A 57,671-nucleotide genomic window follows, 5' to 3' on the forward strand; every position below is an offset into this window, starting at 1 on the left:
CTCGGTCAACGGGGTGGCGGATTTGCAGGTCTACGGCGACCGTGAGCCGTTTTTCCGCGTCGATATCGACCAGTTGGAACTGGCCAGCCGGGGCCTGACCTTGGGCGATATCCAGCGCGCCTTGGCCGATGTGGCCTATGATGCGCCCGCGGGCGATCTGGCGGGCGACCGTCAGTCGATTAACGTGCGCACCACGGCCAGCGTCGTCACCACACAGGCGTTCGAGGCGATGGAGATCAAGCAGAACGTCCGGCTCGGCGATGTCGCCAGCGTCACGCTTGGCCCCGCCGAAGGGGAGACGATCCTGCGTGCCAATGGGCAATTGGGCCTCGGCATTGGCATCATCCGGCAGGCCACGTCGAACACGCTTGAGATCTCGCGCGATGTGCGCGCCGTGGTGGGGGAGTTGAACGAAACCCTGCCCGAGGACGTGCGGATTTTCGTCACCTCGGACGATGCGACCTTTATCTCAGGCTCGATCCGCGAGGTGCTCTCAACGCTGGCCTTTGCCGTGGGCATCGTGGTGGCGGTGATCTTTGTCTTCCTGCGTGATTTCCGCGCCACGCTGATCCCGGCGCTGACCCTACCGGTGGCGCTGATCGGCACTTTGGCGGCGATCTATCTGGTGGGCTTTTCGATCAATATCCTGACCCTGCTGGCGCTGGTTCTGGCCACCGGGATGGTCGTGGATGACGCGATTGTGGTGCTGGAGAATATCGTGCGCCAACGGGCGGCGGGCATGGGGCCGCGCGCGGCGGCGGTGCTGGGCACATCGCAGGTCTTCTTTGCCGTGGTGACCACCACGGCCACGCTGGCGGCGGTCTTTATCCCGCTGTCGTTCCTGCCCGGACAGGCGGGCGGGCTGTTTCGGGAGTTTGGCTTTACCCTCGCCATCGCGGTGATGCTGTCCTCGGTCGTGGCGCTCAGCCTTTGTCCAGTTTTGGCGAGCCGCCTTTTGACCAAACCCGCGGCAGAGAACCCGCGCGGCCCTGTCGTGTGGCTTGGCAACCTGCTTTACCGCGCCTATGCGGCGACCCTCAGATGGGCGCTGGCGATGCCCTATGTCGTGGTGCTGATCGCGGCCTTCGTCGCGCTGACGGCGGTGCTGGTCTCGGGCGAGATTCGGCAAGAGCTGACCCCGCGCGAAGATCGCGCCGTAGCGCTGCTCAGCGTCTCGGCCCCGCAGGGCGTCTCGCTTGATTATACGCAAAGCAAGATGCGCGAGATCGAAGACCTGATCACCCCGCTGCAAGAGGCCGGAGAGGTGACGAATATCTTCTCCATCACCGGGTTTGGCGCGGACAATCGGGGTTTTATGGTGTTCACGCTCGCCGGTTGGGAAGACCGTGCGCGCAGCCAAGATGAGATTGTGGGCGAGATCAACGGCAAGCTGCGCGGCATCGTGGGCGTGCGGGCCTTTGCAATTCAGCCGAACTCCCTCGGGATTCGCGGCGCGGGGCGCGGCCTGTCTTTCGCCATCACAGGCAACAACTACGAGCAATTGTCGCAAGTCGCACAGGCGATGGTGGACCGGTTGAGCGCGAACCCCGCGATGGGGCAGGTGCGGCTGGAATATGAACGCACGCAGCCGCAGCTTTTCGTGCAGATCGACCGGACGCTGGCCGCTGACCTCGGCGTCGACATCACCGGGCTGGGGCAGGCTTTGCAGGCGATGCTCGACGGGCGCGAGGTGGCATCGGTCTTTATCGACGACACCAGCTATGGCGTGCAGATGCTGTCGACCTCGGACCCGGTGAACGACCCGCGCGACCTTGAGAACGTCTTTGTCCAATCGGGCAACGGGCAGATGATTTCGCTAGCCAGTTTCGTGATCCTCGAAGAACGCGCCGTCGCGCCCGAGTTGGACCGGGAGGGCCAGAACCGCTCAGTCGAGATTTCCGCCGGGCTGACGCCGGGCCTGTCATTGGGCGATGCGTTGGAACAGGTGCGCGCGGTGGGGCAGGAGGTGTTGGACGATGAAAACCTGATCGTGCCGCTGGCCGAGGCCGCCGCGTTGGATCAAACCAGTTCGGGGCTTTTCGTGACCTTCGGCTTTGCGATCCTCGTGGTTTTCCTTGTCCTCGCCGCGCAGTTCGAAAGCTTCATCTCTGCCATCGTGGTGATGGCCACGGTGCCCTTGGGGCTGGCCTGCGCGATCTTCGCGCTGCTGATGACGGGGCAGAGCCTGAACGTTTACAGCCAAATCGGGCTGGTCATGTTGATCGGGATCATGGCCAAGAACGGTATTCTGATTGTCGAATTTGCCAACCAATTGCGCGATCAGGGGGCGGATATCCACGCGGCGATCTTTGGCGCCTCCACCATCCGGCTGCGTCCGGTGATGATGACGATGACCTCGACCGTCTTGGGCGGCGTGCCGTTGATCCTTTCGGCGGGCGCGGGGGCCGAGGCGCGCGAGGCGCTTGGCTGGGTGATCGTCGGGGGGCTGGGCATGGCCACGCTCTCGACCCTCTATCTCACCCCGGTCGCCTATTTCCTGCTGGCGCGGTTCACCACGCCCAAAGCCGCCGAAGAAGCCCGGCTGCAGGCCGAGCTGTCTGAGGCGCAACCGGTCTGAGCCCGCCCGATATTTACGCATGGATGCAACTTCGCGCTACAATGCGCGTTTAGTCCTGTAGCATCGAGTGGAAAGGGGCAAAAACGTGCAGGGCGATTTGGAACTGGCTAAGACGAACCACGCGGCGTCGACCCAAGGGGCGAACAGCCAAAGCCTGTTCAATGACAAGACCACATGGCGCGTCGCCCGGGCCGATCGGTTCGGCCTTATCGTCGATGCGGCGGATTATTTCCGGGTCCTGCGCGAGATTTTCCTCGGGGCGCGGCAGCAGCTGATGCTGATCGGCTGGGATTTCGATTTCGAGCTTGAGATGCTGCCGGGCGAAAGTGACGAAGACGGCAACGCACCCGACGGCTATCCCAACCAGCTTGGCGCCTTTGTCGAGGCGGTGGTGGAGCGGACGCCGGATCTTCATGTCTACCTGCTGAAATGGAACGGCGCTGTGCTGGCCGCGCCGGGACGGTTGGTGCCCTCGTTAGCGCTCAGCCTTTTCGGTGGCGACCGGATTCATTTTGCGTTGGACGGCCATCACCCCTTCGGCGCCTGCCACCACCAAAAGATTGTCGTGGCCGACGACGCTCTGGCCTTCTGCGGCGGGATCGACGCGACCGAGGACCGCTGGGACACACCCGATCACTTGCCGAACGACCCGCGCCGCCTGCGCAAGGATGGCACGCCCTCTGACCCTTGGCATGACGCAACCTCGGCCATGTCAGGCCCCGCCGCCGCGGCCTTGGGTGAGCTTTCGCGTCGGCGTTGGTTCCGCGCCACGGGGGATGAGATCGCGCGGCCTGAGGATGCGCCCATGTCCGAATGGCCCGAAGACCTGCCGATTGATGCCGAAGGCGTCGAGGTGGGCATCGCCCGGACCGAGCCGCCTTTCGACGAAGAGCCGCTGATCAATGAGATCGAACGCCTCTATATCGCGGGGATCCAATCGGCGCGTGACTATATCTATATTGAATCGCAGTACCTCGCCGCCGCTTCGGTCTGCGATGCGCTTAAAGCCAGGTTGGCCGAAGAGGATGGGCCGGAGATCGTCATCATCAACCCGCGCGATGCGGAATCCCAGTTGGAAGATGACGCCATGCATGTCCTGCGGGAGCGGCTCGTCGAAGAGCTAAAACGCGCGGATCACCAGAACCGCTTTCGCATCTATTTCCCCGTCACCAAGGAGGGGGAGCCGATCTATGTTCATGCGAAGATCATGATTATCGACGATCATCTTTTGCGTCTTGGTTCCAGCAACCTCAACAACCGTTCCATGGGGTTTGATACCGAGTGTGACGTCGCGATCGAACACCCGGCGAAGGTGATCGAAGGGTTCAGAACCCGCTTGATTGCCGAGCACCTCGGGCTGCCGCCCGAACGTGTGGCCGAGGTGATGGAAGAGAAGAAGTCGATGATCGGGACCATCGAAACCCTCAACCGCAAGAAGGGCCGTGGCCTGCGGGCGGTGTTCCGGGGCAGCGAGACTGTCGTCGGTGGATTCCTCGCCAATACCCGCTTGCTCGACCCGCGCTACCATCCGGGCGAAAACACCGCCACCGGGCGCGGCATTCGCCCGCGGCACATGGCGCTGATCGCGGGCGGGCTGGGGCTTGCATGGCTTGCGTGGCGCAAATGGGGGCGGAGCGACGACCAGCGTTCGTAAAGGCTAGGGGGTGGCTTCGGCGGTTGGTGCTTTAAGCGAGACGGGTGCGGGTTCAGCCGGTGCGGCAAGCACCTGCCGCGAGGTCTCTGCAATCCAAGCGATGCCATAGAGCGCCGCCGTTCCGACAAGAGGCAGAACCCACGGCATCCACTGCGCCTCTGGCCGCGCCATCATCGCCACCTGACAGATCAGCGCCAGAACGGTGCCGCTGGCAAAGACCAGCAGACCATGCCGCCCGATCAACCGAACCGGGCTGGCCAGGGCATGGGCCGACAGGCGGGTGACGGTCTGCAACTGTGACAGGAAATATCCCAAGGCCAGAATGTGAACGAACCGCGGGGCGGAGAGATAGGTCTTGTCGTGCGAAGTGATGTTGAAGGGCACCCCGGCCTCTCTCAAATGATGCATTTGCAGGTTCAGGAAACGGCCCAAACCCGGCACATAGCGCCATGCGAAGACGCCCAGCAGGACGGCGGCGGACAGCCAGAACAGCGCTTGCGAGTTCGGGAAAAAGCGGCAGCCCTGCCGCTGGCTCAGACCCACCAGCAGCCCGCAGACAAAGATCGCTTGCCATGCGAAGGGGTTGAAGAACCAGCCGCCCGGGTTGGGGTAGTTCGGCAGGTTAAGCCGGAAGACACCGGTCAGCAGCCAAAGCACCAGCGACAGCGCGAGAAGCAGGCGCGGCCAGCGCAGCCCTAGCATGATCGCCGCCGGGGCGCAGATCAGCAGGACCGAATAGGCGGGCAGGATGTTCACATAGCCGAACTGATGCGTCAAAAGCGGTATCCCGATCACGCTTTGGGTCGGGTTTTGAAAGAGCTGCCGCATGTTGATCTTGGTCAGGAAGGCGGCCTCTGTCGTGATCTGGAAGGCGGCGGCGAAGATGGCTAAGGCCACTGCTGAGAGCAGGAGCTGCACCACATAAAGCGACCACGCCCGTTTCCACAGGGGCGCGATGGCACGCCAGAGGCCGTGACGCACCCTGCCTCGCGCGATGAAACGGGGCGTATAGGCCAAGCCTGCGGCGATGCCGGACATGAGGAAGAACGCCTCTGCCGCGTCGGCGAAACCGAGGTTGCGGATGGTCAGGGCCTCATAGGGGTTGCCCGGGACGTGGTTGATGAAAATCATCACCAGCGCCAGCCCGCGAAACAGGTCGATGCGCGGATCGCGGGCGGATTTGGGAGCCGCGCCGGCAGCCAGCGCGGCGGGCGACAGCCCGGTGTTAGGCGGTGGCATGGGGCAGATCCGCCGCTTTGGGTTCTGGCATCAGATGTTCGTCATTCCACGTCAGCCGCCAAACGTCGCAGATACTGTCGTATTCCGCGACGACATCGCGCGGCGCGGCATCCTCGGGCACGGCGAAAAGCCTGCGGGGCAGGGGGCGGGAGGTCCAGGCGATGAGCAGCGGGGCCAGCAGCATCGGGACCGCGACGGGCAGCAGCCAGACGGTCAGATCGGGCGCGACCCATTGCACCGCCGCGAGGATCACCGCGCCAATGAACACGATCCACCGGCCCGCAGCCCAGCCATCGGCCAAACTCAACTGGCCCTCGTTCCGTTGGTTGGCGGGCCAACCGCCGTCTTGGCCCGAGAGGACCTGCATCACTGCCCGGCTGTGGTAGAGCAGCATCAAAGGGGCCAGAAGCGTGGTTAGCACGATCTCGGTCAGCACCGAGAGCGCCATCCGCAAAGCACGGCCAAAGTCGCGCGCCCGGTCGGTGAGAAGCGCATGGATCAGGATCAGCAGCTTTGGCACCACCAACAGCCCAGCACGCCCAAGGCCAGCAGCGTGATCTCGCGCGCGCTGGTATCGGGGAAGACGGGGAAAAGCTGATAGGGGCCGGGAAAATACTCCGGCGGCGGCGCGTAGAGCGTGCTGATCGCCGAGGTGATCAGAAAGGCCGCCCAGAGAAGCGAGACGACATAGGCGGTCACATTCTGCAAAAAGACAAAGCGGCTCCACCCCGCCAAGCCGGGCGCGAAGATCAGCCGCGCATGTTGCAGGTTGCCTTGGCACCAGCGCCGCTCGCGCCGCGCGAAGGAAAGGACGTTTTCGGGGCCCTCCTCAAAGGAGCCGCCCAAGGTCTCATCCACCTCGACCTTCCAACCGGCGCGGGCGAGCAAGGCCGCCTCGACATAATCATGGCTCAGGATATGCCCGCCCAAGGGTGGCGGGCCAGAGAGTTCGGGCAGGCCACAGCTTTCGGCAAAGGCGCGGACGCGGATGATCGCGTTATGGCCCCAAAACGGCCCCGTGGCCCCCTGCATGCGGGCAAGGCCACGGGTGAAGATCGGCCCATGGAACCACGAGGCGAACTGCAAGGCGCGGCCAAAGAAAGACCGCGCGCCGATGATCTTGGGCAGGGTCTGCAAGAGCCCCAGCTGCGGATCGGCCTGCATCCGCGCGATCATGGCGCGGATCGTCTCGCCCTCCATCAGACTGTCGGCGTCAAGGATCACGGCAAAGTCATAGGCCCCGCCGTAGCTGCGAATGAACTCTTCGATATTGCCCGCCTTGCGGCCCGCATTGTCCTGCCGCCTGCGGTAGAAGATGCGGCCTTGGCCCTCGGTCTCGCGCAGCAGGCGGGCGAAGGCGAATTGCTCTTTCCCGGCCAGCGCGTCATCGCGTGTGTCCGACAGAACCACGAAATCCGCCGTAACCCCGGCCCGGGCGACGGAGCGGTCAATCGCGGCGATGCGGGCGAAGGTGGTAAGCGGGTCTTCGTTGCAGATGGGCACCGCGATCACCGTGCGCGGCTGCGGTGCCTCAAGCGCGGGGCGGGGCGGCGTCGATCTGCCGCCGAAAAGCCCGATCAGCGCCAGCAACGCCCCCCAAGCCAACCAAGCGGTGGTGGCGAAAACGAGCAAGGCCCGGAGGCCGTCCCAGCCGCTGAACCCATCTCGCGCCGCAGCCTCGGCCAAAAGGGTCGCGGCAAGGGCTGCGGCGCCGAGCGACAACAGCAGGGCGACCGCCCGTGCAAAACGGGTCGGGCCATCCGCCGCGATCTGCCTGTGCTGGGGTGTCATGGTGCTCAGGCCTTACGCCGCAGCAGAAATGCCCGCGCAAGGTCGGCCAGCCCGGCCAGATGGCCGCGCCGTTCCAAGCTCTGCCGTGGCATCGCAAGCGGGGCAGCGGGCGGCATCCAGTTCTCGGCCTCGCCAGCCATTGCAGAAGTGGGGGTCGTCGCGTCTTGAAGGGTCATGCGTTGATCCATTGGTACACCCATGTCTCTGTCAGATTGCGGTCATATCCCGATAGAACTGCCTTGATTTCGACGATGGCGTCAGGCTCGGCGCGCAGTTCCAGCACCAGCCGCCATTCGTCCCTGCCATCCACCCGGCTTAGGATCGCCTCCACGATCTCGCCGTTTTGTGCGCTGGTGACGGGTTCAAGCTCGGCGTCGCTCGGCATATCGCTGAGCTGTCCGCCGGCGAAGTCGATGACGAATTTGCGGGTCTCGGTGTCTGCCTCAACACCCGCCACCCCGCCATGGCCCGAGCGCAGCCGCACCACGCGGCCAAGGGTCTGCGGCGTCGCGCCCGGCGGGGTCATCCCCCAGTGCATGCGGTAGCCGTAGGCCAGTTCATCGCCCGCGCGGGTCTCCCCTTCGGGGATCCAATAGGCCACGATGTTGTCATTGCCTTCCAGATCCGAAGGTATCTCGACCAGCCGCAGCGTGCCTTTGCCCCAGTCGCCCATGGGTTCGATCATCAGCGAGGGGCGGCGTTCGTAATGGGCCTGCGCGTCGAGGTAATGCTCAAAGTCCCGATTGCGCTGCGCCAGCCCGAAAGACCGCGGGCTCTGCGCCCCGAAATAGGAACTCGCCAAACGCGGCGGATTGTTCAGCGGGCGGCAGAGGGTGGTATCCTTGCCTGTGTTCAGCACCAAGACTTCGCTGTCATGCACCGCGGGGCGGAAGTCGTCGAAATTGCCCTTATCCGCGCCATTGTGCAAAAACATCGAGGTCAGCGGCGCGATGCCAAGCTGTTTGATGTCTTCGCGCAGGAAGAGCCGCATGGTGACTTCGACGGTGGTGTCTTCGCCCGGTGTGATCACGAATTGATAGGCCCCGGTCACCGAAGGGCTGTCGAGCGCGGCATAGATCGTGACGCTATCGTCACCCGGTTCGGGGCGGCGCAGCCAAACCTCGCTGAAGCGGGGGAATTCCTCACCTTCGGGCAGGCCGGTGTTGACGGCCAATCCCCGCGCGCTGAGACCATAGAGCGTGTCCTTGCCCAAGGCGCGGAAATAGCTCGCCCCTTGGAAGACGATCAATTCATCGAAAATATCGGCCCGGTTGAGCGGGGTGTGCAGGCGGAAACCGGCGACGCCCGGCATCTCGGCATTGGGCGGGATCGACTTGGCGAGTTCTTCGTCGTCATACTCAAAATCGGCGGTGGTAAAGCCCATCGGTTCCACCGCGTCGCCCCGGACCTCGTTCATCTTCACCGCTTCCTTAAACAGCCAGCCGGGGTGGAAGGCGTGCAGCCTGAAGGCCACGCCCTTTTCCTGCCAGCGGGCCTGCTCGGGCCGGAACCGGATGCGCTGGTAGGCGTCATAATCCAGATCGGCAAGGAAGCCTTCGACCGGCTTCGGGGCCACATAGGAGGTCTGGGCCAATCGCCGCATATCTTCGACCAGTGCGTCGAAGGTGAAGGAGGCGGCGGGCACCTCCTGCGCCGCGCTGTGCCGCGGCATGAGCGCGGCGGCAAAGGACGCGGCGGAGAGGGTGAGGAACTGGCGGCGTTCTAGGGTTTCGGACCGCTGTTCAATCGGTCGTGCAGTCGGGAAATTCGGCAAAACAATACCTCAGAAGACACGTTAAGAGTGTGCAATTTTTCCCCTATCTAATCTTTTTGCGGAGGCTGGAAACTTGATATTGCAACTATCAGCGGATTGCCGCAGGGCAGCGCGGAAAACCGCCGATCCGGCTGCTGCGCGGCGGGGGCTGCACAAATTTTCGCCTTGATTTCCGTAGGATCGGCTCTTTTTTGTGACAATCGCCCTGCGATGGTGGCAAGATTTTGCGGCGCTTTGAGGCGTGTTTGGGCGGGATCGCGCCCCACCCCCGCGGGAGGGCGGCGCGCGGTGGGGGTCAGACGGCGTCGAGCCCTTCGGCCAGCAAACGCTCAAGACTGCGCATCTCGGCCTCCGTCAGGGGAATCCCCTTGGCCCGCGTCTCGGCACGCGCCTTGAACCGGCGCTGCGAGGGCAGCCGCGCCCCTTGCCCGGTGATCGCATCAAAGAGGGTTTCCGCCCGCGCGAAGGGGTCGCCGGGGCGGCCTGCGGCAAACGTTTTGGGGTCGAAGGCGATGATCAATTCGCCATGGGCGGGCGCAAGGGTGAGCGAGCCCAAGGCATCGCGCGCTTCAGGGCTGGTCAGGTCACCGATCATCACCCCGGCAAGCAATTCGATCATGGTCGAGATGGCCGATCCCTTGTGACTGCCGAAGGGCAGCATAGCCCCGGCGAGGGCGGCTTCGGGGTCGGTCGTCGGGCTGCCATCGGGTGCGATGGCCCAGCCTTCGGGCAGGGGCGTGCCCGCGCGGCGGTGCAATTCGATCTCCCCCGCGCGGCGACGCTGGTGGCGAAATCGAAAACGTAAGGGTCGCCCCCTTCCCGGGGCCAGCCAAAGGCGAAAGGGTTGGTCCCCATCAAGGGGTCGGTTCCGCCCGAGGGGGCGACGCTGGCATAGCTGGGGCACATGGCCATGGCTGCAAGGCCCATCTCGGTCAGCGCCTCGATCTCGGGCCAGAGGGCGGCGAAATGGGTGCAATCGTTGATCACCATGGCGGCGATTCCGGTGGTGCGGCAACGCTCGGCCAGCACCGGCGCGCCTGCTTCGAAGGCCGCGTTGGAGAAGCCGCCGCCTGCGTTCACGCGCACCACGGCGCTGTCGTCATGATGCACCTGTGGCACGGCGTCGGGCACCACCTTTCCCGCCTTGATCGTGCGCAGGCAGCCTTCGATCCGGTAGATGCCGTGGGATTTGCAGGCATCGCCTTCGCCCGCGACAATCACCCGCGCGAGGGCGGCGGCATTCAGGGGCGACAGGCCCCCGCCTTGGAAAATCCGAATGACCATCGCGGTCAGGTCATCGTGAGAGAGGGTTGTGTCGGCCATCTGAAACCTCGCAGGGCTTGGGTTGCAATCATGCATACATCATGTATGCAGATGCGGAGAGACGCAAGCTGACACCGGGCCGCGGCCCGCAAGAAAGGATAGAAGATGGCCTTTACTCCCCACGGCAAACACCTGATCGCTGGCGAATGGATCGCCACGGATGATCGCTTTAGCTCTAGCCCCGCCCATGGGCCTGCGCATGACTTCTCGGTCGGCACGGTGGAACTGGTCGACCAAGCCTGCGAAGCCGCCGAAGCTGCGTTTTGGGACTATGGCTATTCCAGCCGCGCGACCCGCGCCAAATTCCTCAACGCCATCGCCGATGAGATCGACGCCCGCGGGGCCGAGATCACCGAGATCGGCAGCCAAGAAAGCGGCCTGCCCGAAGCGCGGCTCGAAGGGGAGCGGGGCCGGACCGTGGGCCAACTCCGCCTTTTCGCGGCGCATATCGAAAAGGGTGACTATCTGGACCGTCGCTTCGATGCCGCCATGCCCGACCGCCAGCCCGCCCCGCGGCCCGCGATAACTATGGTCCAACGCCCCATCGGCCCCGTGGCCGTCTTTGGCGCGTCGAACTTCCCGCTGGCTTTCTCCGTGGCGGGCGGTGACACCGCAGCGGCGCTGGCGGCGGGCTGCCCGGTCGTGGTCAAAGGCCACTCCGCCCATCCCGGCACCGGAGAGATCGTGGCCGAAGCGATCCATGCCGCGGTTGAAAGCTGCGGCATGCCGCGCGGGGTCTTCTCGCTGATCCAAGGCGGCAACCGCGCCGTGGGGCAGGCCGTGGTGCAGCATCCGCTGATCAAGGCCGTGGGCTTCACCGGCTCGCTCGCCGGGGGCCGGGCGCTCTTCGATCTCTGCGCCGCGCGGCCAGAGCCGATCCCCTTCTTTGGCGAGTTGGGCTCGGTCAACCCGATGTTCATGCTGCCCGCCGCGATGGCGGCACGGGCCGAGGAGCTTGGCAAGGGCTGGGCGGCATCGCTGACCATGGGCGCGGGCCAGTTCTGCACCAATCCCGGGATCGCCGTGGTGATTGACGGGCCGGGCGCCGACGCCTTCGTGCAGAACGCGGCAACAGCGCTGCAAGACGTGGCCCGCAGGTCATGCTGACAGACGGTATCGCGGAGGCCTATTGCGCAGGGCGGGACAAGTTCAAATCCGCGCCAAGCCTGCGCCAGGTGCATCTGGCCGACAGCGAAGGCCGCACCGCCGCGCCTGCCCTCTTCGAAACCACGGGCGAAGAGTTCAAGGCCAATCCGACGCTGCACGAAGAGGTCTTCGGCCCTCTAGGCTTGGTGGTGCGGGTCTCTTCGCTCGAAGAGATGCGCGCGCTGGCGTTGGAACTGGACGGGCAATTGACCATCACCCTGCATATGGATGACGCGGATGTCGACGCCGCGCGCGACCTCATGCCGGTGCTGGAGCGCAAGGCGGGTCGCCTGTTGGCCAACGGTTTCCCGACAGGGGTCGAGGTGGTGGATTCCATGGTGCATGGCGGGCCGTATCCGGCCAGCACCAACTTCGGCGCGACCAGCGTGGGCACCCTGTCGATCCGCCGTTTCCTGCGGCCCGTGTCCTATCAGAACCTGCCCGAGGCGCTGCTCCCGGAAGACGCGGCGGAATAATCTAAGATCGGAAAAGCCGGGCCGCGCGCCCGGCTTTTCGCATTTGTTACGCCGTGGGGGCAGCCCGACCGGCTGCTCTTTCGCGACCATGCTGGCCAGGCTGGAATGTATCAAAAATATGTCGACATGCCGGTAAAAGTTAAAAATACATATTGTATTTTTAATGAAGACATTGTTCCTTCATACCACCCCGCACCCCGTCCAGAGAGAGTCGGGGGCGACCAACCCAAGAGGGAGATACCTATGAAATTCACGCAACTCGCCGGGAGCCTCGTGGCTGCGACCGTGATCGGCACAGCCGCTCAGGCCGACAAACTGGACGACATCATTTCTTCGGGCACGCTGCGCTGCGCCGTGGTGCTGGACTTCCCGCCCATGGGCTCGCGCGATGACAGCAATACGCCCGTTGGCTTCGATGTGGACTATTGCAATGACCTGGCCGCCGCCCTTGGCGTCGAAGCCGAGATCGTGGAGACGCCCTTCCCCGACCGTATTCCCGCCCTCGTCTCGGGCCGTGCGGATGTGGGTGTTGCCTCCACCTCTGACACGCTGGAGCGCGCTAAGACCGTTGGTTTCTCGGTGCCCTATTTCGCCTTCACCAACGTTGTGCTGACCCGCGAAGACGCGGGCGTCGACAGCTTTGAAAGCCTCAAGGGCAAGACCGTGGGCTCCGTCGCGGGCACTTTCGAAGCCATCGCGCTGGAAGAGCAGGTCGACGCATGGGACGAAGGCAGCTTCCGTTCCTACCAGAGCCAAGCGGACGTCTTCCTGTCGTTGGCCCAAGGCCAGATCGACGCGACGGTCGTGACCTCCACCGTGGCCTCCTCCATCGTGGCGAGCGGCAAGTTCGACGGTTTGACCATCGCGGGCGATGCGCCGTTCGACGTGGACTATGTCGGTCTGATCGGCCTGCGTCAGGAATACGGTCTGCTGAACTACCTCGACCTCTTCGTGAACCAGCAGGTGCGCTCGGGCCGTTATCAGGAACTGTTCGACAAATGGGTCGGCGGCGAGGCGCCGGATCTGACCATCGCCAAAGCCTATCGCTGATGAATGCGGGGGCCGCGACCTGCGGCCCCCCTGCCGATAACCGCTGATCGGAGCAAGAGATGGGCAACTATACCTTTCAATGGCGACAGGCCTTTCGCGCCTTACCAGAGATGCTGGAAGGCGCGCTGGTCACGCTGCAAATATCGATCCTGTCGATGCTCATCGGCATTGCCATCGCCGTGCTGCTGGCCGTGGGCCGGGATGCCAAATCGGCTTGGCTGCGGGCGCCTGCGACCGCATGGGTCGAAGTGGCGCGCAACACGCCGGCGCTGTTTCAGATTTACATGGCGCATTTCGGGCTCGGGTCTTTCGGGATCTATCTCAGCCCCTACGCCGCGCTGCTGGCCGGGATCGCCTTCAACAACGCGGGCTACCTTTGCGAGACGTTCCGCGGCGCGATGCGCGCCATTCCGGGCACGCAGCTGCGCGCCGGGCGGTCACTGGGCATGGGGCAGGCCAAGGCGTTTCGCTTGATCATCCTGCCGCAGATGTTCCGCATCTCGTTCCTGCCGACGACGAACCAGATGATCTGGGCGATCTTGATGACCTCTCTGGGTGTCACGGTGGGGCTGAATTCGGATCTCGCCGGGGTGACGCAAGACCTCAACGCGCGCAGCTTCCGAACCTTTGAATTCTTCGCATTGGCGGCGGTGATCTACTACGTGATCGCCAAGACCGTGATGCTTGGCGCACGGCTGCTTGCCGCCCGCCTGTTTCGCTACTGAAGGAAGAGAATAGATGTTTGATACGGCTCTGACCTTCAACGACCTGTTGTTCATGCTCAAAGGCGCGGGGGTGACGCTTTCGGTCACCGCCTTCGCGGTGGTGGGCGGCACGCTGCTGGGGGTGTTCTTCGGGGTGCTGCGCAGCCAGATCAGCCCATGGGCGGCGCTGCCGCTGACCTTCGTGCTGGATATCTTCCGCTCGGTTCCGCTGCTGATCCAACTGATCCTTGCCAACGCTTTTCAGGCCATCGCGGGCTGGGGGATTTCGCCCTTCGTGACCTCCTGCATCGTGCTGGCGCTCTATACCTCGGCCTATTGCACCGAGATCGTGCGCGGCGCGATCGAGGCGGTGCCTTCGGTCACCCGCCGTGCGGCGCGCTCGCTTGGCATGACATGGGGGCAGGATCTCACGCAGATCGTCTTTCCCATGGCGCTGCGGGTCGGCCTGCCCAGTTGGATCGGCCTGACGCTTGGCGTGATGAAAGACAGCGCGCTGGTGATGTGGCTTGGCATCATCGAATTGCTGCGCGCCTCGCAAATTCTGGTGACACGCCTGCAAGAGCCGATGTTCATCCTGCTCGTGACCGGCGCGATCTACTTCGCGCTCAGTTTCCCCATTGCCCGGCTTGGCAGCCGCTTGGAAAAAAGGTGGCAAGAAAATGATTGAGATTGAAAACGTCCACAAATCCTTTGGTGCGCTTCAGGTGCTCAAGGGCATCGACCTGACCGTGCAAAAAGGCGAGGTCGTCTCGGTGATCGGCGGCTCGGGTTCGGGCAAATCGACGCTCTTGACCTGCATCAACGGGTTGGAGCCGATCGACAGGGGCCGCATCGTCGTCGACGGGACCGAGGTTCACGCCCGCGACACCGACCTGAACAAGCTGCGCCGCAAGATCGGCATCGTGTTCCAGCAGTTCAACGCCTTTCCGCATTTGACGGTGTTGGAAAACGTCACGCTGGCCCCGCGCAAGGTCAAAGGCATCGCCCGCAAAGAAGCCGAAGAGATCGCAGTGCAGCAGCTTTCGCATGTCGGTCTGGCCGATAAGCTCGATGTTTACCCTAGCCGCCTGTCGGGCGGGCAGCAGCAGCGGATGGCGATTGCGCGTGCATTGGCGATGTCGCCCGATTACATTCTCTTTGACGAGGTGACCTCGGCCCTCGACCCGCAACTGGTGGGCGAGGTGCTGGACACGCTCAAACTGCTGGCAGATGAAGGGATGACGATGATCTGTGTCACCCATGAGATGAGTTTCGCACGCGATGTGTCGGACCGTGTGGCCTTCTTTCACAAGGGCGTCATGGCCGAGATCGGCGCGCCGGATCAGATCTTTGGTGATCCGCAGCAAGAAGAGACCCGTCAATTCCTGTCGAGCGTGCGGTAATGAACCAAACCCCGGTGACGGTCGTCGGCGCGGGCGTGGTGGGCCTGTCCATCGCGCTGGCGCTTCAGGCGCGCGGGCTACCCGTGCGGGTGATCGACCGTGAAGGCCCGGCGGCGGGCGCTTCGGCGGGCAACGCGGGTGCCTTTGCATTTACCGAGATCCTGCCGCTCGCCTCGCCCCGGATGATCCGGCAGGCGCCGAAATGGCTGCTTGACCCGCTGGGGCCGCTGTCGGTGCCGCCGCGCTATGCCGGGCGGATCGCCCCGTGGATGTGGCGTTTTTGGAAAGCAAGCTGGCCCGCGCAGCTGCGGGCCTCGACCGTGGCGCAGACGGCGCTGATGAAACTCTCGCAAGCCGCGCTCGACCCGCATCTGGCGCTGAGCGGTCTGGCCCATATGCTGCGCCATGACGGACAGTTGCAGGTCTATGAAAGCGAGGCCGAGTTTCGCGCCTCCCTCCCCGGATGGCAAGCCCGCGAAGAGGCGGGGATTGCCTTCACCCATCTCAAGGGTGATGAGATTGCGGCCTATCAGCCCGGTCTCGCGCCCGGCTTCACCCATGCGACCTTCACCCCGGAATGGCAATCGATCTCGGATCCGCACGACTATGTGCTGGCGATGGCCGAACGCTTCCGGGCGGGGGGCGGAGAGATCACCATCACCGGCGCCGAGCGGCTGGTCGCAGGCGGGGTCGAGACCTCTGATGGGTTCATACCGGGCCGCGTGGTGCTGGCCGCCGGCGCACATTCGCATCACCTCGCGCGGACCGCTGGCGCGAAAATCCCGCTTGAGACCGAGCGCGGCTATAACACGACCCTGCCCGCCGGGGCCTTCGACCTGAAGCGCCAGATCACTTTCGGCGGCCATGGCTTTGTCATCAGCAAGGTGGGCCACGGGCTGCGCGTCGGCGGGGCGGTGGAACTCGGCGGGCTCGACCTGCCGCCGAACTTTGCCCGGGCCGATGCGATGCTGAAAAAGGCCAAGCGCTTTCTGCCGGGGCTCGACACCTCGGGCGGCACGCAATGGATGGGTTTTCGCCCCTCACTGCCGACAGCCTGCCCGCCATCGGCGCGCTGCCAAGCCGCCCGGATGTGTTCTGCGCCTTTGGCCACGGGCATCTGGGCCTCACCCAATCGGCGGGCACCGCCGCCATCATCGCGGATCTTATGACCGGCCAAGACCCCGGCATCGACCTGACCCCCTTCTCTCCCGCCCGTTTCTAGAGGCTGACATGACGCAACACACATTTCCCTGTATCGACGGCCATACCTGCGGCAACCCGGTACGGCTCGTCACCGGCGGCGCGCCGCTGTTGAAGGGCGCGAACATGCTGGAAAAGCGCGCCCATTTTCTGGCGGAATACGACTGGATCCGCACCGGTCTGATGTTCGAGCCGCGCGGGCACGACCAGATGTCGGGCGCGATCCTTTACCCACCGACGCGGGATGATTGCGACATCGCAGTGCTGTTCATCGAGACCTCGGGCTGCCTGCCGATGTGCGGCCACGGCACCATCGGCACCGTCACCATCGCGCTTGAGAACGGGCTGGTCACCCCCGCCACCCCCGGCCAATTGCGCCTTGAAACCCCTGCCGGGCGGGTCGATGTGACCTACCGGCAAGAGGGGCGTTTCGTCGAAGAGGTGCGCCTGACCAACGTGCCCGCCTTCCTCCACGCCGAAGGGCTGACGGCAGAGGTCGAGGGTTTGGGCGAAGTGGTGGTTGATGTGGCCTATGGCGGCAATTTCTACGCCATCGTTGAGCCCCAGAAGAACTTCCGCGATATGGCGGATTTCTCGGTCTCCGAACTGGTCGGTCTGAGCCCCAAACTCCGTGCCGCGCTCAATGCGAAATATGTGTTCACCCACCCCGAACATCCCGCGATCAACGGGCTGAGCCATATCCTCTGGACCGGCGCCCCCCGCGCGGGAGAGGCGCACGCCCGCAACGCGGTTTTCTACGGTGACAAGGCGATCGATCGTTCCCCCTGCGGCACTGGCACCTCGGCGCGGATGGCGCAGTTGGCGGCCAAGGGCAAACTGAATGTGGGCGATGATTTCGTCCATGAATCCATCATCGGCTCCATGTTCAAAGGCCGTGTTGAAGCGGCGGCAGAGGTGGCCGGCAGGCCCGCGATCATCCCTTCCATCGCAGGTTGGGCGCGGGTGACGGGTTTTAACACCATTTTCATCGACGAGCGTGACCCCTTCGCGCACGGCTTTGTCGTCACCTGAATTGGAGGGGTTCCACATGGCGCAAATCATCGTTCCCGCCGCAGCCCAAGGCGCGGTGCTGGCTTCCTCTGAGGGGCTGAGTTTCTGGGGCGGCGTCGATCCGGCCACGGGCAAGGTCATCGATGCGCATCACCCGCTTTGCGGTCAATCGCTCGCGGGGAAGATCCTGCTCATGCCCACCAGCCGCGGCTCTTGCACCGGCAGCGGCGTGCTGCTGGAACTGGCGTTGAACGGTCATGCCCCTGCTGCCCTCGTGTTTCGCGAGGCCGAAGACATCCTGACCTTAGGCGCGCTGATCGCGGGCAAGATGTTCGACAAGCCGCTCGCGGTGCTGCGCCTCGGGGCCGAGGATTACGACCTGCTCGCCAAATCCCGCAGCGCGCGGATCACGCCTGAGATGCTCAGCACCGATGACTGGGATCTGCCCCTGTCGGACAGGCCCGCCCGCGCCCTGCATCTCACTGCCGAGGATCAAGCGATGCTGGACGGGGCCGAGGGCAAAGCCGTGCAACTGGCGATGGAGATCACCTGCACCATGGCGCAGGGGCAGGGGGCCGAGCGGCTGGTCGACGTGACGCGCGTGCATATCGACGGCTGCATCTACGCCAGCCCCGCCAACCTGCTCTTTGCCCAGACCATGGCCGATATGGGCTCGAAGGTGCGCGTGCCGACGACGATGAATGCGATCTCGGTCGATCACGGCAATTGGCGCGGTCAAGGCGTGCCGCCGGATTTCGGCCTGCCCGCCAGCCGTTTGGCCGACGCCTATGTTACCATGGGCGCGCGGCCCAGTTTCACCTGTGCGCCCTACCAATTGCCCGCCCCGCCCGAACGCGGCGAATTCATCGCGTGGTCGGAGTCAAACGCGGTGATCTATGCCAATAGCGTGCTTGGCGCGCGGACGGTGAAACATCCCGATTTCCTCGACCTGTGCATCGCGCTCACCGCGCGCGCACCGCTCTCAGGGGTCTATCTGGAGGAACATCGCGCCCCGCGCCGGGTGATCGAAGTGGAACTGCCCGCGGAGTATGACGAGGCGATCTGGCCGATGCTGGGCTGGCTCGCGGGGCAGGCCGCCCCGGACCGGATCCCGGTCCTGCGCGGGTTGGAGGGGGCCGCCCCGAATGAGGATGACCTCAAAGCGCTCTGCGCGGCCTTTGGCACTACTTCCGCAGCCCCGATGCTGCATGTGGCTGGGGTCACACCCGAAGCCGACCTGCCCCCTGTCGCAGAGGCCGATACGTTCCGCCTCACATCCGATGACCTGCGCCGCGTTTGGCGGCAGTTCAACGCCGGGGCCGCGACGGTCGATCTCGTGGCCTTCGGCAGCCCGCATTTCTCGCACGCCGAATGCCGCGCGCTCGACACCGCCCTCGCCGGGCGCAAGCGCCATGCCGACACGGCTGTCATCGTGACGCTCGGCCAAGACACGCTGCAAGCGGCGCGCGATGACGGCACCGTGGCGCGGCTGGAGGCCGCGGGCGTGCAGGTGGTGCCCGACATCTGCTGGTGCTCGATTTCCGAGCCGGTTTTCCCGCCCTCGGCCAAGGTGCTGATGACCAACTCGGGCAAATACGCCCATTACGCCCCGGTCTGTCGGGCCGGGCCGTGCGCTTTGGCAGTATCGCCGATTGTGTGGAGGCCGCCGTGTCGGGGCGTGCGGGGGAGGCATTGCCGAGATGGCTGACCGAGGAGGAGACGAAGGATGCGTAGCAGCAAGACGGTGCATGTGATCTCGGCCCATGCCGAGGGTGAGGTGGGCGATGTGATCGTGGGTGGTGTCACCCCGCCGCCGGGTGAGACGCTGTGGGAGCAGAGCCGCTGGATCGCGCGGGATGAGACCCTGCGCAACTTCGTGTTGAACGAGCCGCGCGGCGGGGTGTTTCGTCATGTGAACCTGCTGGTCCCGCCGAAAGACCCCCGCGCCGATGCGGCCTTCATCATCATGGAGCCGGAGGACACGCCGCCGATGTCTGGTTCCAATTCGATCTGCGTCTCGACCGTGCTGCTCGACGGGGGCATCCTGCCGATGACGGAGCCTGTGACGGAGCTAACCCTCGAAGCGCCGGGCGGGCTGGTGAAGGTCCGCGCCGAATGTCGCAATGGCAAGGCGGAGCGTATTTTCGTACAGAACCTGCCAAGCTTCGCGGCGCGTCTGGATGTGCCGCTTGAGGTCGAAGGGCTGGGCACGCTCACTGTCGATACCGCCTATGGCGGCGACAGTTTCGTCGTCGTCGATGCCGCCGCCATGGGGTTTTCGCTAGAGGCCCATGAGGCCCATGACATCGCGCGGCTTGGCGTGCGGATCACCGATGCGGCCAATGCGGCGATGCGGTTCGACCACCCTGAGAACCCCGATTGGCAGCATTTCTCTTTCTGCCTGTTCGCCGGTCCAGTCACCCGCGATGAGACCGGCCTGCGCGCCGGGGCGGCGGTGGCGATCCAGCCGGGCAAGGTGGACCGTTCGCCCACTGGCACCGCCCTTTGCGCGCGGATGGCCCTGCTGCACGCGCGGGGGGAAATGGGACTGGAGGACAGCCTGACCACCGTGTCGCTGATCGGGTCGACCTTCACGGGGCGCATCTTGGGCGAGACGCGGGTGGGCGAACATACGGCCATCCAGCCAGAACTGTCGGGCCGGGGCTGGGTCACGGGCATCCACCAACATATGCTCGACCCCGATGACCCTTGGCCGGGCGGCTACCGCTTGTCCGACACATGGGGTGCGCGCGGCTAGGCGCGCCTTTTGCCACGTTGAACCCCGCCGCCCGGGGCAGCCCCGGGGCCAATCTTTACAACCTCGCGCCGCCTCGGCGCGAAGCCGCCGTGTTTGGCTGACGCGAGGCAACGTCTTGCATGTGCTCTTCGTTTTCGATTGATTACTTTTCAATCAGAACACGAACTTTCAAACAACGGAGAGTCACCATGAAGCTACGCACCACACTCGCATCCTCCGCATTGGCGCTAAGCCTTGCCTTTCAGGCCCATGCCGCCGATGTGCCCGAGGGCGTGAATCTTGCCGAAGATCAGACCTATACCTTCTGGCTGCTCGACGCGATCAAGTCGATGGACCCGCAGATCAACACCGACGTCGAAGGCTCGGACGTGCTGCGCAACCTTTTCGAGGGGCTCTACAACGAAGATGGCAACGGTGAGCTGGTCCCCGGTGTGGCGCTCGACCACGAAGTTTCGGAAGACGGCAAGACCTATACGTTCAACCTGCGCGACGACGCCAAGTGGTCCAACGGGGAGCCGGTCACGGCGAATGACTTCGTCTATTCATGGCGCCGTCTGGCCGACCCGGCGACCGCCTCGGAATACGCCTGGTACATGGAGTTGATGCAGGTCGAGAATGCGCCCGAGATCATCGCCGGGGACAAGTCCCCTGATGAGCTGGGCATCCGCGCCATCGACGACCACACGCTTGAGGTCAAGATCACCACGCCGCTGCCCTATTTCCCGCAGATGCTGGTGCACGGCTCGACCTTCCCCGTGCTGCAAAGCGTGGTTGAGGAACATGGCGACGACTGGACCGATGCGGGCACGCTTGTCGGAAACGGCGCCTATACGCTGGTCGAGCACCAGCTGGGCGAGCGTGTCGTGATGGAAAAGAACGACACCTATTGGGACGCCGAGAACGTGGTGATGGAAGAGATCATCGCGCTGACGATCAACGACGTGAACCAAGCCCTGACCCGCTATCTGGCCGGTGAGCTGGACCGCGTGGACATCCCCGCCGGTCAGTATCCCCGTCTGAAAAAAGAGTATCCCGAACAGGCGGTCTCCACCCCCTATAACTGCTCCTACATCTACATGCTGAACGTGGGTGAGAAGGGGCCGGAGGCGTTGAAAAACGTCAATGTGCGCAGGGCGTTGGCCTATGCCATCGACCGCGACATCATCGTCGACCGCATCCTGCAGGGCGGCCAGAAGCCTTCGTACAACTGGACCCACTGGGCGATTGCCGATTTCGAGCGTCCCGAACTGGACTGGGCCGATAACATGGATCAGGCGCAGCGTGTGGAGAAGGCCAAGGAACTGCTGGCCGAGGCGGGCTACGGCCCCGACAACCCGCTGGATCTGACATTGCAGTACAACACCTCGGAAGATCACAAGAAGATCGCCATCGCCGCGTCGCAAATGCTCAAGCAGATCGGTGTGAACCTCACGCTCGACAACTATGAGTGGAAGGTCCACACCGACCGGATGCAGAACCAAGACTACGACATGGCGCGTTACGCTTGGTGCGGTGACTACAACGAGGCGTCGACCTATCTCGACCTGCTGACCTCCTATTCGGGCCATAACAACGGCGAGTTTTATAACGACGCCTATGACACGCTCATGAAGGACAGCAAGACCGCCGAGGATCCGCAGCCGCTTTATCAAGAAGCGGAGAAGATCTTGGCCGAGGAAATGCCGATCATCCCGATCTACCATTACGCGAACGTCGACATGATCGCGGAAGACATCGAAGGTCTGCCCGAGAACAACGTGAACAACACTTGGTACGGCAAAGACCTCTACCGTACCGCAGAGTAACCTCTCGACATTCGGGCAGCCCGGCGGTTATGGCACGGGCTGCCCGATTCTATTCTACACCCCCACAAACCCCGTATTCGGAGCGCGCGCCTCTTGCTCAGTTACATCCTCAAGCGCCTTGCCATCGCTATTCCGACGCTTCTGGTTTTGATCGTCATCTCTTTCCTGCTGATGCATTCCGCCCCCGGTGGCCCCTTCACCTCCGAGCGCGAGTTGCCGCCGCAGGTGCTGGCGAACCTCAATGCGAAATACGGGCTGGACGATCCCCTTTGGAAGCAGATCACCTCCTACGTCTGGGGCATCGTGACCGAGTTCGATTTCGGGCCGAGCTTCGTCTACAAGGACCGTTCGGTGAACGAGATCATCGCCCAAGGTTTCCCGATCACGCTGACGTACGGCCTTTTGTCCTTCGCCGTGGCGGTCATCGTCGGTGTGAGCCTCGGCGTCGCCGCCGCCGTGCGGCACAACTCGGCGCTGGACTATGCCGCCGTCGGCGTCTCCATCGGGGCGCAGGTGCTGCCGAACTTCGTCATGGCGCCGATTCTCGTGCTGGTCTTCACGCTCTGGCTCGGCTGGCTGCCGGGCGGCGGATGGCAGGGGCCGGAATACTGGATCATGCCGGTGATCGCGCTCTCGACCTCCTTCATGGCCTCAATCGCGCGGATCACCCGCTCGTCCATGCTCGAGGTGCTGACCTCGAACCACATCCGCACCGCCCGCGCCAAGGGCCTGCCCGAGCGCCGGGTGATCCTGCGCCACGCGCTAAAACCCGCGATGCTGCCGGTGATTTCCTACCTCGGGCCCGCCTTCGTGGCGATGATCACCGGCTCCGTGGTGGTCGACATCTATTTCTCCACCGGCGGCATCGGCAAAGCCTTCGTCGATTCGGCGCTGAACCGTGACTACGCGGTGATGATGGGGGTGACGATCCTCGTCGGTGCGCTGACCATCTTCTTCAACCTCGTGGTCGACATCCTTTACGGGTGGATCGACCCCAAGATCCGGTACTGACATGGTGATGACATCCGAACAACGGGTCGAGACCAGCGAGATCGCCGCCAAGGGCCGCTCCCCCTGGGCTGACGCGCGGCGGCGGTTCTTCCGCAACAAGGCGGCGCTGATGGGGCTGGTGATCCTCGGCTTCGTCGTGGCCTTCGCGCTCTTCGGCAACAGCCTCGCACAATGGTCGAACGAGGAGCTCGACTACAACGTCATGGGCCAGATTGTCGAACTGGGCGGCCCGTCGATCGAGAGCGGCCATTACTTCGGCACCGACGATCTGGGCCGTGACCTCTTTGCACGCACCGTGCAGGGCACCCAGATCAGCCTCGCCGTGGGCCTCGTCGGTGCGCTGATCGCCTGTATCGTCGGCACGCTCTACGGCGCGGTGGCGGGCTATTTCGGCGGGCGCACCGACAGCATCATGATGCGGCTTGTCGATATCTTCATGGCCGTGCCTTACATGTTCGTGCTGATCCTGCTCTTGGTCATGTACGGCCGCTCGATCACCATCCTCTTTGCCGGTGTCGGCCTGATCTCATGGATGGAGATGGCCCGCATCGTGCGCGGCCAGACCCTGACCATCAAGGGCCGCGAATTTGTCGAGGCGGCCCGCGCCACCGGCGTTTCCGCCCCGGTCATCATCCTGCGCCATATCGTGCCCAATCTACTGGGGGTGATCGCCGTCTATGCCACGCTGCTGGTCCCGCTGATGATTCTGACCGAGAGCTTCATCTCTTTCCTCGGCCTTGGCGTGCAGGAGCCGCTGACCTCCCTCGGGGCGCTGATCTCCGAAGGCGCGGGCACCATCGCCTATGGCACCACCTGGCAGTTGGGCTTCCCGCTGCTGTTCTTCTGTCTCACGCTCTTCGGCCTGTTCTTCATCGGCGACGGGCTTCGTGACGCGCTCGACCCCAAGGATCGCTGATGTCTCTGCTGGAAATCGACAAGCTCAACGTCACCTTCGAGGGCGACGACGGCCCCGTTCACGCGGTCAACGACCTGTCGCTCTCGATCGACCGGGGCGAGACCCTCGGCATCGTCGGCGAAAGCGGCTCGGGCAAGTCGCAGACCGCCTTTTCGATCATGGGCCTTCTGGCGCCGAACGGCCGCACCGGCGGGTCGATCCGCTTCGACGGGCAGGAGATTCTCGGCGCCAAGCCCAAGGTGCTGAACAAGATCCGGGCCGAGCGGATCGCGATGATCTTCCAAGACCCGATGACCTCGCTCAATCCCTACATGCGGATTTCCGAGCAGATGGCCGAGGTGCTGACCCTGCACCAAGGGCTGTCCAAGCGCGACGCACTGGCGGAATCGGTGCGGATGCTGGACGCGGTGAAAATCCCGGCGGCCAAGGAGCGTATCCGCCTCTTCCCGCATGAATTCTCTGGTGGCATGCGCCAGCGTGTGATGATCGCCATGTCGCTGCTCTGCAAACCGGACCTGTTGATTGCGGACGAACCGACCACCGCGCTCGACGTTACCGTGCAGGCGCAGATCATGGACCTCTTGGGCGATCTACAAAAGGATTTCGGCATGGCCACGATCCTCATCACCCATGACCTCGGCGTCGTGGCGGGCTTCTGCGAGCGGGTGCTGGTCATGTACGGCGGCCGCGTGATGGAGCAAGGCCCGACCGAGCCGCTTTTTGCCGAACCCACGCATCCCTACACCCGCGGTCTTCTAGCCGCCGTGCCGCGCGTTGACGACGAGGACGCCACCATGAAGGCGATCCCCGGCAACCCGCCCAACATGGCCGCCCCGCCCGAAGGCTGCCCGTTCCGTCCGCGCTGCGATTACGCCGGCGACGATTGCCGCGTGATGCCGCCCTTGGCCCCCTTCGACGGCGCGCGCGCTCGCGCCTGCCACCGTCCCATTGCGGAGGTCACCTCATGAGCCCGCTGCTTTCCGTCCGCGACCTGCACGTCAAATTCCCGATCACCCGCGCCGGCGACATGCCTTGGACCAAGCCGCGCATCCTGCATGCGGTCAACGGGGTGAGCTTCGATCTGGAACCCGGCAAGACCCTCGGTGTCGTGGGCGAATCCGGCTGCGGCAAATCCACCCTCGCGCGCGGGCTGATCCAAATGGTCCCGTCCGAGGGGCAGGTCATGTGGCAGGGTGAGACCGATCTACTGTCGCTCAGCCCCGCCGGATGAAACCCTACCGGTCCGAGATCCAGATGGTGTTTCAGGACCCGCTCGCCTCACTCAACCCGCGTATGACGCTGGGGCAGATCATCGCCGAGCCGCTGAAGACCCACCGCCCCGACGTGCCCGCCCGCGAGCGCCGCGCCCGGGTGGCGCAGATGATGGAGCGCGTGGGCCTGCTGCCGCAGATGATCAACCGCTACCCCCATGAATTCTCCGGCGGCCAGTGCCAGCGCATCGGCATCGCCCGTGCGCTGATCGTGGAACCCAAGCTCCTGATCTGCGACGAGCCGGTTTCGGCGCTCGACGTCTCGATTCAGGCGCAGGTGATCGAGCTTCTCAAAGAGTTGCAGCGCGATCTGGGGCTCGCGATGATCTTCATCGCCCATGACCTCAGCGTGGTAAAGAACATCTCGGACGAGGTCATGGTGCTCTATCTGGGCCGCGTGATGGAGAAGGCGCCGAAGGCGCAGCTCTACGACGATCCGCAGCATCCCTACACGCAGGCGCTGCTTTCCGCCGTACCGATCCCGGACCCAATCGCCGAGCGCGCCAAGCAGATCGTGCCGATGAGCGGCGACATGCCCTCGCCGATGAACCCGCCCTCGGGCTGTGTCTTCCGTGGCCGCTGCCCGCGGGCGCAGGCCGATTGCGCGCAGGTGGTGCCGCAACCGGGCGAGTCGCTGCATCAGGTCGCTTGCATTCACCCCGGCCCGCTGCAAGCCAGCGAGACCGCAGCGCAGTAAGTCTGCGGGCGGTACCGGAATGAAAACTCCAGAATAATCAACCCCTCAGGGGCGGCGTGCGTTCGCCGCTGCCTCGCCCTATCCGCGAAAAATGATATACGTCTATCAAAAATGATTGACGTATATCAAAATTTCCCCCTAGATAGGCCCCGAGATGCGCAGGCTGGGAGGGCCAGCGCGCGGGGGAGGGGCCATGACAAGTCCGACGTTAAGCGATGTCGCACGCGCTGCCGGGGTGAGCTATGCCACCGCGGACCGGGTGATCAACAACCGCGGCAACGTGGCGGAAAAGTCCATCGCCAAGGTGCGCGAAGCGGTCGCGTCGCTTGGCTATGTGCGCAATGTCGCGGCGGCGAACCTGTCACGCGGGCGGGTCTACCGGCTCGCTTTCCTGATCCCCCGCGGCTCCAACGCCTTTTTCAACCGCATCCGCCAGCACATCGAACATACCGCCGCCCATCAGGCCACCGAACGCGTCACCGCCGAGGTGATCGAGGTCGCGGCCTTCGCCGTCGAAGGGCTGCAAGACAGCATTTCGGACCTGCTGGAACGGGATTTCGACGGTGTCGCCATCGTCGGTTTGCAAAGCGCGGCGCTTGAGGCTCCTTTGGCCGCCCTGCGGGATAAGGGGGTGGCCGTGGTGGGCCTCGTCTCCGACCTGCCGCAGGCCGCCCGCGCCGCCTATATCGGGATCGACAACATCGCCGCCGGGCGCACCGCGGGGCGCATGGTGGGGCTTGCCCATGGCGGGCAGGGCGGGCGGGTGCAGACCTTTGCAGGCTCGCTGGACGCGCGCGACCACGCAGAGCGTCTGACCGGCTTTCGCGAAGTGTTGCAGGCCGATTTCCCGCAGGTTGAATTGCTGGATCCGATCATGACGAAGGACGACGCGCAGGTGCTGAACGCGCAGACGCGTCAGGCGCTCGGCCAGACGGAGCTGACAGCACTTTACAACGTGGGCGCGGGCAACAGCGGGTTGATCGCCGCCCTGCAAGAGGAGCGGGGCACAAGGCCCTTCTGCGTGGTGCATGAACTGGTCGCGCATTCGCGTCAGGCGCTGCTTGAGCGGCATATCGATCTGGTGATCGATCAGCGCCCGGATGTCGAGATCAACCGCGCCTTCACCGTCTTGCGTGCGCTGATCGACCAAAAGGAATTGCCGCCGATGCCGGACCTCGTGCCGACGATTTATGTGCGGGACAATCTGCCCGCCGACACATTGACCGATAAGATGAAGGCCAAGATAGATGACTGATTTCTTTAAAGATATAAAGCCCCTCACCTATGACCCCGAGGGGGCCGATCTGGCCTTTCGCCACTACAATCCCGACGAGATCGCCATGGGCAAACGGATGGAGGATCACCTGCGTTTCGCCGTGGCCTATTGGCATTCCTTCGCATGGCCGGGCGGCGATCCCTTTGGCGGGCAGACCTTCGATCGCCCGTGGTTCGGTGACACGATGGATTTGGCAAAGCTCAAGGCCGATGTGGCCTTTGAGATGTTCGATCTGCTGAACGCGCCCTTCTTCTGCTGGCACGATGCCGACATCCGCCCCGAGGGGGACACATTCGCCGAAAGCCTGCGCAATTTCGAAGAGATCATTGATTATCTCGGCACCAAGATGGAAGGCTCCAAAACCAAGCTGCTTTGGGGCACGGCGAACCTCTTTGGTCACCGGCGCTTCATGTCGGGCGCGGCCACCAATCCCGACCCTGAGATTTTCGCCTGGTCCGCCGCCACGGTCAAAGCCTGCATGGATGCGACCCATAAGCTGGGCGGTCAGAACTACGTCCTCTGGGGCGGGCGCGAAGGTTATGAGACCCTGCTTAACACCGACCTGAAGCGCGAACGCCAGCAGGCCGGGCGCTTCTTGCAGATGGCGGTGGAGTACAAACACAAGATCGGTTTCGAAGGCGCCATTCTGGTGGAGCCCAAGCCGCAGGAGCCGACCAAACATCAGTATGATTTCGACGTGGCTACGGTCTATGGTTTCCTCAAGGAGTTTGGGCTGGAGAACGAAGTTCAGATGAACATCGAACAGGGCCATGCGATCCTTGCAGGCCATTCGTTCGAACATGAGCTGGCGCTCGCCGCGTCCTTGGGGATTTTCGGCTCAATCGACATGAACCGCAACGACTATCAATCGGGCTGGGACACGGATCAATTCCCCAACAACGTGCCCGAAGTGGCGCTGGCCTATTACGAGGTGCTGAAGGCGGGCGGTTTCACCACCGGCGGCACCAATTTCGACGCCAAGCTGCGGCGGCAATCGCTCGATCCGGTCGATCTGGTCGCGGCCCATGCGGGCGCGATGGATGTCTGCGCGCGGGGCTTCAAAGCCGCCGCCGCCATGCTGGAGGATGGCACGATTGAGGCCATGCGCGCCGAGCGCTACGCGGGGTGGGAGACGCCCAAGGCCAAGGCGATGCTGGAGGGGGATCTGGCCTCAATCGCTGCGCAGGTCGTCCAAGACGGCATTAACCCGCAGCCCCGCTCGGGCCGGCAGGAAATTCTGGAGAACATCGTGAACCGGTTCGTTTGAGCCGGGGAAAGGGAGGAACATTATGAAGACGATCAAGGGACCGGCGCTGTTTCTGGCGCAATTCGCGGGCGATGAGGCGCCCTTCAACTCTTGGGACAGCATCACCAAATGGGCCGCCGATTGTGGCTACAAAGGCGTGCAAGTGCCCAGTTGGGACGCGCGGCTGATCGACTTGGCCAAGGCCGCGTCGAGCAAGGATTACTGCGACGAGTTCAAGGGCAAGGCGGTCGAAAACGGCGTGGAGGTGACCGAGCTTTCGACACATCTTCAGGGCCAGTTGGTCGCCGTGCATCCGGCCTATGACACGGCCTTTGACGGCTTCGCCGTCGAAGAAGTGCGCGGCAATCCCAAGGCGCGGCAGGAATGGGCGGTCGAGCAGGTGAAACTGGCGCTTTCGGCGTCCAAGAACATGGGGATCGGGGCGCATGCGACCTTCTCGGGCGCTTTGGCTTGGCCCTATGTCTACCCTTGGCCGCAGCGGCCTGCCGGGCTGATTGAGACGGCCTTTGACGAACTCGCCGCGCGTTGGCTGCCGATCTTGAACCATGCCGAGGACTGCGGTGTCGATGTCTGCTATGAGATCCACCCCGGCGAAGATCTGCATGATGGCATCACCTATGAGATGTTTCTAGAGCGCACGGGCAATCACGCGCGCGCCAACATGCTCTATGACCCCAGCCACTACGTCCTGCAATGTCTTGACTACATTGATAACATCGACATCTACAAAGACCGGATCAAGATGTTCCACGTCAAGGATGCCGAGTTCAATCCGACGGGCCGTCAGGGGGTCTATTCGGGCTATCAAAGCTGGACGGACCGCGCCGGGCGGTTCCGGTCGCTGGGCGACGGGCAGGTTGATTTCGGCGCTGTCTTTTCCAAAATGGCGGCGAATGATTTCGATGGCTGGGCCGTGGTGGAATGGGAATGCTGCCTCAAACACCCCGAAGACGGGGCGCGTGAGGGGGCGCAATTCGTCTCCGATCACATCATTCGCGTGACCGACAAAGCCTTTGATGACTTCGCCGATGGCGGCACCGATGAGGCGGCAAACCGCAAAATGCTGGGGATCGACTGATGGCACGTATTCGACTTGGCATGGTGGGCGGCGGCAATGACGCCTTTATCGGCGGGGTGCACCGCATCGCCTCGCGCATTGACGACCGGTTTGATCTGGTGGCAGGCGCGCTGTCTTCGACCCCCGAGAAATCCGCCGCCAGTGCGGAGGCTTTGGGCATCCCGCGCTCCTACGGCAGTTTCGAGGAGATGGCCGAGGCCGAAGCCGCCCGCGAGGACGGGATTGAGGCGGTCTCAATCGTCACGCCCAACCACGTTCATGCCGCTGCTGCAAAGGCCTTCTTGGCCAAGGGCATCCATGTGATCTGCGACAAGCCCCTGACCTCCACGCTCGAGGATGCGGAGGCGTTGGCGGCCAGTGTCGCGGAGGCCGAGGCGCTTTTCATCCTCACCCATAATTACACCGGCTATCCGATGATCCGCCAAGCGCGGGCCATGGTGGCGGCGGGTGATCTGGGGGAGATCCGGATCGTTCAGGCGGAGTATCCGCAGGACTGGCTGACCGCGCCGATGGAGAACGAAGGCGTCAAACAGGCCGAATGGCGCACCGATCCCGCACGCTCGGGCGCGGGCGGCTCGGTGGGCGATATCGGCACCCATGCCCATAACCTTGCGTGCTTTGTAAGCGGCTTGCAGGTCGAAAGCATCGCCGCCGATCTGCAAAGTTGGGGCGCGGGGCGCAAGCTGGATGACAACGCCCATATGATGCTGCGCTTTGCTGGCGGCGCGCGCGGCATGCTGTGGTCAAGCCAAGTGGCTCCGGGGAATGAGAATGCGCTGAAGCTGCGTATCTATGGCGACAAGGGCGGTTTGGAATGGTCGCAAGAGGATCCCAACTACCTCTGGTTCACGCCATTGGGAGAGCCGAAGCGCCTGATCACCCGCAACGGGGCAGGGGCGTCTGAGGCGTCGCAATCGGTAAGCCGCATTCCCGGCGGCCACCCCGAGGGCTACCTCGAAGGGTTTGCCACGATCTATAACGAGGCCGCCGATGCGATCCGCGCCGTGCAGGGCGGGGCGAGCCGCGAAAGCGCCATGGGTTTGCTGCCGGACATCACGGCGGGCATGGCGGGGATGCGTTTCATCAATGCCTGTGTCACCTCCTCGGCCAATGATGCGGCGTGGACCAAGCTATGAGTGCCACCCCCGTTCTTGCCCTGCGCGACGTGAGCAAGAGCTTCGGCTCGATCGAAGTGCTGCATGGCGTGACCCTCGCGCTAGAGCCGGGGACCGTTCATGCGCTGATCGGTGAGAACGGGGCGGGCAAATCGACGACGATGAAGATCATGGCGGGCTATCAACTACCCTCCAAAGGCGCTGTCGAACTCGATGGTGCAGCGGTCCGTTTCGACAGTCTGCATGAGGGCGAAATGGCCGGGATCGTGATGATCCACCAAGAGTTCAACTTGGCCGAACAGCTCACCGTTGAGCAGAACATCTTTCTGGGCCGCGAGTTGAAACGCGGGCCGCTGCTCGACAAGGCCGAGATGCGGCGGCGCACGCGGGACTATCTTGATCGGGTGGCCTGCAACGTCTCTCCGGATGCGCTGGTCTCGCGTCTGTCGAATTCCGACAAACAGATGGTCGAGATCGCCAAGGCCCTGTCGCGCGATGCGCGGGTGTTGATCATGGACGAGCCGACGGCGGTGCTGACCAAACGCGAGACCGATGTGCTGTTCAAACAGGTCGCGGCCCTGCGCGCGGCGGGGACGGCGGTCTTGTTCACCTCGCATAAATTAGACGAAGTGGCCGAGATCTCGGACCATGTCACCATCATGCGCGATGGCGCGGTGGTGCAGTCCAGCCCGACCTCTGAGATCACCGAAGACGAAATGGCCACCGCCATGGTGGGCCGCGATGTCTCTGACCTCTACCCCGCCAAACCCGGTGTGGAGCGGGGCGCGCCAGAGGTGCTCTCGGTCGAAAACCTCAGCGTGCCGGGCTTTGCCAGCAATGTGTCTTTTTCACTGCGACAGGGGGAGATCCTCGGGCTGGGCGGGCTGATCGGCTCTGGCCGGACCGAGGTGATGGAAGGCCTTGCCGCGCTGCGCCCGGCGAGTGCCAAGCGCGTCACCCTCTTTGGGGAGCCGGTGCAGTTCAAGCGGCCAAGCGACGCGCAACAGGCCGGGCTGTGCTATCTCACCGAAGACCGCAAGCTGCGCGGTCTGCTGCTGGAACGCGGCATGCGTGAGAACCTGACCCTGCAAAACCTGCATAAATTCGGCGGCTTCCTGATTGATCGCAACGCAGAGGAAACCGCCCTGACCGAGGCCATTGGAGAGTTCGACATTCGCGCGGGCAGCCGTGATGTGCGGGTCGGCAATATGTCAGGCGGCAACCAGCAGAAACTGCTGCTGGCCAAGATCATGCTCTCTGAGCCGCGCATCCTGATCGTCGATGAACCCACCCGCGGCATCGACATCGGCACCAAACAGCAAATCTATGCCTTCCTGCGCAAATTGGCCGATCAGGGCCACGGCATTATCGTGATCACCTCCGAGATGCCCGAACTCATCGGCCTTGCCGACCGCGTGATGGTCATGCGTTTGGGCGAGGTCAGCGGCACGCTAAACGCGGGCGAGATCACGGAAGACGCGATTGTCCGCCTCTCCATGGGGCTGAGCGCCGAACAAATGCCGATGACGGCCTAAGGAAACCGAAGATGACAGATGTAACCACACCTCAAACCAAAAGCTTCCGGATGCCGTCGATGTCTGTCCTCGGGCCGATCATCGCGCTGATCGTTCTGCTGCTGATCGGCACGGCGCTGAATTCCAACTTCCTGAGTGCGGCGAATATCACCAACGTCCTCGCCCGCTCGGCCTTTATCGGGATCATCGCGGTGGGCATGACCTTTGTCATCACCGCGGGCGGGCTTGACCTGTCGGTGGGGTCGATGGCGGCCTTTATCGCGGGGTTGATGATCTTGGTGATGAACGCCGCTTTACCGAGCCTCGGTGTCGGCGTGCCGATCATCCTCTTGGGCATGTTCACGGCCATCGTCGCGGGGCTGCTGGCGGGGCTGTTGAACGGCTTTTTGATCACCGCCCTCGGCATCGAGGCCTTCATCGTCACGCTCGGCTCCATGGGCATTTACCGCTCGCTGGTGACCTGGCTGGCGGATGGCGGCACCCTGTCGCTCGATTTCGGTCTGCGCAGCTTTTACCGGCCCGTCTATTTCGACGGCATCCTCGGGATCAGCTGGCCAATCATCGTTTTCGCGCTGGTGGTCATCATTGGTGAGATCATCATGTCGCGCAGCGTCTATGGCCGCCACTGCGCCGCCACCGGGTCGAACGAACATGTGGCGCATTATTCTAATGTGAACGTCAATCGCACCCGTCTGATCTCTTATGCCGCATTGGGCATCTTGGTGGGCATCGCGACGATCATGTATGTGCCGCGCCTCGGCTCGGCCTCGGCCTCCACCGGGGTGCTGTGGGAGTTGGAGGCGATTGCCGCCGTGATCATCGGCGGCACCGTGCTCAAGGGTGGTTTCGGTCGGGTCTGGGGCACCGTCATCGGCGTGCTGATCCTCAGCCTGATCGGCAATATCCTGAACCTCACCGATTTCGTGTCGCCCTATCTGAACGGTGCGATCCAAGGGATTATCATCATTCTCGCTGTGATCCTACAGCGCGAAAGGAAGACGGCGCTTTAAGCCGTAGTTGAACGCTTCATGGGAGGAGCAAATATGACATTTACCCAAACATTCATTGCCACCGCGCTGGCCACGGCTGTCGGCACCGCCGCCTTTGCCCAAGAGACCAAAGTCATCGGCGTGTCGATCCCGGCGGCGACCCACGGCTGGGCGGGGGCATGAACTTCCACGCCAAGGAAACCGTCGAACGTCTGGAAGAGGTCTATTCCGATCTCGACTTCGTTCTCGCCACCGCGTCGGACCCCGGCAAACAGGTGAACGACATCGAAGACATGGTCGCCACGCGCAACATCGACGCGCTGGTGGTGTTGCCTTTTGAATCCGACCCGCTGACCCCGCCGGTGCAAGCCGTGGCCGACAGCGGTGCATGGGTCACCGTGGTGGACCGTGGCCTTTCCGTTGAGGGCATCCAAGACCTTTACGTTGCGGGCGACAACAGCGGCTTTGGCAAGGTGTCGGGTGAATTCATGGCCCAGCAAATGCCCGATGGCGGCGACATCGTCGTGCTGCGCGGCATCCCCACCACCATCGACAATGAGCGTGTCGAGGGGTTCAACGCGGCGATCGAAGGCTCCGGCATCAATGTGCTCGACATGGAGCATGGCAACTGGAACCGCGACGACAGCTTTACCGTGATGCAGGATTTCCTGTCGAAATACCCCAATATCGACGCGGTCTGGGCCTCGGACGACGATATGGCGATTGGCGTGCTGGCCGCGATCGAAGCGGCAGGGCGTGACGACGTGAAATTCGTGCTCGGCGGGGCCGGTATGAAAGAGATGATCAAGCGCACCGCCGATGGCGATGAGATGATCCCGGCCAATGTGACCTACCCGCCGTCGATGATCGCCACCGCGATTGAGCTGACCGCCGTGGGCCTCACCTCCAACGCGCCGGTCTCGGGCACCTTCGTGATCGGCTCGGTGCTGGTGACGCAAGAGAACGCGATGGATTTCTACTATCCCGACAGCCCGTTCTAATGGCCAAGGCCACCGGCAGCTTGCCGGTGGCTCTCTCTCATTTGTGAAGTAACGAGTACCGCATGACCTATCTCGGCTTGGACCTTGGCACCTCGGGCGTCAAAGCGCTTTTGATTGACGAAGGCCAACGGCCCTTGGCCGAGGGTCATGCCCCATTGGAGGTTCAGCGCCCGCACCCGATGTGGAGCGAGCAAGACCCCCATTCATGGATCACCGCCTGCGAGAGCGCCATCGCCGAGGTCCGCGCCGCGGCCCCGGATGCATTCGCGGCGCTGCGCGGCATTGCCGTCTCGGGCCAGATGCACGGCGCCACGCTGCTGGATGCCAATGACCAGCCCCTGCGCCCGGCGATCCTGTGGAACGATGGCCGCGCCCATGCCGAATGCGCGGAACTGGAAGAGCGCGCCGATTTTCGTGGGCTGGGTGGCAATATCGTCATGGCAGGCTTCACCGCGCCCAAGCTGCGATGGGTCCAGAAACATGAGCCCGAGATTTTCGCGCAGGTCCGCAAGGTCCTGCTGCCCAAGGACTATGTCGGTCTTTGGCTGACGGGCGAGCATGTGTCGGAAATGTCCGACGCGGCGGGGACGCTCTGGCTCGACGTGGAAAAACGCGATTGGTCGGATGAACTGCTCGCCGCCACGGGGCTTAGCCGTGACCACATGCCGCGATTGGTCGAAGGCAGCGCACGGGCGGGCGGGCTTCGGGCCGAGCTTGCCGCTCAGTGGGGTGTCGGCAACGTCACTGTCGCGGGCGGCGCGGGGGACAATTCCGCCACCGCGGTGGGGCTGGGGCTGGTGCAGCCGGGGCAGGGGTTTCTGTCGCTCGGCACCTCTGGCGTGCTATTCACCGTGACCGACCGTTTCGCCAGCAACACTGAAAGCGCCGTGCATAGTTTCTGCCACGCGGTGCCGAAGACCTGGCACCAGATGGGGGTGATCCTATCGGCAACCGACGCTTTGGCATGGCTGGGCCAGATCACCGGGCAAAGCCCCGCGGCGCTGGCCGGCATGGTTCAAGACATTCAACAGCCTTCCGCGATCACCTTCCTGCCATACCTCTCGGGCGAGCGGACGCCGCATAACGCCCCCGATGCCGCCGGGGCCTTTCACGGGCTGCGCCGCGGGCATGGGTTGCCGGATATGGTGCAAGCGGTGATGGAGGGGGTCGGCTTCGCCTTTGCCGACTGCTGTTGCGCCCTCGACCACTGTGGTTCATTGCCCGAACGGGTCTGCGTGGCGGGCGGCGGCAGCCAGTCAGAGACATGGTTGCAGATGATCGCCGACATCACCGGGCTGACCCTCGATGTGCCCGAAAGCGGTGCGCAGGGCGCGGCGCTCGGCGCAGCGCGGCTGGCGATGCTGGGCTATGGAGAGGCGGCGGAGGCCGAGGTGATCCGCCCCCCGAAGATACGCAAAAGCATCGCACCCAACCCCGCGCTCACGGCAGCCTATGCGGAACGCTATGCCGACTTCCGTGCGGCTTGGGAACAGCGGCTGGCGCAGTAGGCATCAAGCGCAAGACCAGCAAGAAAAGGGGCGGCCACCACGCCGCCCCCCCTCATCACATCCCGGCAATCACCTTGTCCAAAGTGGCGGGATAGTCGCGCACCCGCACGCCGGTGGCGTTGTAGATCGCATTGGTGATCGCTGCCGCCGCGCCGCAGATGCCCAATTCGCCGATCCCTTTGGCCTGTAGCGGGTTGGCCCAATCGTCCCGCTCTTCCAACAGATCGACGGTCAGCTGCGGCACATCCGCGTTCACCGGGATGTGGTATTCCGCGAGGTTGTGGTTGGCCACATGGCCGTCGCGCGGGTCAAAGGCCAGCTCCTCGGTCAGCGCGATGCCGATGCCAAAGGTCATGCCCCCCAGACATTGCGACCGCGCCGTCTTGGCGTTCAGGATCCGCCCGGCGGCAAAGGTGCCATGCATCCGCCGCACCCGCGTCTCGCCCGAGGCGGCATGCACCGCGACCTCGGCGAAATAGGCCCCGAAGGTGGCCTGCCGCACCGCCTCAGAAGTATCGCCAGGCTGGACGTGACCCACTTTGGCAATCTCATCCCCGTTCAGGATATCGCTCAGGCTGCGGGTCTGGTTGTCAAAGGTCGCCATGCCGTCTTTTAGCGTGAGGTCACCTTCCTCCACCTCCAGCCGCGCGGCAAGCTGTTTGCGGATCGCCTCGCAGGCCAGATAGACCGATGTGCCGCTCGACGACGCGCCCCATGACCCGCCCGAGCCAGATGCCGGGGGCAGGGTGGTATCGCCCAAGACCACATCGACCGCATCGCGGGGCAGACCCATCATATCGCCCGCGATTTGGCCCAAGATCGCATAGGTGCCGGTGCCGATATCGGTCATATCCGTTTCGACCCGCAGGCGGCCATCGGGCATCAGCGTCACGCGGGCTTGGCTCTCCATCAACACGTTCACCCGCGCGGCGGAGGCCATGCCATAGCCGATCAGCCATTCCCCCTCGCGCCGTTCCTTGACGCCGGGGCGGTCGGCCCAGCCGAATGTCTCGGCCCCGCTGTCGAGCGCTTCTCGGAAACGGCGAGAGGAGAATTCCTTGCCGCTCTCGGGGTCCTTCTCAGGGATGTTGCGGCGGCGCAGCTCGACAGGATCCATGCCGACCTTGTCGGCCAGCTCATCCATCGCGCCTTCGAAAACGGTGACGCCCACCGCCTCGCCCGGCGCGCGGACGGAGCCCGCGCAAAGCCGGTGCACCCGCGCCAAGTCCATCGACATCTTGCGGTTCGCCCCGGCATAGAGGAAATGCGACGCCTGTAAGACCGGCTCGGCAAAGCTCTCTCCGGGCAGGTTAGACACCCGCGCGTCATGGCCCAGACCGGTCAGCCGACCTTCGGCATCGGCGGCAAGGCGCACCCGCTGCGTGGTCTCGGACCGGCGCATCGTCGCCTCATAGACCTGCTGGCGGTGCAGCGCGACAGAGACCGGGCGGCCCACCTCTTTCGCGGCAATCGCCGCCGCGACCGCCTCGGGCGCGATGCCGAGTTTCGACCCGAAGCCGCCGCCGACATAGGGCGACAGGATGCGCAGCCGGTCGGGTGGATGCCCAAGGCATCGGACAGCTCATTGCGGTTGTATTTCAGCATCTGATAGCTGCCGCGCAGGGTCAGCTCTTCCCCGTCCCATGAGGCGATGGAGGCATGCGGCTCCATCGGGGTGCTGGAATGCGACGGGGTGGTGTAGGTCACATCGACCGAGAAAGCGGCCTGAGCCATAGCGCCGTCCAGATCGCCCTGATCCAAGGTCTTCGCCTCCTGCGGCTCAACCGCCGCGGTGGCAGGATCGACCGGCATGACCTCGCCGTTTTCCAACGCCACTTTCAGCGATTGCGCCGCATGGCGGGCCTGTTCGAATTCCTCGGCGACGACCACTGCGATCAACTGGCCGAGATAGGCGGCCTGTTCCGGCCCTTGAATTGGCGCTTGGTTCGCGGTGCCTTGCGCGGGGTTGCGCAGCAGGCGCGGGTCTTGGATCACGGCCAATACCCCCGGCATTTGCGCCACCGCTTCGCGGTTGGCCAAGACCACCCGGCCGCTATTGCCCGGCGCGCGGACCATGACGCCATGCACCATGCCCTCGACCTGCCATTCATTGGCATAGGTCGCCGTGCCGCTCACCTTCAGCGGCCCCTCGGGGCGGTCCAGCGGCGCGCCGACAAGCCCCTGCGCCATATCATCCAACCTGCGGGCGGTGGCAGGCGCGTCCATCTTGAATTGCTCGGTCATTGCTGGGCCTCCGCGGTAAGTTCGTTCAGCACCGACACCAGCGTGCGGCGGGCGAGGGGGATTTTGAAATCATTCGCGCCATAGCCTTTGGCCTCGGCCAGCAGCAAATCGGCGGCTTTGTTGAAAAGGTCTTCCGAGGGCGCGTTGCCGGTCAGCAGTTCCTCCACCTCCGCATTGCGCCACGGTTTCGGCGCCAGCCCGCCAAAGGCTAGATCGGCACGGGTGATCCGCCCGTCTTCCATATCGACGATCCCGGCGACCGAGACGAGGGCAAAGGCATAAGAAGCCCGGTCCCGCACCTTGCGGTAGGTCTGTTTTCCCGTCACCGGCGCGGGCAGCACCACGGCGGTGATCAATTCGCCCGGCTCAAGAACGGTCTCTTGGTCTGGCCGCTCTCCGGGCAGCAGATAAAGCTCATCCAGCGTTAGGCGGCGCGTGCTGCCGTCTTCTTTCAGCGTCTCCACCTCGGCCCCGAGCGCCCGCATGGCCACGGCCATGTCGCTGGGATGGGTGGCGATGCAATGCTCCGAGGTGCCCAAGACGGCAAGGATGCGGTTGAACCCCTCCTTCGCCGAACAGCCCGTGCCCGGCTCGCGTTTGTTGCAGGGCATGGCGCGGTCATAAAAATACAGGCACCGCGTGCGTTGCAGCAAATTGCCGCCCGTCGTCGCCTTGTTGCGCAACTGTCCGCTGGCCCCGGCCAGCAACGCACGGCTCAGCACGGGCCAGCCCTTGCGCAGACGGGCGTCATTGGCCAGATCGCTGTTGGTCACCAAGGCCCCGATGCGCAGGCCGCCATCTTCGGTCTCTTCGATCTCGCCAAGGTCGAGCCGGTTGATATCGATCAGCGCCTCGGGGGTCATGACCTCCAGCTTCATCAAATCCAGAAGGTTGGTGCCCCCGGCGATGAAGGTGCCACCGCTGGCCGCTTGCCGCGCGGCGGCCTCTGTATTTTCGGCGCGGGTATAGTCGAATGGTCTCATGCGCTTTCTCCCGCCGCTTTTCGGATCGCCTCGACGATGTTGGGATAGGCCGAACACCGGCAGAGGTTGCCGCTCATCCGTTCCGAGATTTCTTCCGTCGTCAGCGCAGGCTTGCCGCTCAGGTCATCGGTCACATGGCTGGGCCAGCCCTCTGCGATCTCTTCCAGCATCGCGGTGGCCGAGCAGATTTGCCCCGGCGTGCAATAGCCGCATTGGAACCCGTCTTCGCTGACAAAAGCTTCTTGCAGCGGGCTGAGGTTGCCGGGCGCTCCGATGCCTTCGATGGTGGTCACCTCATCGCCGTCATGCATACAGGCCAATGTCAGGCAGGCGTTGATCCGGCGGCCATTCACCATGACTGTGCAGGCGCCGCATTGCCCGTGATCGCAGCCCTTCTTGCTGCCGGTCAGTCCAAGATGGTGGCGGAGCGCATCCAGCAGCGTCGTGCGGGGATCGAGATCCAGCCGCTGCTTCGTGCCATTGATGGTCAGATTCGTTTCCACGGCAATTTCCTTTGGCTAAATGGGGGCGGAGGAGCGGACCCCTCCGGCTATCGGCTGCCTCGGGACGTAGGGCGGCGTGGATGAGCGGCAAGCGGGTGTGGCTGGTGGGGTTCAGACAGCGTGCTTTGATAACATAACCATGATTACGAGGCTTTTGACTGCGCAGCGGTGGATTCACAAACGAAGTGCAAAATATGTACGAATACAGAGAGTTGCATGGAGTATGAAGAATGGGAACCCACTACTGTCACCTGAAGCTGGACGAACGTCGCAAGCTTGCAAAGTGGCTTGAAGCCAAAATGCCGATTTCAGAGATCGCGGATCGACTGGGTCGCGACCCGTCCACGATCTACCGAGACATTAAGCGTAATCGGTACACGGACAACGAACTGCTTGAGCTAAATGGGTATCACGCGCTCGTCGCTCAGGACAAATATGAGCAGCGCCGTGCGATCCATCGCAAGATGATCATCCACCCTGATTTGAAAGCCGCTATCGAAAACCGCCTGAAGGCTGGCTGGTCGCCCGAACAGATAGCCGGCAGGATGCGGCTCGAACGGCACCCGATCCGCGTGAGTCACGAGACGATCTATCGCTTTGCCTATTCCAAAGACGGTCGCGAGGAACAGTTCTACCGCCATCTCCCTGAGCATCGTCGCCACCGTCGGCCGCGTGGTTACCGCAGGCACAACAGAACCCACATATTTGACAGTCAAAGCCTGTCACACAGGCCTGAGCGTGTCTCAAAACGCTTAGAATTCGGCCATTGGGAGTGCGACTTGATGATGTTCCGCAAGGAGCATGGGAAGGTAAACGTGACGTCACTGGTGGAGCGCGTCAGCCGCTATGCCGTCGTGATGCGTAATGAAGATCGCCAATCCAAACCGATCATGGAGTCTCTGATCAACGGGTTGGCTCCCCTGCCCGCCGATGCGCGCCAGTCGATTACCTTCGACCGCGGCACCGAGTTCTCGGCCTGGAAATATCTCAAGGCCGGGATCGGAGCGGATGCCTGGTTCTGTGACCCGCAAGCGCCCTATCAGAAAGGCACTGTTGAGAATACGAACAACAGGCTGCGTCGATACCTTCCAAGATCAACCGCACCGACGGCGCTGACAAATCGATATTTGAGGTCGATTTGCCACCGCCTCAACGCAACGCCGCGCAAGTGCCTTGGCTACCGGACGCCCGCTGAGGTCTTTGAAAGCAACCTGATGGAAATACAGAACCGGTTGGAGTAAAACGACATATCAAGAACTGCACTTCACCGTGAGTTCACAAGCCGCGTCCAACCGCCGCCCCCTCTGGCCGCTTGGCACAAAGCCGATTAGAAACGAGGGCGAAACCGGGGGAGCGAACCGTTGCAAAAGATCTTATTGCCCGAAAGACCCGACTGGCGCGCCCATGCGCAAGAGGTGGGCTTTACCTTTGCCGATATGCATGGCGAACCCTATTGGGACGAAACCTCGGCCTATGCGTTCTCGCTCACCCAGATCGAGAATGACATCGAAGACCCTTCGACCGAGCTTCACGCCATGTGCCGTGAAGCCGTGGCCGAGATCTTCGCCAGCGAAGAGTTGATGACCCGCCTCGCCATTCCAGATGCCCACTGCGACCTTGTGGCCGAGAGCTGGCGCCGGGGCGATCCTGAGGTCTATGGCCGTTTCGATTTGGCCTATGACGGCACGAACCCCGCCAAACTGTTGGAATATAACGCAGATACGCCGACCTCACTTTACGAAAGTGCGGCCTTTCAGTGGCAGTGGCTTGAGGACCAGTTGAAAGCGGGCGCACTGCCCGAAGGCACGGATCAGTTCAACGGCATTCATGAGGCGCTGGTCGCCCGTTTTGGCGATGTCTTCGAGCAGGACAGCGATCTGCATTTTACCGCCGTGGCCGACAACCCCGAAGACTACGGCACCGTCGAAGCCATGGGCTGGGCCGCACGCGAGGCGGGGCTGGGCGCGCATTACTGCGATCTCGATAAGATTGGGCTGAGCGACGATGGCCACTTCCTTGATGATCAAGACCGCCGCATTGCCGTCCTGTTCAAACTCTACCCTTGGGAAGACATGCTGCGCGACGACTACGCCGCCCATATCCAAGGCTCGGGCTGTCTGTTTCTGGAGCCTGCGTGGAAAGCGCTTTTGTCAAACAAGGGCCTCCTGCCCGTGCTGTGGCAGATGTTCGAAGGCCACCCCAATCTGCTGCCCGCGTTTTTCGAGGCTGATGTAGCCGATGCGCTCGCCGGGCGCGGCCCCGCCGCCCCCGCCTGCGCCGACGCCTTTGACCGGGCGGCGGCGGAACTGGCCGAGGCGCATGTGCGCAAGCCGATCCTCTCGCGCGAGGGGGCGTCGGTCACGATCCACCAATCTGGCAAGGTGATCGAACAGTCGCAGAACTCTGATTACGCCGAGCATCCGCGCATCGTGCAGGCCTATGCCCCGCTGCCCACCTTCGACGGCTTCCGCCCGGTGATCGGCTCTTGGATCGTGGGAGAGACCTGCGCGGGCATCGGCATCCGCGAAGACCGATCGCGCATCACGCAGGATTTGTCACGCTTCAAACCGCACTACATTCTGGCATAGCCCACCGCTCCGCCGCCCCTTGGCAGAAAGACGACCATCATGACCAAACGCTCGAAACGGGTTTCCATCGCCATCGTCGGCGCCGCCGCCTTCACCCTTGCTGGCTGTGAGGAAGAAAAGGTCGACGCCGCCGCCTTCCCCGACCTGCAAAGCTGTCTTGCCGATGCCGCGCGTGGCGGGATGTACAGCGAGCAGGAATGCGAAACCGCCTTTGACGCGGCGCAAACCCTCCATGTGGAATCCGCCCCGCGCTACGACAGTCTTGAGGTCTGCGAAGAGCAGCATGGCGAAGGCGCCTGCGGCTCCGAAGAGGCGGCGACCCAAGGCGGATCGGGTGGCATCTTCATGCCCCTGCTGGCGGGCTATCTGATCGGCAATATGATGAGCAACCGCGCCGGCATGGCGGCGGCGCAACCGCTTTACAAAACCTCCGATGGGCGCTTCACCAATGCGGCGCGCTCCAGCACCTATTCGACAAATCGCGGCGCGGCCAAGCTCAGCACCTCGCAATTTACCCGCCCCAGCACCACCATCGGCAAAACCCCGATGACCCGTGCCACCGCGGCATCGCGCGGCGGCTTTGGCCGGGCGGGCGGATCGCGCGGCTTTGGTGGCTGATCGGCGCTGACGCCTTACTTGCGGCGCAGCACCGCCGCGGCAAGGATCACGATCGCCAGCGACAGCACCGCCACCGCCCAGAAGGGATCGTTGCCATGGGGATGCACATGCGCGCCCTCATGCGCCGCCAACGGTGCGGCAAAGGTGGCGAGGGCGAATGTCAGTTTCTTCATCTCAATCTCCTTGATCTATCACGGTGGACCGGGCGGCCTTAGGCCAGCCCCAGAATCTCACGCGCCTGCTGCGCGGTGGCGACGGGGCGACCGGCCTCTGCGCAGATCTCGGCCGCGCGGGTCACGAGGGCGGCATTGGAGGGGGCGAGGGTCTGTTTGTCCAGCCGGATGTTATCCTCCAGCCCCGTGCGCAGATGGCCCCCGCGGCGGCGCACCATGCGTTCAACTCGGCCTGATGCCGCCCGATCCCGGCGGCGCACCACGGGATATCGCCGAAGAGCCGTTTGACGGTTTTGATATAGAAATCAAAAACCTCCCGATCCGCTGGCATGGCGTTTTTTACGCCCATGACGAATTGGATATAGGGCCGGGCCGGGATCTGGCCCGCCTCGGCCATCGCCTTGGCCTGTAGGATGTGGCTGAGGTCAAAGACTTCGATCTCGGGCAGCACGCTATAGGTCATCATCTCTTCCGCCAGCCAATCGACAAGCTCGGGTGGGTTCTCATAGACGCGATTGGGAAAGTTGTTCGACCCCACCGAAAGCGAGGCCATGTCGGGCCGCAGCGGCAACATCCCGCCCCGGTTCTTGCCCGCGCCCGAACGCCCACCGGTCGAGAATTGCACGATCATCCCGGGGCAATGGTCACGCAGCCCCTCTTGCAGCCGCGCGAAACGGTCGGGGTCCGCCGTGGGGGTGCCATCGGCGGTGCGCACATGGGCATGGCAGATCGTCGCCCCGGCCTCAAAGGCGGCATGGGTGCTTTCGATCTGTTCGCTAATGTCGATCGGCACTGCCGGGTTGTCGGCCTTGGTTGGCAGCGATCCGGTGATGGCCACGCAGATGATGGCAGGAGTATCGGTCATGGGTGTCCTCGGTTTTCTGGAAAATCAATCGGCGCTGTCGCGGGCAAGGGCGATGACACGGCGTAGCGCGGTCTCCGCCGCTGCGCTATCGTCCCCCTCGGGCCAGTCGTAGAACCCCTTGCCGCTGCGCTTGCCAAGCTGCCCCCGCTCGACCAATGCGGTGAGACTGGGCGAAGGGTCGTGCCGGTCGCAAAGGTCTGGGTAGAGGTATTCGGCGATGCTCAGATGGGTGCCCAGCCCGTTCAAATCGCGCTGGCGGAACGGGCCGGATAGCGCCATGCGCACGCCGACGGACCATTGCACGATCTCGTCAATTTCCGCCGGGCTGGCGACCCCTTGGTCCACCAGATGCAGACATTCGCGCATGATGGCATGTTGAATGCGATTGGCCACGAAACCAGGCGGCGCGTGATCGAGCCGCACGGGTCGCCGGTCCAGCCCGCGCAGTAGGGTCATGACCTCGGCACAAAGCCCTTCGGGCGCGTCTTCAGCTGCGACGACTTCGACGGCGGGGATTACATCGCCGGGGTTGAAGAAATGCGTGATCACGGCGCGTTCGGGCCGGGCCATATTCGCCGTCATCTCTTCCAACCTTAGGCCAGAGGTGTTGGACAAGATCGGCGCACCCTCCGGCACGGCCCCCTCCAAAGCGGCGAGCACACGGCGTTTCAGCGCGAGGTCTTCCGGCGCGCATTCCAATGCAACATCGGCCTGCCCTGCCTCCTCCAAGGCAGCGCAGGCGGTCGACCCCGGAACCGCGGTCAAAAATGCCTCCCGCGCGGCCTTGGTCGGGTCGACCGCTTGGACCCTCCAGCCGTGTTGGCCAAAGAGCCTGCCGATGGATTGGCCCATCGTGCCCGCCCCCACGATGATGATGCCTTTGGCCATGTGATCCCCCTCCCGGATATCAGTTGTTTACTTATCACCAGTGCGTAGTGATAAGTAAACAGCGAATAGGAAAAAGGATGCCGCCCCGTGACCCAAGACCCCTCTCCGCGCCATGCGCTCGTCACCGGCGGGGCGCGCAACATCGGCCTCGGCATCGCGCGCAGGCTGCGTGAAGATGGCTGGCGTGTCTTCGTCCTCGATATCGAAGAGCCCGAAGACCCAGCACTTCGGGCGGATGCGCAGCGGGTGGATCTGACGGACATCGCGGCGACCACGGCTGCCCTCCAACACAGCCTCGCGCAGGGGCCGGTCACCTGTCTGGTCAATAACGTTGGCATCGTGAAACCTGCGTCTTTCGACGCTGTCGCCCTCGACGATTTCGACCCCATCATGCATCTAAACCTGCGCACCAGCATTCTGGCGGCGAGACTGGTCGTGCCGGGGATGCGCGCGGCGGGGGCTGGGCGGATCGTGATGAACACCAGCCGCGTGACCAAGGGCAAGATCGACCGCACGCTCTATTCCGCAAGCAAGGGTGCGATCCAGTCGATGGCGCGGACTTGGGCGCTGGAGCTGGCGCGCGACGGGATCACCGTGAACTGCGTCGCCCCCGGCCCCATCGCCACAACCGCCTTTTGGGAGAACAACCCCGAAGACGCGCCGGAAACCCGCGCCATCGTCGATGCGGTGCCGATGGGCCGGATGGGAACACCTGAAGATGTGGCGCAGGCGGTGTCCTTCTTTGCCGATCCGCGCAGTGGCTTTATCACCGGGCAGACGGTCTTTGTCTGTGGTGGCACGGCGGTCGGGTAATCAGCCCTCGGGCGCGAGGGCCTCAAGCAACCTGCGTAGGACCGGATTGCGCGCATCGCGCAGATAGGCCAGCCCGATCCGGCTTTGCACCTTGGCGTCGCGGATCGGCAGGAAGGACACGCCCGCATCCTTCATCCGCGCGGCGGAGGCGGGGACGAAAGCCACCCCGAGACCCGCCGAGACGAAATTCACGATGGCGGTGAACTGCGGTGCGCGATGGGCCACGCGGGGGCGAAACCCGCATCGGCGCAGAGTTGATAGGCACAGGCGGCAAAGCCCATGTCGGGGCCAAGGTGGCTGAAGATGAAGCTCTCCTCGCGCAGCGCCGCCATGGCAACGGAAGGCACCTCGGCAAGGCGGTGATCGGGCGGCACGGCCAGCAGGATATCCTCGGTATGAACCGTGCGGGTGGCCAAATCCTCCGGCACGCCGGAAAGCGGCAGGCGCACGAAACCCGCGTCGAGCCTGCCGGCCACGATCTCAGCGATTTGCAGGTCCATATCCAACTCGCGCAGGATCAGATCCACCTCTGCCGCGCCCGCGCGCAACTCGCGCAGGAGCCGCCCGAGGATCCCTGCGTAGGAGGCCGAGCCGACATAGGCCAATTCGATCCGCCCGCGCTGTCCGCTGCGCGCCGCTTCGGCCAATGTCTCGACCCGCCGGGCCTGTTGCAGCAGCGCGCGGGCCTCGGGCAGGAGTGACTTGCCGAAGTCGGTCAGCATCACCCTGCGGCGGTTGCGGTCAAAGAGAAGCTCACCGCCAAAGGCGGTTTCGAGATGTTTCAGCTGCTGCGTCAGCGCCGGTTGCGCCACGCCGAGCGCGGCTGCCGCTTGACCGAAATGCAGCGTTTCCGCGATGGCGACGAAGACCTCATACTGGCGCAACGTGGCGGTGAGTGGCGTTTCCATGCGGCCCCCTGAACTGACGTCAGAGGGTTTTCACACGCGCGCCGGTGATAAGCAAGTTAGATCACCGGCCCCTACCCCTCCGCCGCGCGGGCGCGGCTGCGGCGGGCGTGCAGGGTCTCGGCCTCAGCCAGATCGTCGCTTTCGACCTTAACCGTCTCATGCCCACCGGGGCGCTGCGCACGCTTGCGCCGAAGCGGGCCGCTATCATCGCTTTCCCGCGGCAGGATCAACCGGTCGACCAAAGTGCGGCGGAGGCCGAGGGTCGAAGTCAGATCGAAGACCCGCGCGGCGACCGCCTCAGCCTCTTGCGGCTGGACCAGCAACTCAAGCCGCGTGACGGGGCGGGATTTCTTGCCCTGCCCGCTGAGCATCATGAGATCGACCACGCCCTCCATCTCGCGCAACCGATCCACCGCCGCGCCCAGTTCTTCGCCCGTCATGTCGTCGATATCGCAGGCGAATTGCACGAGACTGTCCTGCGCGATGCCCGTCGTGGCGGAGTCAAAGACGCTGACCCGCAGGATATTCGGCAGCCCTTTCATCACCCGCATCCCCGCGCCCGATCCGGTACAGCGCAGCCGCCCCGGTGGACGGCTGGCGATGGGGCTGCCGCAGGTGAGATGGGCAAGGATCGCGGCCCCGGTGGGTGTCACCCGCTCGCCCGGCACGCCGTCGTCATGCCAATCATAGCCTTGCAAGATGAGCGCCGTGGCGGGCGCGGGCACCGGCAGTTTGCCATGCGCCGTTTCGACCAAGCCGCCGCCGAGGGGCAGTGCTGCTAGCGAGAATGTCGCCCCCTTCAGCGCGGCGCAAATGCTGCCCGCGGCGGTCACATCCATCAGCGCGTCCCAATCCGCGATCTCATGAAAATGCACCCGGTCGATGGGGATGTCATGCACCTGCGCTTCGGCCTCGGCGATCCGGTGAAGGATGGCGCAGGCGGCCTCCGCCGTGCCCTCGGACAGCGCTGCGTTTTCCAGCAAGTTGCGCATGGCGCGATAGGTCGTCTCGGCCCCATGCCGCCTGCCCGCGTCGGGTGTTGTCAGCACCAGCTCAAACCGCCGCGACGTGATGCCCGAGGCGACATGTTCGCTCAGTTCCGCATGGCCCACCTCGGCGGGGAGGACGGCGGCGACATCGGCCAAGGCGCGCTCGGCCAGATTGGGGAAGGCATGCAACATTGCGGCGATGAACATATCCCCCGCCGCCCCGCCAACGGGGTCGAGGTGTAGGTGAAGCCCCTGCCCCCGCATCAATGCCCCTCCGGCCAAGGGTTGCGCAGCAGGCCGTCGTCGAACTGCATCTCTTGCAGATCGCCAATCACCTCAAGCCCCGGACGGTCGCGCAGTTCCGGCAGCATCGCCTCGGAGGCATAGAGATACTCAAGCTTCAGCGTGTTGGGGATGCGCAGCAGCCGGACCTTGGTGATATCCTCGGCCCCGCAGGTCTTGACCGCCGTCTGGATCGCGGTGCGGTCGCAGGGCATGACCATCGGGATTTTTGACTGCTTCAACACTTGTGAGGTGATGGCATTGGCATAGACCGCCTCGCGGTCGAAGTCCTGCTCCAACCGCTGCGTGATCACATCCGCCCGCGCCGCGCCATTGCCGTTGCCATTGCTGCGCGGCGACAGGCCAAGCGCCACCAGCCGCGAGATATGCAGATGGACCTGCATCTTCTCGCTTGAAAACCGATGGGTGATATTGGGGTCCATCCCGGTGCCAGAGAACTCCTTGCCGATCTCATCCACCACCAGCACGTCCAGATCGCCCGAGGCCGAAGGCGCGTCCAGCGGCCCCAACGGCAGACGGGGCATGTTGCGCATCGCCTCTTGCAGATAGGGCGCTTCGGCCTCCAGCATCCCGTCGCTGTCGAGCGCCACAACCTGCGCCAGCCCATCATAGGCATTCTCAATCGTGCCGATGCCGAAAAGCACCTTGCAACGTTCCAGCTTCATCCGCGCCATTTTGGCCACGAAGATGCCGACGTTGTCGATGCCGCGCGAATGGCAGGTCTCGGCGCCCGATTGCTTGCCCAGCCCGATCGAGAGCATTTTGGCCAGCCCGCTTTCGTTCGGCGCGCGGAAAGAGGTATGCGGCTTGATCCGGTTGAACAGGATAATCCCATCGGCGGCATTGGCGTGGCGGTCCATCCGCACCGACATGCCGTTGTCGAGCACGCCGATCTCATCGGTTTCCATCGAAGAGCGGATTTCGCAACCGAGGCTCTCTTCGGTCACGCCCAGTTTCGCCAGCAGCGCGGTCTGCCCCTCTGCGGTGGCGCCGCCGTGGCTGCCCATGGCGGGCACGACAAAGGGATGCGCCCCGCGCGCGCGGACCTCGGCCACGATGGCGGCCAGCAGTTCCGGCAGGTTCGCCAGCCCGCGGCTGCCTGCGGTGATGGCGATGGACATGCCCGGTTTGATCTTGCCTGCGCAATCGGCCTGCATCGCCTCCGCCACGGCGGCGCGCGGGTCGTCGATCTGGGTCGCGGCAAAGGTCTGACGGCAGAGCGCCATGCGCGGCAGCGGCGTATCCTCGACCAGTTTCACATAGTTCGGTTTCATCTGCGCTGTCCCCTCTGACATCGTTACCCCGTGACCCCAATCGGCCAAGGTGCGAATTCCTCTTCGCCCACGCCGAGCGCTTCGGACTTGCTTTGCTCCCCCGAGGCGATGGCGAGGATGCGCTCGAAGATCCTTTGCCCCAACTCCTCTAGGCTCTGCTCGCCGTCGATCACGGTGCCGCAGTTGATGTCCATATCGTCCTGCATCTTGGTGAACATCGGCGTGTTGGAGGCGAGTTTGATCGTCGGTGAGGGGTAAGAGCCAAAGCACGACCCGCGCCCGGTGGTAAAGCAGATCAGGTTCGCGCCCCCGCGATCTGCCCGGTGGCCGAGACGGGATCGAAGCCGGGCGTATCCATGAAGACCAGCCCCTTTTGCGTCACGGGTTCGGCATAGCGGTAGACCTCCATCAGCCCCGTGCTGCCGCTTTTCTTGGCCCCGCCGAGCGATTTTTCCAGCACATTCGCCAGCCCGCCTGCCTGATTGCCGGGGCTGACAACGCCGTTGATCTGCGTGTCGCGGCCCTTGGTATAGTCCAGCCACCAATCCATGCGTTCGACCAGCTTGCGCCCCACCTCTTCACTGCGGGCGCGCCGGGTCAGGAGGTGTTCGACACCGAAAATCTCGGGCGTTTCCGAAAGGATCGCCGTGCCGCCGTTGCGCACGAGGATATCCGCCGCCGCCCCCAGTCCGGGGTTGGCCGAGAGCCCCGAAAGCCCGTCCGACCCGCCGCATTGCATCCCGATGGTGATATGTTCCGCCGAACAGGGCGCGCGCCGGACGGCATTGGCCTGATCCAGCATTTCGCGCACCGCTTCTTTGCCTTCGGCAATCGCGCGGGCCGTGCCGCCGACATGTTGCATGGTGACGCAGCGCAGCATCTTGCCCTCGGCCAACCCCTCCTCTTCAAAGAATTGGGCGAGGTTGTTGCGCTCGCAACCCAGCGAGAGGACCACGGCCCCGGCCAGATTGGGGTGGCGGATATAGCCCGAGAGCGTGCGGCGCAGCAGGTCCATCGGCTCGCCCGTAAGCTCCATCCCGCAGCCGGATTCGTGGATGAAGGGGATCACCCCGTCGACATTCTCCCATGCCTCCATCCGCTCTTCGTCGAAGTAATTGGCGATCTTGCGCGCCACGGTGGCCGAGCAATTCACTGTGACGAAAAGCCCGATGTAGTTGCGCGTGCCCACCCGGCCATTGGCGCGGCGGATGCCCATGAACTGGGCGCGCTCTTGCGGTGGCAGCAGCTTGGTCGGGGTATAATCGCGGGCAAAGGCATAGTCTTTGTCGACCGCGTCGAACTTGATGTTATGGCTGTGCAGCCAATCGCCTGCGGCGATCTCTACTGCCGCATAGCCGATCACCGTGTCGAATTTCAGGATCGGCGCGCCGCGTTGGATCGGGCGGATCGCGATCTTGTGACCTTGGGGCGTATCGTGGTTGGCACGCAGCCCGTCTTGCGGCAATACCGCGCCACGGGGAACCGCCGCGGTTGCCACGACCACGTTATCCGTCGGTGACAGCAGCATCACCTTTGCGCGTCTGTCCTCTTGCATGGTCTGGCTGTCCATCGGATGCTCCCCCTCCCTCGGGTGTCGAAAAAACCGCTTCGGTAAGATGTCATTAACTGATATATTAGATTTAACAGCTATGGAAGAGCCCGCATGACCGCATCGAAGAAACCCGCCGCGCAGAGCGCACAGACCCTTGCCAAAAGCATCCTTGGCGGTGGGGCCGACTTGGGTATGTTTGAGGGCGGGCCGACGGGACGCGGGGTTTACGCCACCCTGCGCGATCAGATCGTGAGGCTGGACCTGCCGCCCGGCACGCCGCTGTTGCGCGCCGAACTGGCCGAGACCCATGGCGTCAGCCTGACGCCGCTGCGCGATGCGCTGCAACAGTTGGCCAAAGAAGGGCTGGTCAAGATCTACCCGCAATCGCGCACGCTGGTCACACCGATCGACATGTCGGCGATCCGCGAGGCGCAGTTCATGCGCATCGCGCTTGAGACCGAGGTCGTGCGCCGTTTGGCCGATGAGATCGCGCCCGAAGCCCTCACCCGTCTGCGCAGCATCGTCGCCTTGCAAAGCAGCATCTCGGACCAACCCGGCGATGTGCCGACCTTTCAGGAATTGGACGAGGTGTTTCACCAGACCCTCTTCGTGGCGGCGGGCCATGTGCAAAGCCAGCGCATCATGCGCAGTCATGCGGGCCACTTGGAACGCCTGCGCCGCCTGCATCTGGACGACATTGATGAGGCCGGGCGCATTCTGAACAACAAGGACGTGATCGCCGGCCACAGCCGCATCCTCGATGGGATCGAAGCGGGCGATGCGCCCGCGGCGATGGAGGCACTGCGCCAGCACCTGCAACGCACCGTCGACCGGATGACCGAGAAACGGGCGGCTTTCCCGGAGTATTTCACCCCGGAAAAGCCCTGATTCAGCGGTTGTTGGCCTTGCGCCACGCGGCGAACTTATCAAGATTCTCTTGCTTGGTGCCGGGGTAGAGCCCGATGATCCCGGCGCCATCCTTGACCTGCTCCACCACGAAATCCTCATAGGCGGTCATCTCGACAGCCTCATCTGCCACCTCTTCGGCGATATCCGCGGGGATGATGATCACGCAGTCGTCGTCGCCCACCACGATATCACCGGGAAAGACGGGGGCATCGCCGCAGCCCACGGGGCAGTTGATCTCAATCGCCTCATGCAGCGTCAGGTTCGTAGGGCTGGAGGGGCGCGCGTGATAGGCGGGGATCTCAAGCGCGCCGATGGTCGCCGCATCGCGCAAGCCCCCGTCGGTCACCACACCCGCCGCGCCGCGCATCATCAGCCGTGTGATCAGGATGTCACCGGCGCTTGCCGCGCGGGCATCCTTGCGGCTGTCCATTACCAGCACATGGCCCTCGGGGCAGGTCTCGATCGCGACGCGCTGCGGATGCTCGGGATTGCGGAATTCGACCAATTGGTTGCGGTCTTCGCGGGCAGGCATATAGCGCAGGGTAAAGGCGGGGCCGACCATGTTGCGCCCCTTGGCGGCAACCGGACCGACCCCCTGCACCACCTGATTGCGCAGCCCGCGCTTGTACAGCGCCGTCGCCAATGTCGCGACCGAGACCGCTTGAAGTTTCTCGCGTAGTTCGGGGCTCATGCCGCCTCTCCCTTCAGTTGATTGTCTTTCAAGAATTGATCCAGCACCGCCTGCTGCTGTTCCGTCAGCGGCCATGCGGAAGGCGGGCGCGTGGGGCCGCAATCCTGTCCGATGGCCATAAGGGCGGCTTTGACGCCGGTGACATTGGTGCCGTTATGCTCTTCCGCGCGGATGTCCTCAAAGGCGCGCATCCCGGCGATGAGGCGGTTCGCTTCGCCGTAGTTGCCTGCGTCGAGTGCCGCGTGGATGGCGACCGAGCGCTCGGGCCAGACGTTGATAAGGCCCGAGGTGAAGCCCCGCGCCCCCACGGCATAGAGCGGCGGCGCCCAGACCTCGGCCAGACCGCCGACCCAGACGATATCTTTTGGCGCAGCTTCGATCGCGCGGGCAAGGTTCAAGGGGTTCGGCGTGGCCCATTTGACGCCCTTCACCCCGTCGACCTCGCACAGTCGCGCGATGCCCTCGGGCCCCATCGCGTCATTGCGCAGGTACAGCATCACCGGCAGCCCGCCCGAGGCATCGCGCACCGCATGCACATAGTCGACCGTACCACGGGGAGAGACGAAGGGATCGGGCGGTTGGTGGATCATCAGCGCATCCGCCCCCGCCTCGGCGCTTGCCTTGGCCAGCGCACAGGCATCGCGAATGCCGCGCCCGACCCCTGCAAGCAGCGGCGCGCGCCCATCGACCATCTGCGCCACCTCGCGCACCATGGTGCAGGCCTCGTCATTGGTCAGCGCGTAATATTCGCCGGTATTGCCGTTCACCACCGGGATATGCACCCCGGCGGCAAGCGCGCGGTTAATGATCGGCCCCAGCTTGCGCGGCGCGATCTCTCCGCCCGGGTCATAGGGCGTCACGAGGATGCCCGAGATGCCGGTAAGCGCTTTCGAAAGATCATGTGTCATTGCCAGCCCCTCTCAGAAGATATCCGGCTCGCCCGCCGCTTGGCCGAAGGCCGCGGTGAGGTAGTCGAAGTCGCAGCCCTGATCGGCCTGCCCCACATGGCGCTGGAACATATAGCCCCACCCCCGCTCGAACCGCGGCTCGGGCGCTTTCCACGCAGCGCGGCGGGCGGCGAGTTCGTCCTCATCCACCAGCATGTCGAGGGTCCGCGCCTCAAGATCCATGCGCACGATGTCCCCCGTCTTCAGCAGCGCCAGCGGCCCGCCCACGAAAGACTCCGGCGCGACATGCAGGATGCAAGCGCCGTAAGAGGTGCCCGACATCCGCGCATCCGAGATCCGCAGCATGTCACGGTGCCCCTGTTTCAGCAGCGCCTTGGGCATCGGCAGCATCCCCCATTCCGGCATCCCCGGCCCGCCCTGCGGACCGGCGTTGCGCAGCACCAGCACATGGTCGGGCGTCACATCGAGGTTTTCGTCGTCGATGGCGGCTTTCATCTCGGGGTAGCTGTCAAAGACCAACGCCGGGCCTTCGTGGTGGTGGAACTTCGGATCGCAGGCCGCCGGTTTGATCACCGCGCCATTGGGGCAAAGGTTGCCCTTGAGCACGGCAAGCGAGCCTTCCTTATAGACCGGGTTCGACAGGGGCCGGATCACGTCGTCATTATAGACAGGCGCATTCGCGATCCCTTCTTCCAGCGGTTTGCCGGTGCAGGTGATGGCCGACCGGTCAAGCTTGTCGCCCAACTGGTCCATCAGCGCCCGCAGCCCGCCCGCGAAGTAGAAATCCTCCATCAGATATTCGCTGCTGCCCAAGGGCCGGATATTGGCAATCAGCGGCGTGATGCGGCCCAGAGCGTCGAGATCGCTCAACTCCAGCGCCACCCCGGCGCGGCGCGCCATGGCCAAGAGATGCACCACCGCATTGGTCGAACAGCCCGTCGCCATGGCCACCGTCGCCGCGTTTTGCACGGCGGCGGGGGTGATGATCTTGTCGGGCGTCAGGTCCTCCCAAACCATATCGACAATGCGCCGCCCGCAAGAGGCGCTCATCCGTTTGTGCCCCGCATCCGCAGCGGGGATCGAGGTCGCCCCCGGCAGGGTCAGCCCCATCGCCTCGGCAATCGCGGTCATGGTGGAGGCGGTGCCCATCGTCATGCAATGCCCGTAGGACCGCGCAATGCCGCCTTCGACGCCAACCCATTCCTCGGCCGAGATCGTGCCCGCGCGGCGTTCGTCCCAGAACTTCCAGGCGTCCGAGCCAGAGCCAAGCGCCCGCCCCGCGTAATTGCCGCGCAGCATCGGCCCCGCGGGCAAAAAGATGAACGGCACGCCTGCGCTGATCGCGCCCATGGTCAGCCCCGGCGTGGACTTGTCACAGCCCCCATGAGCACCACACCGTCAAGCGGGTGCGAGCGGATCGTCTCTTCGGTCTCCATCGCGATCATATTGCGGTAGAGCATCGAAGTCGGCTTGGTGAAGCTCTCGTCGATCGAGATCGTCGGGATCTCAAGCCCCAGCCCGCCGGCCTGCGCGATTCCCTTCTTCACGTCCTCCGCGCGGTCGCGGAAATGAAGGTGGCAGGGGTTCATCTCGGACCAAGTGTTCAGGATGCCGATCACCGGGCGGCCTTCCCAATCCTCGGGGCCCAGACCCATCTGCATCATGCGCGACCGATGGCCAAAGCTGCGCAGATCGTCGGGGGCGAACCAGCGCGCGCTGCGCAGCTGATCGGCGGTTTTCTTGGTCTCGGTCATGGATTCCTCGCCAGCTAAAACATCATCACAAAAAGGTTGGAAAACACATCTTGCTCGAATTGATATATTACCGTATCACCCCAATTGTCGATACCATTTGAGGGAGGAGCCGCGAAAATGTCGGGAAAACCACTGAAACAAACGCTCCGCCCCAGCAGCCGCCTGTCGGGCTTTTGGCTCTCGCTCTGCTCTCCTACGGTGACCGAGATCGCGGCGGGCAGCGGGATCGACTGGCTGTTGTTGGATATGGAGCATGCGCCCAACGATCTCAGCCAAATCACCGACCATCTGCGCGCGGCAGGCAGTGCCAATCCCGATGCGCAGATGATTGTGCGCCTGCCGTCCTCGGACCAGACGATGACCAAACGGCTGCTGGATATCGGCGTGCGCAATCTGATGTTCCCGATGATCCAGACTGCCGAGGCCGCCCGCCAAGCCGTATCATGGACCCGCTACCCGCCCGAAGGGCTGCGCGGCATCTCGGCCACGATCCGCGCCAATGATTACGCGCGGCAAACCGATTACCTCAGCACCTATGCAGAGGCGCAATGCGTGATCGTGCAGGTCGAAACCCCGAAGCGGTGGCCGAAATTCCCGCCATCGCCGCCGTGCCGGGGGTGGATGCGATCTTTATCGGGCCGGGAGATCTATCCTCCGCGATGGGCCATACCGGCAACCCGATGCACCCCGATGTCCAAGAGAAGATCCGTGAGGCGGTCGCGGCCATCCATGCCGCCGGGCTGCCTGCGGGCATCCTCGGCTATGGTGCCGATCTTGCGCAACGGTACTTTGATGAGGGTATCGAATTCGTCGCCATCGCGGGCGACGCTTGGCTGCTCACGCGGCAGATGGATGCGTTGGTGCAGACCATGGCGCGGCCCTCCCCCACTTTGACACAGCAAACCCATAAGGATTGATCATGACCGCGGACAGCAAGAGATTTCACCCCCACGGCAAACATCTGATCGCCGGCGAATGGGTCGGCGGCGGAGAGACCTTCGCCAATTCCCCCGCCACCGGCGAAAGCGACCAATTCCAAAGCGGCACCCCGGCCCATGTGGACCGTGCCTGCCAAGCGGCGGAGGAGGCCTTTTGGTCCTACGCCTATGCCAGCCGCGAGACCCGCGCCGCCTTCCTCGACACCATCGCGGATGAGATGGAGGCCCGAGCCGAGACCATTACCGAGATCGGCACCCGCGAATCCGGCCTGCCCGAAGCCCGCCTTCAGGGCGAGCGGGGGCGGACAACCGGGCAGCTTCGCCTCTTTGCCGATCACATCCGCAAAGGCGCGCATCTGGACCGGCGCGTTGACGGCGCCCTGCCCGAACGCCAACCAATGCCGCGCCCCGACATCCGCATGATCCAGCGCCCCATCGGGCCGGTCGCGGTCTTCGGCGCGTCGAACTTCCCGCTGGCCTTCTCTACCGCGGGCGGCGACACCGCCGCGGCGCTGGCGGCGGGCTGCCCAGTCGTGGTCAAAGGCCACTCCGCCCACCCCGGCACGGGGGAGATCGTTGCCGAAGCGATCCACGCGGCGATCCAGAAATGCGGCATCCACCCCGGCGTCTTCTCTCTGATCCACGCCAACAGCCGCGAGGTGGGGCAGACGCTGGTGCAGCATCCGCTCATCAAGGCCGTGGGCTTTACCGGATCGCTCGGCGGGGGGCGCGCGCTCTTTGATCTTTGCGCCCAACGCCCCGAGCCGATCCCCTTCTTTGGCGAGTTGGGCTCGGTGAACCCGATGTTCGTTTTGGCCGATGCCGCCCGCAATCGGGGCGCTGAGATCGGCGCGGGCTGGGCCGGCTCGCTGACCATGGGCGCGGGGCAGTTCTGCACCAACCCCGGCATCGCGGTCGTGGCCAAAGGGGCCGAAGGCGATGCATTCGTCGCCGCCGCGAAAGAGGCGCTTGAGCAGGTCGGCCCGCAGGTCATGCTGACCGACGGCATCGCCAAAGCCTACCGCGACGGCAAGGAACGTTTCACCGGGCGCAACGCCGTCCGCGCACTGGTCAGCAACGACAGCGAAGGCCGCGCCGCCCAGCCGAACTTGTTTGAAACCGACGCCGATACCTACCTGCAAGACCACGCGCTTGGGGAGGAGGTCTTTGGCCCCTTGGGTCTGGTGCTGCGGGTGTCCTCGGGCGATGAGATGCAAGAGCTCGCCAAAGGGTTCGAGGGGCAATTGACCGCGACGCTCCAGATGGACGAAGGCGACACCGACGCCGCCAAGGCGCTGATGCCCATTCTTGAGCGCAAGGCGGGCCGGGTGTTGGTGAACGGTTTCCCCACCGGGGTCGAGGTTTGTGACGCCATGGTGCATGGCGGCCCCTACCCGGCCTCCACCAACTTCGGCGCGACCTCTGTCGGCACCATGGCGATCCGCCGCTTCCTGCGACCCGTGTCCTACCAAAACCTGCCCGAGGCGCTATTGCCCGAAGACCTGCGCGGGCTTCGGCATGAGCGGCGGGTTGATCGGCCCCGTCGCCGTGCTCGACGCGATGCCGCAGGACATGCAAGACAAGGTGCGCGGCTATGCCGAAGGGCTCGACCTGCGCTTTGCGGCCTCCTTCTCGGAAGAAGCCTTTGCCGAAGCGGTAAAGGGGGCAGCCTATATCGTCCCACGCGGGCGGGGGCTTCCGGCTGAGGTGCTGCGGGGGGCCGATAGCGTGCGCCTCGTGCATCAATGGGGCACCGGGTATGACAAAATCCCCTTGGATGTCGCGCGCGAGATGGGTGTGCCGGTCGCGCGCAGCCCCGGGGTCAACGCGCCCACCATCGCCGATCTGACCATCGGCATGATGATCGCCGCGCTACGCCGCATCCCGCTGCATTACAACAACACCCGCGCGGGCAAATGGATCGTGCCCGAGATCGTCCCCGGGGCGCGGGATCTCAGCAGTCAGAAGGTCGGGCTGATCGGCTTTGGCGCCATCGGGCAGCTTGTCGCGAAACGGCTGACGGGCTTTGACTGCGAGGTGCTCTACTACCGCCGCTCGGGGCCCGCCGAAGGCACCAGCGCCCGCTATGCAGACCGCGATGAAATCCTTGAGACCTGCGATATTGTCAGCCTGCACATGCCGCTGACCGATGCGTCACACCACACCATCGGGGCGGATGAACTGGCGCGAATGA

General features: G+C 64.0%; 37 protein-coding genes and 13 pseudogenes (2 of these 50 running past the window's edge). 32 read left to right on the top strand and 18 right to left on the bottom strand.

From position 1 onward, the window contains the following. Window positions 1-2,578: the 3' portion of an efflux RND transporter permease subunit gene (locus CUR85_RS17120; protein WP_067265096.1), read on the top strand. It extends 542 nt beyond the left edge of the window; only the last 2,578 of its 3,120 coding nucleotides appear in the window; the start codon falls outside the window, past its left edge; the stop codon is at window positions 2,576-2,578. Window positions 2,579-2,663: 85 nt separating this feature from the next. Continuing rightward, window positions 2,664-4,232 carry a phospholipase D-like domain-containing protein gene (locus CUR85_RS17125; protein ID WP_067265094.1) on the top strand — a complete coding sequence of 523 codons (1,569 nt, stop codon included), beginning with the start codon at window positions 2,664-2,666 and terminating at the stop codon, window positions 4,230-4,232. Window positions 4,233-4,235: 3 nt separating this feature from the next. On the opposite strand, the gene CUR85_RS17130 is transcribed toward CUR85_RS17125, so the two are convergent. From CUR85_RS17130 to CUR85_RS20605, 5 genes and pseudogenes are all read right to left on the bottom strand, one after another. Next, entirely contained in the window at window positions 4,236-5,471 is a 1,236-nt protein-coding gene (locus CUR85_RS17130; protein ID WP_067265091.1) for an OpgC family protein, read from the bottom strand. After that, a pseudogene (gene mdoH, locus CUR85_RS17135) lies at window positions 5,458-7,262 on the bottom strand (glucans biosynthesis glucosyltransferase MdoH). The gene CUR85_RS17130 and the pseudogene mdoH overlap by 14 nt, the downstream one beginning before the upstream one ends. Before the next feature lie 5 nt (window positions 7,263-7,267). Then, window positions 7,268-7,438 carry a hypothetical protein gene (locus tag CUR85_RS17140; protein WP_156505591.1) on the bottom strand — a complete coding sequence of 57 codons (171 nt, stop codon included), beginning with the start codon at window positions 7,436-7,438 and terminating at the stop codon, window positions 7,268-7,270. Next, the gene (locus CUR85_RS17145) at window positions 7,435-8,934 is read right to left on the bottom strand and encodes an OpgD/OpgG family glucan biosynthesis protein (RefSeq protein WP_082851917.1); all 1,500 of its coding nucleotides are present in this window, start codon (window positions 8,932-8,934) and stop codon (window positions 7,435-7,437) included. The genes CUR85_RS17140 and CUR85_RS17145 overlap by 4 nt, the downstream gene beginning before the upstream one ends. A 397-nt stretch (window positions 8,935-9,331) precedes the next feature. Then, window positions 9,332-10,395: pseudogene (locus CUR85_RS20605) on the bottom strand (Ldh family oxidoreductase). Window positions 10,396-10,464: 69 nt separating this feature from the next. Here CUR85_RS20605 and CUR85_RS17155 point away from each other — a divergent pair. The 22 genes and pseudogenes from CUR85_RS17155 (at window position 10,465) to xylB (ending at window position 35,576) form a co-directional block, all read left to right on the top strand. Then, window positions 10,465-11,981 (top strand): annotated as a pseudogene (locus tag CUR85_RS17155) (aldehyde dehydrogenase (NADP(+))). A gap of 243 nt (window positions 11,982-12,224) precedes the next feature. Continuing rightward, window positions 12,225-13,031 carry an ABC transporter substrate-binding protein gene (locus CUR85_RS17160; RefSeq protein WP_067260893.1) on the top strand — a complete coding sequence of 269 codons (807 nt, stop codon included), beginning with the start codon at window positions 12,225-12,227 and terminating at the stop codon, window positions 13,029-13,031. A gap of 59 nt (window positions 13,032-13,090) precedes the next feature. Then, complete coding sequence (locus CUR85_RS17165; RefSeq protein WP_067260891.1) at window positions 13,091-13,756, top strand: amino acid ABC transporter permease; 666 nt, start codon at window positions 13,091-13,093, stop codon at window positions 13,754-13,756. A gap of 13 nt (window positions 13,757-13,769) precedes the next feature. Then, complete coding sequence (locus CUR85_RS17170; RefSeq protein ID WP_067260889.1) at window positions 13,770-14,423, top strand: amino acid ABC transporter permease; 654 nt, start codon at window positions 13,770-13,772, stop codon at window positions 14,421-14,423. Then, complete coding sequence (locus tag CUR85_RS17175; RefSeq protein ID WP_067260887.1) at window positions 14,416-15,138, top strand: amino acid ABC transporter ATP-binding protein; 723 nt, start codon at window positions 14,416-14,418, stop codon at window positions 15,136-15,138. Before CUR85_RS17170 ends, CUR85_RS17175 begins: the two co-directional genes overlap by 8 nt. Then, a pseudogene (locus tag CUR85_RS17180) lies at window positions 15,138-16,243 on the top strand (NAD(P)/FAD-dependent oxidoreductase); the annotation flags it as partial. The gene CUR85_RS17175 and the pseudogene CUR85_RS17180, both read left to right, overlap by 1 nt. A gap of 125 nt (window positions 16,244-16,368) precedes the next feature. Beyond that, window positions 16,369-17,370, top strand: a complete 1,002-nt coding sequence (locus tag CUR85_RS17185) for a 4-hydroxyproline epimerase (protein ID WP_067260883.1) — start codon at window positions 16,369-16,371, stop codon at window positions 17,368-17,370. A 16-nt stretch (window positions 17,371-17,386) separates the two neighbouring features. Beyond that, window positions 17,387-19,057, top strand: coding sequence for a cis-3-hydroxy-L-proline dehydratase (gene lhpI / locus CUR85_RS17190; protein ID WP_343245487.1), 1,671 nt, complete (start codon window positions 17,387-17,389; stop codon window positions 19,055-19,057). A gap of 18 nt (window positions 19,058-19,075) precedes the next feature. After that, window positions 19,076-20,107 (top strand): trans-3-hydroxy-L-proline dehydratase, encoded by a 1,032-nt coding sequence (locus CUR85_RS17195; protein ID WP_067260879.1) that lies wholly within the window; start codon window positions 19,076-19,078, stop codon window positions 20,105-20,107. Between the two features lie 188 nt (window positions 20,108-20,295). Then, window positions 20,296-21,912 carry a peptide ABC transporter substrate-binding protein gene (locus tag CUR85_RS17200; protein WP_067260877.1) on the top strand — a complete coding sequence of 539 codons (1,617 nt, stop codon included), beginning with the start codon at window positions 20,296-20,298 and terminating at the stop codon, window positions 21,910-21,912. 93 nt (window positions 21,913-22,005) lie between these two features. Beyond that, complete coding sequence (gene oppB, locus CUR85_RS17205; RefSeq protein ID WP_067260875.1) at window positions 22,006-22,923, top strand: oligopeptide ABC transporter permease OppB; 918 nt, start codon at window positions 22,006-22,008, stop codon at window positions 22,921-22,923. Between the two features lies 1 nt (window position 22,924). Next, window positions 22,925-23,839 carry an ABC transporter permease subunit gene (locus CUR85_RS17210; RefSeq protein ID WP_067260873.1) on the top strand — a complete coding sequence of 305 codons (915 nt, stop codon included), beginning with the start codon at window positions 22,925-22,927 and terminating at the stop codon, window positions 23,837-23,839. After that, window positions 23,839-24,807: an oligopeptide/dipeptide ABC transporter ATP-binding protein gene (locus tag CUR85_RS17215; RefSeq protein ID WP_067260871.1), complete on the top strand. Its 969-nt coding sequence runs from the start codon at window positions 23,839-23,841 to the stop codon at window positions 24,805-24,807. Before CUR85_RS17210 ends, CUR85_RS17215 begins: the two co-directional genes overlap by 1 nt. Beyond that, window positions 24,804-25,807, top strand: a pseudogene (locus tag CUR85_RS17220) (ABC transporter ATP-binding protein). Before CUR85_RS17215 ends, CUR85_RS17220 begins: the two are co-directional and overlap by 4 nt. 193 nt (window positions 25,808-26,000) lie before the next feature. Beyond that, window positions 26,001-27,062, top strand: a complete 1,062-nt coding sequence (locus CUR85_RS17225; RefSeq protein WP_169306070.1) for a LacI family DNA-binding transcriptional regulator — start codon at window positions 26,001-26,003, stop codon at window positions 27,060-27,062. Further along, window positions 27,055-28,350, top strand: coding sequence for a xylose isomerase (gene xylA / locus CUR85_RS17230; protein WP_067261236.1), 1,296 nt, complete (start codon window positions 27,055-27,057; stop codon window positions 28,348-28,350). Before CUR85_RS17225 ends, xylA begins: the two co-directional genes overlap by 8 nt. 22 nt (window positions 28,351-28,372) lie before the next feature. Further along, entirely contained in the window at window positions 28,373-29,428 is a 1,056-nt protein-coding gene (locus CUR85_RS17235) for a sugar phosphate isomerase/epimerase family protein (protein ID WP_067261237.1), read from the top strand. Then, the gene (locus CUR85_RS17240) at window positions 29,428-30,564 is read left to right on the top strand and encodes a Gfo/Idh/MocA family protein (RefSeq protein WP_197470899.1); all 1,137 of its coding nucleotides are present in this window, start codon (window positions 29,428-29,430) and stop codon (window positions 30,562-30,564) included. Before CUR85_RS17235 ends, CUR85_RS17240 begins: the two co-directional genes overlap by 1 nt. Continuing rightward, window positions 30,561-32,078, top strand: a complete 1,518-nt coding sequence (locus CUR85_RS17245; RefSeq protein WP_067264739.1) for a sugar ABC transporter ATP-binding protein — start codon at window positions 30,561-30,563, stop codon at window positions 32,076-32,078. Before CUR85_RS17240 ends, CUR85_RS17245 begins: the two co-directional genes overlap by 4 nt. 11 nt (window positions 32,079-32,089) lie before the next feature. Then, entirely contained in the window at window positions 32,090-33,088 is a 999-nt protein-coding gene (locus CUR85_RS17250) for an ABC transporter permease (RefSeq protein ID WP_067263827.1), read from the top strand. 33 nt (window positions 33,089-33,121) lie between these two features. After that, a pseudogene (locus CUR85_RS17255) lies at window positions 33,122-34,068 on the top strand (ABC transporter substrate-binding protein). 62 nt (window positions 34,069-34,130) lie between these two features. Then, window positions 34,131-35,576 (top strand): xylulokinase, encoded by a 1,446-nt coding sequence (xylB, locus tag CUR85_RS17260; RefSeq protein ID WP_136720365.1) that lies wholly within the window; start codon window positions 34,131-34,133, stop codon window positions 35,574-35,576. Between the two features lie 55 nt (window positions 35,577-35,631). Here xylB and CUR85_RS17265 read toward each other — a convergent pair. The 3 genes and pseudogenes from CUR85_RS17265 to CUR85_RS17275 form a co-directional block, all read right to left on the bottom strand. Continuing rightward, a pseudogene (locus CUR85_RS17265) lies at window positions 35,632-37,820 on the bottom strand (molybdopterin cofactor-binding domain-containing protein). Next, window positions 37,817-38,803: an FAD binding domain-containing protein gene (locus CUR85_RS17270; RefSeq protein WP_067263937.1), complete on the bottom strand. Its 987-nt coding sequence runs from the start codon at window positions 38,801-38,803 to the stop codon at window positions 37,817-37,819. Before CUR85_RS17270 ends, CUR85_RS17265 begins: the two are co-directional and overlap by 4 nt. Then, window positions 38,800-39,306, bottom strand: coding sequence for a 2Fe-2S iron-sulfur cluster-binding protein (locus tag CUR85_RS17275; RefSeq protein ID WP_082852032.1), 507 nt, complete (start codon window positions 39,304-39,306; stop codon window positions 38,800-38,802). The genes CUR85_RS17270 and CUR85_RS17275 overlap by 4 nt, the downstream gene beginning before the upstream one ends. Window positions 39,307-39,536: 230 nt before the next feature. On the opposite strand from CUR85_RS17275, the gene CUR85_RS17280 reads away from it, so the two are divergent. The 3 genes from CUR85_RS17280 to CUR85_RS17290 all read left to right on the top strand — a co-directional run bounded on the left by CUR85_RS17280 (window position 39,537) and on the right by CUR85_RS17290 (window position 42,512). Next, window positions 39,537-40,547 (top strand): IS30 family transposase, encoded by a 1,011-nt coding sequence (locus CUR85_RS17280; RefSeq protein WP_280322806.1) that lies wholly within the window; start codon window positions 39,537-39,539, stop codon window positions 40,545-40,547. A 120-nt stretch (window positions 40,548-40,667) separates the two neighbouring features. Beyond that, window positions 40,668-41,894, top strand: a complete 1,227-nt coding sequence (locus tag CUR85_RS17285) for a glutathionylspermidine synthase family protein (RefSeq protein ID WP_067267678.1) — start codon at window positions 40,668-40,670, stop codon at window positions 41,892-41,894. Window positions 41,895-41,933: 39 nt separating this feature from the next. Further along, window positions 41,934-42,512, top strand: a complete 579-nt coding sequence (locus CUR85_RS17290) for a DUF1190 domain-containing protein (protein ID WP_067267677.1) — start codon at window positions 41,934-41,936, stop codon at window positions 42,510-42,512. Between the two features lie 14 nt (window positions 42,513-42,526). Here the strand turns inward: CUR85_RS17290 and CUR85_RS17295 are convergent, their stop codons facing one another. The 3 genes and pseudogenes from CUR85_RS17295 to CUR85_RS17305 form a co-directional block, all read right to left on the bottom strand. Next, window positions 42,527-42,685, bottom strand: coding sequence for a peptidase M23 (locus tag CUR85_RS17295; protein ID WP_067267675.1), 159 nt, complete (start codon window positions 42,683-42,685; stop codon window positions 42,527-42,529). 38 nt (window positions 42,686-42,723) lie between these two features. Next, window positions 42,724-43,550 (bottom strand): annotated as a pseudogene (locus CUR85_RS17300) (3-oxoadipate:acetyl-CoA acetyltransferase). A gap of 24 nt (window positions 43,551-43,574) precedes the next feature. Next, on the bottom strand, window positions 43,575-44,438 hold the full coding sequence (locus tag CUR85_RS17305) for a 3-hydroxyacyl-CoA dehydrogenase NAD-binding domain-containing protein (RefSeq protein WP_136720355.1): 864 nt from the start codon (window positions 44,436-44,438) through the stop codon (window positions 43,575-43,577). Window positions 44,439-44,525: 87 nt separating this feature from the next. On the opposite strand from CUR85_RS17305, the gene CUR85_RS17310 reads away from it, so the two are divergent. Further along, the gene (locus CUR85_RS17310) at window positions 44,526-45,251 is read left to right on the top strand and encodes an SDR family NAD(P)-dependent oxidoreductase (protein WP_067267670.1); all 726 of its coding nucleotides are present in this window, start codon (window positions 44,526-44,528) and stop codon (window positions 45,249-45,251) included. Here the strand turns inward: CUR85_RS17310 and CUR85_RS17320 are convergent. The 4 genes and pseudogenes from CUR85_RS17320 to CUR85_RS17340 form a co-directional block, all read right to left on the bottom strand. Further along, window positions 45,252-46,159: pseudogene (locus CUR85_RS17320) on the bottom strand (LysR family transcriptional regulator). Between the two features lie 71 nt (window positions 46,160-46,230). Next, window positions 46,231-47,412: a nickel pincer cofactor biosynthesis protein LarC gene (larC, locus tag CUR85_RS17325; RefSeq protein ID WP_082852148.1), complete on the bottom strand. Its 1,182-nt coding sequence runs from the start codon at window positions 47,410-47,412 to the stop codon at window positions 46,231-46,233. Then, window positions 47,412-48,746, bottom strand: coding sequence for a nickel pincer cofactor-dependent isomerase, group 22 (locus CUR85_RS17330; protein ID WP_082852147.1), 1,335 nt, complete (start codon window positions 48,744-48,746; stop codon window positions 47,412-47,414). The genes larC and CUR85_RS17330 overlap by 1 nt, the downstream gene beginning before the upstream one ends. A 2-nt stretch (window positions 48,747-48,748) precedes the next feature. After that, window positions 48,749-50,295, bottom strand: a pseudogene (locus CUR85_RS17340) (UxaA family hydrolase). 93 nt (window positions 50,296-50,388) lie between these two features. On the opposite strand from CUR85_RS17340, the gene CUR85_RS17345 reads away from it, so the two are divergent. Next, a complete protein-coding gene (locus CUR85_RS17345; RefSeq protein WP_197471012.1) occupies window positions 50,389-51,165 on the top strand; it encodes a GntR family transcriptional regulator in 777 nt (258 codons plus the stop codon). A 1-nt stretch (window position 51,166) separates the two neighbouring features. Here the strand turns inward: CUR85_RS17345 and CUR85_RS17350 are convergent, their stop codons facing one another. The 3 genes and pseudogenes from CUR85_RS17350 to araD all read right to left on the bottom strand — a co-directional run bounded on the left by CUR85_RS17350 (window position 51,167) and on the right by araD (window position 54,539). Continuing rightward, on the bottom strand, window positions 51,167-51,877 hold the full coding sequence (locus CUR85_RS17350; protein ID WP_067267665.1) for a ribonuclease activity regulator RraA: 711 nt from the start codon (window positions 51,875-51,877) through the stop codon (window positions 51,167-51,169). Further along, a complete protein-coding gene (locus tag CUR85_RS17355) occupies window positions 51,874-52,785 on the bottom strand; it encodes a dihydrodipicolinate synthase family protein (protein WP_067267663.1) in 912 nt (303 codons plus the stop codon). Before CUR85_RS17355 ends, CUR85_RS17350 begins: the two co-directional genes overlap by 4 nt. Window positions 52,786-52,797: 12 nt before the next feature. Then, window positions 52,798-54,539, bottom strand: a pseudogene (gene araD, locus CUR85_RS17360) (L-arabinonate dehydratase). Window positions 54,540-54,656: 117 nt separating this feature from the next. Between araD and CUR85_RS20610 the strand changes: the two are divergent. The 3 genes and pseudogenes from CUR85_RS20610 to CUR85_RS17380 form a co-directional block, all read left to right on the top strand. Beyond that, window positions 54,657-55,456 (top strand): annotated as a pseudogene (locus CUR85_RS20610) (HpcH/HpaI aldolase family protein). A 2-nt stretch (window positions 55,457-55,458) separates the two neighbouring features. After that, complete coding sequence (locus tag CUR85_RS17375; protein WP_280322943.1) at window positions 55,459-57,183, top strand: aldehyde dehydrogenase (NADP(+)); 1,725 nt, start codon at window positions 55,459-55,461, stop codon at window positions 57,181-57,183. Beyond that, window positions 57,080-57,671 (top strand): annotated as a pseudogene (locus CUR85_RS17380) (2-hydroxyacid dehydrogenase); its annotated part runs 287 nt beyond the window's last position; the annotation flags it as partial. The gene CUR85_RS17375 and the pseudogene CUR85_RS17380, both read left to right, overlap by 104 nt.

The organism is Sulfitobacter faviae (assembly GCF_029870955.1).
Classification (GTDB): domain Bacteria; phylum Pseudomonadota; class Alphaproteobacteria; order Rhodobacterales; family Rhodobacteraceae; genus Sulfitobacter; species Sulfitobacter faviae.

What these genes read in the sequence shown, in the direction of transcription:
- CUR85_RS17170 (WP_067260889.1), top strand. Translation starts at nt 13,770, where the DNA reads ATGTTTGATACGGCTCTGACCTTCAACGACCTGTTGTTCATGCTCAAA.
- CUR85_RS17345 (WP_197471012.1), top strand. Translation starts at nt 50,389, where the DNA reads ATGACCGCATCGAAGAAACCCGCCGCGCAGAGCGCACAGACCCTTGCC.
- CUR85_RS17270 (WP_067263937.1), bottom strand. Translation starts at nt 38,803, where the DNA reads ATGAGACCATTCGACTATACCCGCGCCGAAAATACAGAGGCCGCCGCG.
- CUR85_RS17165 (WP_067260891.1), top strand. Translation starts at nt 13,091, where the DNA reads ATGGGCAACTATACCTTTCAATGGCGACAGGCCTTTCGCGCCTTACCA.
- CUR85_RS17215 (WP_067260871.1), top strand. Translation starts at nt 23,839, where the DNA reads ATGTCTCTGCTGGAAATCGACAAGCTCAACGTCACCTTCGAGGGCGAC.
- CUR85_RS17375 (WP_280322943.1), top strand. Translation starts at nt 55,459, where the DNA reads ATGACCGCGGACAGCAAGAGATTTCACCCCCACGGCAAACATCTGATC.
- CUR85_RS17250 (WP_067263827.1), top strand. Translation starts at nt 32,090, where the DNA reads ATGACAGATGTAACCACACCTCAAACCAAAAGCTTCCGGATGCCGTCG.
- CUR85_RS17140 (WP_156505591.1), bottom strand. Translation starts at nt 7,438, where the DNA reads ATGACCCTTCAAGACGCGACGACCCCCACTTCTGCAATGGCTGGCGAG.
- CUR85_RS17245 (WP_067264739.1), top strand. Translation starts at nt 30,561, where the DNA reads ATGAGTGCCACCCCCGTTCTTGCCCTGCGCGACGTGAGCAAGAGCTTC.
- CUR85_RS17280 (WP_280322806.1), top strand. Translation starts at nt 39,537, where the DNA reads ATGGGAACCCACTACTGTCACCTGAAGCTGGACGAACGTCGCAAGCTT.
- CUR85_RS17145 (WP_082851917.1), bottom strand. Translation starts at nt 8,934, where the DNA reads ATGCCGCGGCACAGCGCGGCGCAGGAGGTGCCCGCCGCCTCCTTCACC.
- CUR85_RS17195 (WP_067260879.1), top strand. Translation starts at nt 19,076, where the DNA reads ATGCGTAGCAGCAAGACGGTGCATGTGATCTCGGCCCATGCCGAGGGT.
- xylA (WP_067261236.1), top strand. Translation starts at nt 27,055, where the DNA reads ATGACTGATTTCTTTAAAGATATAAAGCCCCTCACCTATGACCCCGAG.
- larC (WP_082852148.1), bottom strand. Translation starts at nt 47,412, where the DNA reads ATGCGGGGGCAGGGGCTTCACCTACACCTCGACCCCGTTGGCGGGGCG.
- CUR85_RS17295 (WP_067267675.1), bottom strand. Translation starts at nt 42,685, where the DNA reads ATGAAGAAACTGACATTCGCCCTCGCCACCTTTGCCGCACCGTTGGCG.
- CUR85_RS17210 (WP_067260873.1), top strand. Translation starts at nt 22,925, where the DNA reads ATGGTGATGACATCCGAACAACGGGTCGAGACCAGCGAGATCGCCGCC.
- CUR85_RS17200 (WP_067260877.1), top strand. Translation starts at nt 20,296, where the DNA reads ATGAAGCTACGCACCACACTCGCATCCTCCGCATTGGCGCTAAGCCTT.
- CUR85_RS17290 (WP_067267677.1), top strand. Translation starts at nt 41,934, where the DNA reads ATGACCAAACGCTCGAAACGGGTTTCCATCGCCATCGTCGGCGCCGCC.
- CUR85_RS17240 (WP_197470899.1), top strand. Translation starts at nt 29,428, where the DNA reads ATGGCACGTATTCGACTTGGCATGGTGGGCGGCGGCAATGACGCCTTT.
- lhpI (WP_343245487.1), top strand. Translation starts at nt 17,387, where the DNA reads ATGGCGCAAATCATCGTTCCCGCCGCAGCCCAAGGCGCGGTGCTGGCT.
- CUR85_RS17175 (WP_067260887.1), top strand. Translation starts at nt 14,416, where the DNA reads ATGATTGAGATTGAAAACGTCCACAAATCCTTTGGTGCGCTTCAGGTG.
- CUR85_RS17185 (WP_067260883.1), top strand. Translation starts at nt 16,369, where the DNA reads ATGACGCAACACACATTTCCCTGTATCGACGGCCATACCTGCGGCAAC.
- CUR85_RS17160 (WP_067260893.1), top strand. Translation starts at nt 12,225, where the DNA reads ATGAAATTCACGCAACTCGCCGGGAGCCTCGTGGCTGCGACCGTGATC.
- CUR85_RS17350 (WP_067267665.1), bottom strand. Translation starts at nt 51,877, where the DNA reads ATGAGCCCCGAACTACGCGAGAAACTTCAAGCGGTCTCGGTCGCGACA.
- xylB (WP_136720365.1), top strand. Translation starts at nt 34,131, where the DNA reads ATGACCTATCTCGGCTTGGACCTTGGCACCTCGGGCGTCAAAGCGCTT.
- CUR85_RS17235 (WP_067261237.1), top strand. Translation starts at nt 28,373, where the DNA reads ATGAAGACGATCAAGGGACCGGCGCTGTTTCTGGCGCAATTCGCGGGC.
- CUR85_RS17330 (WP_082852147.1), bottom strand. Translation starts at nt 48,746, where the DNA reads ATGTCAGAGGGGACAGCGCAGATGAAACCGAACTATGTGAAACTGGTC.
- CUR85_RS17355 (WP_067267663.1), bottom strand. Translation starts at nt 52,785, where the DNA reads ATGACACATGATCTTTCGAAAGCGCTTACCGGCATCTCGGGCATCCTC.
- CUR85_RS17130 (WP_067265091.1), bottom strand. Translation starts at nt 5,471, where the DNA reads ATGCCACCGCCTAACACCGGGCTGTCGCCCGCCGCGCTGGCTGCCGGC.
- CUR85_RS17305 (WP_136720355.1), bottom strand. Translation starts at nt 44,438, where the DNA reads ATGGCCAAAGGCATCATCATCGTGGGGGCGGGCACGATGGGCCAATCC.
- CUR85_RS17225 (WP_169306070.1), top strand. Translation starts at nt 26,001, where the DNA reads ATGACAAGTCCGACGTTAAGCGATGTCGCACGCGCTGCCGGGGTGAGC.